At 70.5% G+C, this 57,671-nt stretch carries 25 protein-coding genes (1 of these 25 running past the window's edge); 15 read left to right on the forward strand and 10 right to left on the reverse strand.

From position 1 onward, the window contains the following. Positions 1–477: 477 nt before the first annotated feature. The 3 genes from ACFWIC_RS28915 to ACFWIC_RS28925 all read right to left on the reverse strand — a co-directional run bounded on the left by ACFWIC_RS28915 (position 478) and on the right by ACFWIC_RS28925 (position 35,565). Positions 478–34,395, reverse strand: coding sequence for a DUF6349 family protein (locus ACFWIC_RS28915; RefSeq protein WP_380520371.1), 33,918 nt, complete (start codon positions 34,393–34,395; stop codon positions 478–480). 53 nt (positions 34,396–34,448) lie between these two features. Next, positions 34,449–34,970: a hypothetical protein gene (locus tag ACFWIC_RS28920; RefSeq protein ID WP_380520372.1), complete on the reverse strand. Its 522-nt coding sequence runs from the start codon at positions 34,968–34,970 to the stop codon at positions 34,449–34,451. A gap of 298 nt (positions 34,971–35,268) precedes the next feature. Beyond that, the gene (locus ACFWIC_RS28925; RefSeq protein WP_380520373.1) at positions 35,269–35,565 is read right to left on the reverse strand and encodes a hypothetical protein; all 297 of its coding nucleotides are present in this window, start codon (positions 35,563–35,565) and stop codon (positions 35,269–35,271) included. A gap of 420 nt (positions 35,566–35,985) precedes the next feature. Between ACFWIC_RS28925 and ACFWIC_RS28930 the strand changes: the two genes are divergently transcribed. Both ACFWIC_RS28930 and ACFWIC_RS28935 read left to right on the forward strand, forming a co-directional pair. Next, positions 35,986–36,291: a hypothetical protein gene (locus ACFWIC_RS28930; protein WP_380520374.1), complete on the forward strand. Its 306-nt coding sequence runs from the start codon at positions 35,986–35,988 to the stop codon at positions 36,289–36,291. A 35-nt stretch (positions 36,292–36,326) separates the two neighbouring features. Further along, positions 36,327–36,836: a hypothetical protein gene (locus tag ACFWIC_RS28935; RefSeq protein WP_380520375.1), complete on the forward strand. Its 510-nt coding sequence runs from the start codon at positions 36,327–36,329 to the stop codon at positions 36,834–36,836. Positions 36,837–36,922: 86 nt separating this feature from the next. Here the strand turns inward: ACFWIC_RS28935 and ACFWIC_RS28940 are convergent, their stop codons facing one another. From ACFWIC_RS28940 to ACFWIC_RS28955, 4 genes are all read right to left on the reverse strand, one after another. Next, positions 36,923–37,249, reverse strand: coding sequence for a hypothetical protein (locus ACFWIC_RS28940; RefSeq protein WP_380520376.1), 327 nt, complete (start codon positions 37,247–37,249; stop codon positions 36,923–36,925). Positions 37,250–37,396: 147 nt separating this feature from the next. Continuing rightward, the gene (locus ACFWIC_RS28945; RefSeq protein WP_380520377.1) at positions 37,397–37,522 is read right to left on the reverse strand and encodes a hypothetical protein; all 126 of its coding nucleotides are present in this window, start codon (positions 37,520–37,522) and stop codon (positions 37,397–37,399) included. Positions 37,523–38,067: 545 nt separating this feature from the next. Further along, complete coding sequence (locus ACFWIC_RS28950; RefSeq protein ID WP_380520378.1) at positions 38,068–39,198, reverse strand: acetyl-CoA carboxylase biotin carboxylase subunit family protein; 1,131 nt, start codon at positions 39,196–39,198, stop codon at positions 38,068–38,070. A gap of 157 nt (positions 39,199–39,355) precedes the next feature. Continuing rightward, on the reverse strand, positions 39,356–40,177 hold the full coding sequence (locus ACFWIC_RS28955) for a helix-turn-helix domain-containing protein (RefSeq protein ID WP_380520379.1): 822 nt from the start codon (positions 40,175–40,177) through the stop codon (positions 39,356–39,358). Between the two features lie 306 nt (positions 40,178–40,483). On the opposite strand from ACFWIC_RS28955, the gene ACFWIC_RS28960 reads away from it, so the two are divergent. From ACFWIC_RS28960 to ACFWIC_RS28980, 5 genes are all read left to right on the forward strand, one after another. Then, the gene (locus ACFWIC_RS28960; protein ID WP_380520406.1) at positions 40,484–41,278 is read left to right on the forward strand and encodes a helix-turn-helix domain-containing protein; all 795 of its coding nucleotides are present in this window, start codon (positions 40,484–40,486) and stop codon (positions 41,276–41,278) included. Between the two features lie 929 nt (positions 41,279–42,207). After that, entirely contained in the window at positions 42,208–44,313 is a 2,106-nt protein-coding gene (locus ACFWIC_RS28965) for a hypothetical protein (protein ID WP_380520380.1), read from the forward strand. Between the two features lie 226 nt (positions 44,314–44,539). Next, a complete protein-coding gene (locus ACFWIC_RS28970; protein ID WP_380520381.1) occupies positions 44,540–45,772 on the forward strand; it encodes a S1 family peptidase in 1,233 nt (410 codons plus the stop codon). A 24-nt stretch (positions 45,773–45,796) separates the two neighbouring features. Next, positions 45,797–46,294, forward strand: a complete 498-nt coding sequence (locus ACFWIC_RS28975) for a hypothetical protein (protein WP_380520382.1) — start codon at positions 45,797–45,799, stop codon at positions 46,292–46,294. A 173-nt stretch (positions 46,295–46,467) separates the two neighbouring features. Then, positions 46,468–46,845: an NUDIX hydrolase gene (locus tag ACFWIC_RS28980; protein WP_380520383.1), complete on the forward strand. Its 378-nt coding sequence runs from the start codon at positions 46,468–46,470 to the stop codon at positions 46,843–46,845. A 370-nt stretch (positions 46,846–47,215) separates the two neighbouring features. Here ACFWIC_RS28980 and ACFWIC_RS28985 read toward each other — a convergent pair whose 3' ends face one another. The 3 genes from ACFWIC_RS28985 to ACFWIC_RS28995 are packed head-to-tail and all read right to left on the reverse strand — an operon-like array spanning position 47,216 to position 50,200. After that, positions 47,216–48,349, reverse strand: a complete 1,134-nt coding sequence (locus ACFWIC_RS28985; protein WP_380520384.1) for a DNA alkylation repair protein — start codon at positions 48,347–48,349, stop codon at positions 47,216–47,218. Between the two features lie 9 nt (positions 48,350–48,358). After that, positions 48,359–49,279, reverse strand: coding sequence for a TauD/TfdA dioxygenase family protein (locus ACFWIC_RS28990; RefSeq protein WP_380520385.1), 921 nt, complete (start codon positions 49,277–49,279; stop codon positions 48,359–48,361). 27 nt (positions 49,280–49,306) lie between these two features. Beyond that, positions 49,307–50,200 (reverse strand): amino acid--tRNA ligase-related protein, encoded by an 894-nt coding sequence (locus ACFWIC_RS28995; protein WP_380520386.1) that lies wholly within the window; start codon positions 50,198–50,200, stop codon positions 49,307–49,309. 437 nt (positions 50,201–50,637) lie between these two features. Here ACFWIC_RS28995 and ACFWIC_RS29000 point away from each other — a divergent pair, with 437 nt between their 5' ends. From ACFWIC_RS29000 to ACFWIC_RS29035, 8 genes are all read left to right on the forward strand, one after another. Further along, positions 50,638–50,772, forward strand: a complete 135-nt coding sequence (locus tag ACFWIC_RS29000; protein ID WP_380520387.1) for a hypothetical protein — start codon at positions 50,638–50,640, stop codon at positions 50,770–50,772. Between the two features lie 120 nt (positions 50,773–50,892). Beyond that, the gene (locus ACFWIC_RS29005; RefSeq protein ID WP_380520388.1) at positions 50,893–51,972 is read left to right on the forward strand and encodes a fatty acid desaturase family protein; all 1,080 of its coding nucleotides are present in this window, start codon (positions 50,893–50,895) and stop codon (positions 51,970–51,972) included. A 109-nt stretch (positions 51,973–52,081) separates the two neighbouring features. Continuing rightward, positions 52,082–53,221, forward strand: a complete 1,140-nt coding sequence (locus tag ACFWIC_RS29010; RefSeq protein WP_380520389.1) for an inosamine-phosphate amidinotransferase 1 — start codon at positions 52,082–52,084, stop codon at positions 53,219–53,221. Positions 53,222–53,296: 75 nt separating this feature from the next. Beyond that, positions 53,297–54,580 (forward strand): hypothetical protein, encoded by a 1,284-nt coding sequence (locus ACFWIC_RS29015; protein ID WP_380520390.1) that lies wholly within the window; start codon positions 53,297–53,299, stop codon positions 54,578–54,580. Then, positions 54,577–55,440, forward strand: a complete 864-nt coding sequence (locus tag ACFWIC_RS29020; protein ID WP_380520391.1) for a DUF3865 domain-containing protein — start codon at positions 54,577–54,579, stop codon at positions 55,438–55,440. The genes ACFWIC_RS29015 and ACFWIC_RS29020 overlap by 4 nt, the downstream gene beginning before the upstream one ends. Then, the gene (locus ACFWIC_RS29025) at positions 55,440–55,904 is read left to right on the forward strand and encodes a GFA family protein (protein ID WP_380520392.1); all 465 of its coding nucleotides are present in this window, start codon (positions 55,440–55,442) and stop codon (positions 55,902–55,904) included. Before ACFWIC_RS29020 ends, ACFWIC_RS29025 begins: the two co-directional genes overlap by 1 nt. Before the next feature lie 138 nt (positions 55,905–56,042). Then, positions 56,043–56,915: a dimethylarginine dimethylaminohydrolase family protein gene (locus tag ACFWIC_RS29030; protein ID WP_380520393.1), complete on the forward strand. Its 873-nt coding sequence runs from the start codon at positions 56,043–56,045 to the stop codon at positions 56,913–56,915. A 111-nt stretch (positions 56,916–57,026) separates the two neighbouring features. Then, a protein-coding gene (locus ACFWIC_RS29035; RefSeq protein ID WP_380520394.1) for a cation:proton antiporter crosses the window boundary here: on the forward strand, positions 57,027–57,671 show its 5' portion. The gene runs 636 nt beyond the window's last position; the window shows 645 of its 1,281 coding nt (coding positions 1–645); it begins with the start codon at positions 57,027–57,029; its stop codon lies beyond the right edge, outside the window.

Consider the following 57,671-nt stretch of genomic DNA (forward strand, 5'->3'; position numbering starts at 1 on the left):
CGACCAGCGACGAGCATCGACCTCAGATATGTCCCCACTCATGAACAGTCCAACGAGCAAACCCAACAGCAGTCACGGTAAGCACCGTTGCAGTACTAGGCCATGTCGGCGCTCTTCTTCACTACGGTCACCAAGCGGCGTGCGGTACTGCCGGTGACGCCAGGTCTGCTCTTGCTGGCGCTCAGCAAGCGAAGCCGGCCTGCGCTGGGGGCGAGGCGCGGGACCAGCGGTCATGGATGCCGTACGGCGCTCCAGCTCTGCGGTGGTCTCTCGCAACTGCGAAGCCACCAGGTCAAGCTCTTCCTGCTGGCTCCGCAGTTCGGCCGGACCGCTACTTCCCTCCGGCCGAAGTGTCGTTCTGGACACGTCCGCACGGCAGCGCATCAGGGCGGCAACCAGGCGGGCACGCCGTTCACTCAGGTTGTTGGTGCGGGTTGTGTCCGTCATGGATCACCTTCCAGATGATACTGGGAACAGTTAGGCCGTCGGTCCTCCGCGCCCGGAGGGACGCTGCTGTGGACGTGTCTGCTGAACCTGCCGCGCTCCGGCTTTAGCCGGCCGCTTGCTGCCGGGTTGGCCGTTCTGGCCGCGCCTGGCAGCCTGCTCTGTGGACGCGACACCCTGGAGGACTCCCTCCACCAACTGCTGCATGACCGCAGTGTCCTGCTGTGAGGCTGACGCAGTTGCCGCGGCGGCCCTGAGCGCATCCAGTACGCGGGGCGCAGCAGCCCTGTTCTGAGTGTTGCGGGTGGTCGGCGCGAGCGGCCTGGCGTCCAACCTCTCCAGAAGGGCTCCGACACTCTTGCCTTCGGGGGTGTCCGGCCCCACACGGCGCAGCTGTTCGGTGGCGAAGGCGCGAAGTGTGGACCGGATCTGCTCTGGGGTGAGGTCGGCGAGGGGTATGGGGTCGGCAGGGGGTTCTTGGGTGGGGGCGGCGGGTCGTGCGGTGGTGATGAGGTGGTCGAGGTTGGCGATCTGGTTGGGCCCGATGAGAGTGGGGCGAAGAGCCGCTCCTGGCTGGCCGGCCGGGAGCGGACCCACGACACCTGTGCGTTCGAGGGTCTGGAGGGTGTGCTCGGCTGCGCTGTAACTGAGGTTGAGCCGGTCTCGGAGCAGGAGGGGTGAGGCGGGTGCGCCCTCGGCGATGATGCGGGCGGCGCGCCGGAGGCGCTCGGGTGGAATCGGCTCCTGGTCGAAGAGTGCCTGGCGGCGGCCGGTGATCTCCAGACGTAGGCCTTGTGCGACGTCGCTGAAGAGGCGGGCGGTCTCGGGGTTGCTCGGTGCGAGTTGGGCGGCCCGGGCCTCGAGGTGCCTGGCGAGGTCTGCGCGGGCGGTGATGGGCTCGGGGTTGGGTCGGGCGCCTGCGACCAGGTCGGAGGGCTCCCGGAGGCCCGCGTGTGGGGGAAGGGGGAGCTGGCTCTCCCCGGCAGGGTTAGGTGTACCGCTGGCTTGGGCGTGATCGCGGGCGAGGTTGTCCTCGCTGTGCGCGTTGAGGATCCAGCGCTCCTGAAGGCCGAATCGCCGGTGGGGGGCAAGGTCTGGCTGTTGGAGTTCGTCGAGGATCACACGCCGCTCGGTACGCAGTGTTTGGGAGGCCCGGGAGCGGCTCAGGAAGGAGGTGTCGTCGTAGTAGCCCTCGGGCCGGACGTGGTCGGGCGACAGGGTCCCGCGCAGATGCTCGCGATGCTCTTCGAGACGGTGGCGGGCGCCGCGGGCGAGTACGTCGATGCGGGTGGGGGGCTTGCTATTGCTCGTGCGGCGGTCGGTGAAGTTGGCGAGGAGGGCGCTGATCTTCTCGACGGCGCGCAGCCAGAGGGTCTTGAAGAGTCCGACGGAGCGGAGGTCGGTTGCGAACCTGTCGCCGCTATCAACGGCGGCCTGGAGAGCGTCGGACATGCGGTTCCAGAGGGACATGATTCCGTCCCACGCGAGGTTTCCGGCTTGGCCGAGCAGGCGGTCTGCGTCCGTGAGCCAGGTGCCGATGCCGTGGGTGGCGTTCTGTCGCCAGGTGAGTCCGTGGTTGTCAGTGGGGTTGGCGGCGGGTTCTGCTGGCGGTTGTGCTGGCGCGGCCTGGGTGTGGGGTGGTGTGTCGGAGGTTTCCTGGCTTCGTTGGGCGCGCGTCTCCTTGGCGAAGTCCTGCAAGGCGCTTTCAATGGCGATCTGCCGTTGGCTGACGTGGGGGGAGGGGCTGTGTCCCAGGACCCGGGCACGTAGTGCGTCGGCGGCGCGGTAGAGGTTGCGCAGGGCGGTCCAGGCCGGGGATCCGCCGTAGCCGCGGGCCGTGAGCTCGTGGGCGAGGCTGAACGCGGCGGTGGAGATGCCCTGGGCACCGAGTGCGGTGACCGCCCGGGCCAGCTGTTCGAGACGTACGTCCCCCGGCATGGTCTGCAGGTGCGCGCTGATCGTCGTCCAGGTATCCAGGGCGGCGGCCTGGATGGCCTGGATCTGCAGCCACTGAGGCATGGTCAGGTACCAGGCGGCGTCACGCTCGACTGTGCCGATGGCCTCGGCCAGGGTTGCGGGGCTCTCCGGGGCAGCGGTGCTCTGGGTGGCGGCGGCCGCGTCCTCTGGGGTGAACATCTGCTCGACGTGGGTGCGGAGCGCGGCGACCTCCCGTCGCAGGCTCTGGACCCGTTCGGTGGCGCTCTGAGTATCGCCTGCCGATTCGGCTATCGCGGTGGCGGCGGCGTCGGTGAGCTGGTCGATCGGCGTTGCGTGGCTGGTGGGCCCGCTTGGCTCGGCGGTGTGGCCGGCTGTCGGCTTCGCTTGGGTGCCGGTGGCGGGGGCTCGGGGCGGCGGCTGTGGGGCGGGTCCGGTCGCTTGGGTGTCGGGTTTCTGGACGTGCGCGACGGTGCGAAGCCCGGCGCCCGGCACGAGCGGGCCGACGATGCCGGCCCGCTCGAGGAGGTCCAGGAGCTTCTCGGCCGCCGTGTAGTGAAGTCCTAGCTGGTCCGTGAGCACGAGTGGGGAAGCGGAGCCTGCGTGGTTCCTGATGAGCCGGGTTGCCGTGTCGAGCAGCCCGTCCGGCGTCGTGGGGTACTGGGGGGCGTTTGGCCGGTCGGACGGGCGGCCGGTGACTTCCAGGCGGAGTTGCTGGGCGGTGTCGCGGAAAGCGGCCGCGACGTCGGGGCGGGCGTTGGTTTCCTGGGCTGCTCGTGTGGTGAGGTGCCTGACGAGTACGAGTCGGGCGCGGACGGGCTCTTGGCCGGCCGGGGCACCTGCCACGAGCTGGGCCGGATCGGGGGCGGTGAAGTCGCGGTCGATCAACACGCGGCGCTGTGTGCCGGGGAAGACTCCGTCAAGGGGTTCTCCGTAGACGGCGCGGTACTCGTTGTCCTCGGCTTGGGCATTGAGGATCCAACGTTCCTGCAGTGCAAGTCGCTGGTCGGCCGTCAGGTCGGTGCGGTTGAGCTCGTGGACGTTCAGCTCGCGGGCTGCGGCGAACGTCGGACCGTCGGGGCTTCCCATGAGGTGGCCGTTCGTTTCACCGGGTCGGCCGCCCCGGCCCGGGATCATGGGAGTTGTCATGCTCGGTTCCTCCTTCGGCGTGGGATCTGGCCGCTCCAGTTGCTGTGCGGGCTGCTGGGAGTCGGCCTGGCGAAGGACTTGCCGGAGGCGACCGACTTCCTCGTAGCGCGGGTGGTCGCCGGCGGCGGCCACCAGATGCCGTACGGCCTGGTCGCCCTCACTTCGGGCGAACATCGCGGCGGCTTCAAGGACCTGCTCCTCAAGTCCGGGCACGTGGTCGGGCCCTGGTGCGAGCCGGAAGGCCAGGTCGCGTACCAGGTTGAGGAACTGGCGGCTTTCGAGGGGGGCGACGCTGGTGGGGAGTGCGGGGGGCAGGTGCTCGGCCCAGTACTCCAGCCACGCATCCGATCCGACCTGTGCAGGGACGCGGGGTTGTGTCGCTGCGGCAGTTGTCGGTTCGGCGTCGGGTTCGGTGTGGGAACCGTCCTGGTGTGGGGTGGTTTGCCTTTCGGGCCGGGACGCTGAAGTGGCTTCGGGCGTGGTCATGGTCGGCCTCTGCTGGATGCCGGCGGAGTCCGCAGTGGTTGCGGCCTGAGTGGCGCGCAGTTCGCGCATGAGGTCGTCGCGCAGGGCTTCGTCGGCGAAGTGGGAAAGTTCGCGTTCGAGGTCCTGTGCCAGCGTCTCCAGGTCCAGCCCGAGAACGGCGAGGCGCGGAAACTGATACGGGATCTGCTGGGGATCGCGGGTTCCGAGGATCAGTTCGACGGCCCTATCGGAGGCCTGCCAGGAGTTGGTGGGGTGGTTGAGCAGGCCCGCGACCTCCGCGTCCAGGACGGCGTCGAGGGCCGGCTGGAGGTTGTTGGACATGAGGGCTCGTAGCGCGTCGGCGCCTTGTGTCTGGAAGATTCGGCCCGGATCGTTCTTGGGCACGGCCGGATCACCTGCGGGGAGCCGGATCGCGTACACGCGTCCCCGCCAGCCCTTGAGCAGCTCCCAGGCTGCCCGCAGTGCCTTGTCCCCGGCCTCGTCGGGGTCAAAGACCAAAACGATGTCGCGTTGGCTGTCGACTGCGGCAAGGGCCCGTACCTGCTGCTCGGTGAGGGCGGTTCCGCACGGGCTGGCGGGGATCGGAGCATGGTCGTTGTCTCGGTGCAGGGCCTCACCGATGGCGACGAGGTCGAAGGCGCCTTCGGCGATGACGAAGGGCCCGCGTCCGGCGAAGGCATGGCGGTGGTGGCCCGGGCCGAGCAGGGCCTTGCCCTTGGTGTAGAGCGTGGTGTTGCGGGTGTTCATCCACTTACGAGCCGACTCGGATTCGCGCAGTGCGCGCCCGGTGAACGCGATCACCCGGCCGTTCATGTCGAGGATGGGGAAGGTGATCCGGTTGCGCAGGGCATCGAAGAGTCGGCCGTCCTTCTCCGCGCTGACGCCGGTGGCCAGGAGTTCGGCGTCGGTGAAGCCTTGGGCGCGCAGGGTGTCGGTGAGGTGCGCGGAGCCTGGCGCGAAGCCGATGCCCCAGTGGGTGGAGATGACGCCGTCGGCGGGCACAGCGCGCTCGGCGAGGTAGCGGCGGGCGGGTTCCGCGCGGACGCTCGGGCGTAGAGCGGCGACGAGCGCCGCTTGGGCGGCCTCCAGCACCTGGTGGTGCCGGTCCATGCTGGGCGGGCCGGGCGGCGCGGGCACTGCGGGTGTCGGCGGGGTCGACGGGCTGGTCGTGCGGGAGCTGGGTTCGGCCTCGGGGGTGGTGCTCAGTGCGGCGAGAAGGTCCATCGGGTCGGTGGATCGGAGGCGGTCTGCGGTCCAGGTCGCGGCTTCGGGGCCGGGCGGGTGGCCCAGGGCCGCGGTGGCTGTCGGAACCTGGGGGGTTCCGGTGACCGCAATGAACAGGGTCTGCCCGTCGATGACCGGCCCGGGAGCGGCTTCCCGAAGGTGGCGGACCATGGTCGGATCGATGTCCCAGATGTCTTGGAATTCTTCGAGCTTGGCGAGCAGCGCGGCCTGCACCGTCGCCGCGCTGTTCTCGGTTGCGGCCGGCGCTTCAGCTTCCGGCTCCTGGTTGCTGAGGGGTTCAGGAGTGTCGAGCGGGCTGTCGAGGACCTGCGAGGCGGTGGCGCCGTCATTCGGTGATGAGCCTGTGGCTGGCTCCGTTTCAGGAGTCCGCGCCGGGCTCGTCTGCGGTGGGGTCGCTCCCTCGATCGTGTCCGGTTCCAGTTCAGGGGATGTCCCGGGTGCCCCTTCGGTCTCGGGGGGCGCGGTCGGTGCAGGCTGCGTATCCCCGACGCTGGTGTCTGCTGCTGGCGGTTCATCCGCATCGGTGGTCGCGGGAAGGTCAGGGCCTGTCGGTATGGAAGGTTCGACCGTGGCCGTGGCGCTTGCGTCGGGTTGCGTGGCGGGCCCGGGGAGGTCGGGTAGGGCTTGGGCGGCCGGCTGTTCGGCTTGCTCGGGGCCGGCTTGCCGGGGGGCGGTGGTGCGGACGATGGGGGTGTTGCGGGCGACGGTGTGGTCCGTGGCGGTGCCGTCGAGGTCGAGTTCAAGGCGAACTGCTCCGAGGGCGTCTGTGCTGGTGTCGACGACGAGCGCGGTGCGGCGGGTGGGGTGGCCGGCGATGGTGATCGCGATCCAGTCGCCTGGCCTGAGCTCGTCGGCCCAGGCGTGTCCGTCCGGGGCGGCGGCGCGGGTGGGGTTGTCCTCGTAGGTGGTCCACTCGCGGACGAAGCGGGAGCCGTGGCGCTGGTGGTCCCGGTCCAGCCCCGCACGGGTGGCCAGGAGGAGGTGCGTCAGGGTCGAGGGGTGGGCTCCGATGTCTGCGAGGTGCCGAGCGAGAGCTTCCTCGAACTGCGGGTCCGCGAAGTCGAGCGGCGGGTTGGCCCCGGCCAGTGGTGGAGTGTGGAGGAGGATCGCGACCCGGTTGGCGAACTGCAGGGCTTCGCCCTTGGACTCGAACCGCCGCAGGGTCGGGGGCAGGGGCGTGAGGGCTCCGCCGGAGGGGATCAGGTTCCAGCCCCCTTCCGCCTGGTAGGCACCGAACAGACCGTCCACGACGGGGTCGAGCGCCTTCGCCTGGTGGGCCAGGCGCAACGTATCGTGCCGCTGCTGGTTGTCTGTCTGGTCGGCAATCGAGGCCAGGATGGCGCGCGCCTCCTCCTCGTTGCCCGGCCGGGTTCGGCCCGGTGTGGGTGGGAATGTGAGGACGCCACGGCCAGCCTTCTCACGGATGATCGCGACCTGGACGGCCTCGCCGGTGACGACCTGGTAGCGGCCCGTGCCGCCGGTAGGAGGGAGGGCTTCCGGCTCGGCGCCGTGCACACGGACCGGGCCGCCGGAGTCGATCCAGCCGTTGGGAAGGACGCGTTGGGCGGCCCTCGTCCAAGCCTCGATGTCGCGGAGCCGACGTTGGGGAGTGACGGCGTCGTTCCAGAACGGGGGTGCGAAGACAGGGGTCGTGCGCCAGCCCGGGTGGGTGTGATCGAGCGAGTCCGCGACAGCGCTCGCCTCGTCGGGGCGAACCTGCCCCCGGTGGTCGCAGCACAGGCAGGCGCTGCGGTGCTCGTGGCCGCAGGTCTGGAGGGTCGGCCAGTGGCTGGTGGTGGTGTCGAGGTTCGCGGGAGGGGTGCTGGGGTGCCGGTCGGAGATCTCCCAGATCAGGGCTTCCTGTGTGGGTGTGGTTGCTGGGGCCTCAAGTGTCGCCGGGGCGGTGGTGGGCACGACGTGACGCTGGTCGCTGGGTGCGGGTTGCGGGGTTTCGCTTGACGGACTCCCGAGCGTCGGTCCGGCGGGCGGCGCCGGGCTCGCGGCCTGCTCGACAGGGGTGGGTACGGCACTGTCGGGTGTGGCTGTCGGCCCTGACACGGCGGGGGCGGGTTCCCGGTCCGGTGTCGCGGGCGGTTGCACGTCGGGGGTGGCGGGCGCGGTCACTGGCGACGCCGGCACTGGCGATGGGGCGGTCTGGGCCGGTGCCGGAGGCGAAGTGAGCCGGAGTGCGGTGGGGTCGCGGCGCGCACGCAGCCGGGCCGCGGTCCGGGCGAATTCGCCGTCTTCGTCCAGGGCGGGCGTCATGGCGAGCGTGTGGGCGACGGTTTCGGCCATGCTGCGGCCTTCGCCGTCCCGGAATTGCCTGATGAGCTCCTCGACCTCAGGGACGTCCCAGGCGAACGGTGTGCCGTCCGCGTTGGTGATGGACTCCAGCGCGCCGGCAATCATCTCCGCGTGGGTGCGGGTGCTGATGGTGCCGAGGTTGCTGAGCTTCTCCAGGAAGTACGGGCGGCTGATCTCCCACTCGATGGCGTTGCCGCGCTTTGCCCGCCCGGACACGGGTCGGCCGCCGGCTCGCATGATAACCAAGCGCCCGCCCGGGGAGAGGGAGAAGTGCTCGTCACTGGCCAGGCGGTTGCGTTCTTCATAGCGCATCCGGGCCAGTCGCTGGTCCTTGGCATCAGGGCGGGAGAGGCGCTGGTAGTGCTCCCGCAGGTCGTGGATGTCCTCGAAGAACGGCTCGTCGCCGCCCTCGTCCTGCGGCGGCGGGGCCGCAGCCGCGCCGATCGGGGCCGGGACGGCCGCTCCCCAGGTGCGTAGGTAGGTGGCGAGGCCCCGCAGATCCTGTGCCGCGCGGCCGGGGCCGACGGGTTGTTCGGCGGTTCCCAGCGCGAGGTCCGCGATGGTGTGGCCCCATACACCGGACGCGGCCCGGTTGAGGACATCGACAGGATCGCTGTCATCGCCGACTGCACGGGGGTCCTCGGGCGCCTGGTCCACGTGCAGGGCGACTACGGAGCCGGCGTCGACGGTACGTGGCCGCCCTGTGAAGAGGTCGGTGCTCTGCCAAGGGCCGGGGCCGGCCTCCGTCAGGCGCGCGACGCTGTAGGTGCCGTCGCCGTTCTGGACGCGGACCTCCTGGCCGTCGGCGAGTTCCCCAGGAACCGCGACATACGCCCAGCCCTCGGGGACCTCTACGTCGCGGCCGGTGGCACACGCCCTGGCACGGCCGAGCAGTGCCGTGAGCTCGACTTCTGGCGTCGCGTCCAGGCGCTCAGTGAGGTGCTCTGTGAGGGCATGCAGGTCTCGGGCGGCCCGGCGGACGGAGGCGTTGGCGTGCCCTGTGTCCTTTCGTGCACGGCTGCGAACGGTGTGCTGGTCGTCGCGCACGGCGCCGCGCAGAGTGGCGAGCGCGGTCTGCCGGGTCCTCTCGTCCGGGTGGCCGGCGAGTATGCGGGCTGCCGCGACCACTGCCTGCGGGGACTGCTTGCTGGCCTTCGCACCGGTGATGGGAAGACCGGGGGCGAACACCGAAGGGTCGTTCTCCAAGATGACCTTGGCGGCCCCTTCCGACGCCACCTCGTGCTTGCGGATGACTGCCTCGAGCAGATCCCACGCATGCCGCATCCGCTGGTGGGTGCGGAGAAGGACGAGCGGGTCCGAGAACGGGCCGGTCTCGTCAAGGTTCGGTTCCGCCGCTCGTTCCGGCGCGGCGAGGGGTTTCGGCGGGAGCGGGGTGGTGTCGGTGGCGGTGGTGATGAGGTTGGCGCGGCGTACGGCGTACACGGAGGCGACGTTGTGGAACCCGCCGTCGGTGGTGCGCAGGGTGTTGGGGTTGGCGTCGGCGACGCGCAGCCAGTCATTGTCGCCGATCAGGACTTCGTCGTCTGCCTGCAGAGGTCGTGCGGCCCACGTCGCGACTCGGCGGTTGAACGGCAGGGCGGCGAGGGCGGCTCGCAGACGGCTCCGTTCGGAGGGGGCCAGGTCTGCGGTGCTGGGCGGGGTCGGGTCCTGAGATTGAGGCTGGGCGTGGGTCGGGGGGGCGGGGTTGTTCGGCTGGGTGGGGGGAACGGAGGATGCTGTGGTGGGTGAGGGCTTGACAGCGGCGATGTCAGAGGCCGCGAAGGTGAGCTCGCGTCCGTGGCGGGTTCTCCCGGTGTAGCGGTCTCCCGCCGGGTTCTCGGTGACGGATTCGACGGTCACCGAGCTGTAGGCGGTGACAGCCTCCCGAGTCCTGCTCGGGGCGTGCCTGTGCACGGTGGTCGGCGCGTCGGGCCGGGCGTAGGGGCCGTCGAGGTCGACGACGCGGGCCTGGTCGCCGACGGCCAGCTGCGGGGCGACGCGGTCGCCGGTGATTGCGGTCCATCCGGCGGGTGCGGCCTGCCGGACTGTGGCGCGCTCGTGCGCGTCGGCGGCCAGCTCGACGCGGGATCCGCGCAGTTCGGTCCACAGCACTCCGTTGAAGGTGCTGTGCTTGGCCACGATTCCGCTGACGATGACCTCGTCACCCGGGGCGATGGCTCCGCCCTGAGGGTTCCACAGCACCAGGTGCAGGCCTGCGGGTGTGCGAAGTCGGACACGGAGCAGCGGTCCGTTGGCCCCCTTGAGGAGGTCGGAGCTGGTGACTTGGGCTGCGCGGGGGGTGAGAGTCTGTCCGGGTTGGCCGATGGCTTGGCGGGCACCGTCGGGGGTTGGACGTGCCTGGTCCACGGTGCCCCCTTCTGAGGGTTGGGTTGTCACTGTGGCGGAACCTGGCTGGGCCGGGCTGGGCAGGGGTGTGGCTTCCACGGCCTCAGCCTGCGCGGTGGGGATGGCGGCCGCCGGGTCGGCTTCGGTGGCTTCGGTCTGTGCAGGGGGCCGGTTGGCATCGTGGTGAGGGGTGGCCCAGGGGTCGACCTCGTTTGGGCGCGGGAGGGTGACGAGGGTGGTTTCCGTCTCGTGGGCTTGGCGTTGCAGCCATGTCGCGAGACCGTCGAGGACCTTCTTGCGACGCCGGCTGTCGGCTGTGTCGTTGCCCATGGTGTCGGCCGCCGTGCGGGCGACCTCAGCGTAGGTGCGCATCTGTGTGGCGCTGAAGAAGTACTTGCGGAAGGTGCCGGGCCGGAATGCGACGGAGGCGATGGGGTTGTCGGCGTCCGCGGGGAGACTGAGAAGGCTGATCTCGCGCACGCGTGCGGCGGTCAGTTCCAGCTCGATTGTGACATCGCCGGCGAGCGTGGGCTGCCTGTCCTTGCCGAGGTTCCGGTAGTGGTCGTAGGCGGCGGCCTCCGCCGCCCGGAACTGCGGGATGCCGGCGGTGTCCGGCATGGCGTCGTGCCACTGCATGAAGTAGGGGTTGCCACCTCGGGCGTCCTGTCCCCACCACATGGTCCGGCCGGAGGCGTGGGTGCGCGCGCGGATCCAGCCGATGACGGTGCCGTCCGCGTCGGTGACCCAGCCGTGGCCGGCAGCTTCGTCGAGCTGCGAGAGACGGGCGCCGCCCTCCTCGACGTCGATGCCCTCGGCGGTGGCGGCTCGGGCGAGGGCGGCAGGCCAGTGCTCCCTGGAGCGTTGGGGCGCCGGGCTTCCCTCGGGCCGCCACAGTTCGGCCACCGGGCGAGGCGTGAGCGGGCCGCCGTCCTGGGCGCGGACCAGGGCGGTGCCCTCGGCGTCGACCCCGATGAACGTGCCGACCAAGCCCTGGTGTCCGTGGACTGTTTCGCCGAACTCGAAGGGGCTGGGAGCGGGGTTGTCCAGGGTCGTATCGGGTTCCTCGGCTCCGGATCCCGCCTCCGACGCGGGTGAGGCTCCGTCAGGAGCCGCAGGCACCATTCGGTCTTGCTGCTCCGCAGCCTCCGTCTGGGAGATCAGGGTTTCCTGGGGCAGATCAGGATCGTCAGGTTCCTCGTGCGCAGGCTCGCCCTGCTGGGAGTTTGGACGAGCGGGGCGTCGAGCAGCGGCGGCGAAGATCGCCGTCCACTGGGGTGAGCTGGTCACGATGGTGCCATCCGACTCCACCAGGACCAGCGGATCGCCGTCCTCGATGACGTCGCGCGCCACGGTGAACTTGGCGTTGTCAGCGCGGGTGATGGTCCAGTAGCCATCACCGGTGTCGACAATCGCCATGCCCTCCGGTGGAACAGGGGCGTCACTGTTGAAATCCAAGCCCAGGTCCAGGCCCAGCTGCCCGCGGAGGGCGCCATCGGACGTTTCTTCCGACTCGGCGGCGCTGGGTTCGTCGCCTTCGACATCGGCGGGAACAGGAGGGCGGGCCGCCTTGGATTCCTGCGCCGCCTCCGGGGCAGGTGTCGTGCGCGGTGCGTCGGCGGCGACGAAGGGTTGGGTGCCGTTGGGGTCCACCGCGGGCGGCTCTGCGGCTGACGGGGTCGGGTCGGCGCTCAGCCCGAAGTCGCGGGCTCCTGTGCTGAGCCCGGCACGGCCAGTGGTGTCCTTGTTGGCCCCTTCGGCGGCGGGTCGGCAGGTCCCGAGGCTGGCTGTGTCAGCGGGAACGCGCTCGCTGAACGCCTGCCCCCGTCGGTCACCGTGGATGGTCAGGGATCCGTCGGGGGCCCGTTCCACCGTGTGCAGCGTGAACGGCTCACCCCAACGATCCGGGGCGACGGTGACCTCTCCTCGGGGGGTGATCTGCGTCAACGGGAGCCGGGCGGGTTCGCCCGTTGCGACCTGCGACCAGCCTACGGAGGTCCAACCGTCGGGTGTCAGCTCCTGGCGTCGATGGTGGAGCTCGTGGCAACCCACGACTGCGTCCGGAACAGTCCCGAAGATCATGTCCATCGCGGAGACGCCGTCGACGCCCATGGCCTGGTAGTCGTTGCCGGCGGGGATGACACAGCCGATGAGCACACCGTCGTCGTTGGTGACCCGTACCAGGTGGGCGGGAGCCTGACTTGGGTTGGCCAGCCAGGTTCGTACTCGGGCCCGCTCCTGCTCGCGGCGTGAGTTAAGGCTGTAGTGGTGCTCGGCGCGCTCGACCAACTGCGTACGACGGCCTTCGATCTGGCGCTCGTGGGAGGGTTCGGCCGCGGGCAGGGTGAGACTACTGGCAAGCTCTGCGTTCACCTCGGCGGACGTCATCTTGGCGGTGTCCAGCGAGCCCGGCCGGGCGTGACCGGTCGCGGGGGCCGGGGAGTCGGCGGAGGTGATTTTCCCCGCCCGGCGACGGGCCAGCACCCGTCCCAGTCGGACCGGCTCGGAGTCGCCGGCGTCGAGGGAGGCTGCCTCTACGGCGTGGACGGTCTTCCACCAGCCTCGGGCAAGGAGAACCTCGTCGCCTGGCTCGAAGTCGAGGGGTGACCAGCGACGAGCACGGTCGTCTGCTGTGGCGGATTCGAGGCGCCGGCGCTCGTCCGAGCCGAGCTGTTCGAGTGCGGCACTGTGGCGGCCCCCGGGCTGCAGTGCGGCTGCCCGGTCGGTCTCGCTGAGGTAGACGGGAATCTCGCGGCCGAGATCTGCGAGGCGCTCGACCAGCCAGGTGACCCGCTCGTCGCGCTTGACCCGCTGCTTCCACTTCGATGGGAGTCCCCACGACTGCAGGGTTCCCTCGTCGGCCAGGCGCTTGAAGGACCCGACTCCCCTGCGGACCCCTTCGAACTCCTTGTCCTTGGGATCGGCGCCGTGCACCTGCGTGATGTTGTCGGTGTGCTCGATCCACAGCTGCTGCTCGACCTGGACGGCGGCGCGGAACAGCACCACGGCAGGCGGGGTGACGCTCTGCTCGAGGGCTGCCGCACCTGCGGGTGACGGTGCGTGCTGGCGCGGCGCAGAGGTGAGTGGGGCGCGCTTGGTGGTGGCGTTGATGATCTCCCAGGTGCCTGCCGTGCGGTAACCGGCCCGGTTGACGAACGCGTCGGCCCGGTCGGTGGGCACGGTGGCGATGTCGGCGGCAGGCGCGGGTGTCGCCTGGCGGAACCTGCTTCCACCCAAGGGAACTAGGCCCGCCCCGTCCTCCTGACGGATCCTGTACTCGCTGCGTCCCGTACTGGGGTCGAGCGAGATGTAGACCCAGCTCCCCGGGATCGGCTCATGGTCGACGGGGCCAGTCCGACGGAACTCAACGGCGGTGCCCCTGCGGGGAGTGGCGTGGCGGCGCAGGACGTGCAGCATCTCCTCTTCGCTGTCCGCCACGAGGCCGGCACCGTCAACCGCGACCATGTGCAGGATCTGGTCGGTGCCGATGTCGTAGGTCCGGCCGCCGGTGGTGAAGAGCAATCGGGGGCCGGGGAGCCATTGGTGTTGCTCGTTGCCCTGAACCGGTACGTCGGGCCAACGGCTGGTATCGGCCGGCAGCTGGAACAGCTCGGCGGCGTGGCGAACGGCCTCCGGCACCAGGCTGTCGACGTCGACGGCGCTGGCGATGGGGGTCGTGTCTCCGAGAGAGAGCTTCCACTGGCCGGACCCGTGGGCGTCGCGGTGGAACTGTGCGGAGAAGCGCAGTCCGTCCACCGTGATGGCGGCAGCGTCCTGGTGGTGGTGCTGGATCCGTACCAAGGGGGGAAGCGGCGGGGCATCGTGCGTGCGGCCCCCGATGTCGGCAGACAGGTCCTCCCTACGGGCTTCGCCGCTTGATACGGTGCCTGCGCCAGTGTCAGCGGGTGCGGACCCCGTGGGCTGCTCGGGCTCCTCCGCCGCGGGCGCGGTCGGCGGTGTGCGAAGGCTGAAGTCGATCTGCTCCTGGCCGGGTACCTGGCCTGCGGCCTGACGATCTTGGCGCTTGGCTGACCTGCTGCCGGCTCGGTACGGGACTGGCGTCCCTGATGGAATGGCCACGATGCTCGCCGCACTGAAGACGAACGGGAAGCCGGGGTCGATGCTCTGGTAGTGCTCGCCTCCGGTGAGGGGGCCGATCCGCGTGGAGAGAACCGAGGCGCCGTGGCGCACCCTGACGATCTCCCCGCCTTGGAGGTCGAGGTCGCTGCCGACAACCGGCTGCCAGTTTCCGTCCGGGATCTGGGCGGCCTCCTGGTCCGCGGGTACGTCGGTGTCGCCGGCCAGGATCCGCGCCCGGAGTGCCGCCAGCTCCTGGTGCTTCCGGACGCGGAGCTCACCCAGGAGGCGTGATGCCAGTTCCTCCTCGTCGGGGCCTGCGTCTACCACGTACTCGGCGAGGGGGTGGACGCCGTCGGAGTGCTGGCCGGCCGTCGAGCTCGGAAGGTCGGTTTCGGGATGCCAGGTGTAGAGGCGCAGGTTCGGCGACTCCTGGCGCTCGGGTCCGGTGCCGACCACGAGACAGGCCGGGCCGAACAGCTTGTTCCCGGCGAACTGGGGGCGGACTTCGCGAGCGATCTGACCTGGCTGCAGTTCGTTGGCGCGCAGGACCCGGCTGGTGGCCGGAAGCTCAGCGGCCCAGTGGGGCTCGGGCATCGGCGCCAGCGCCGGGGTGCGACGGATCCGCCCCTGAGGAGCGAGGTGATCATGTCCCTGCGGGTCGCGGACCCACCAGGCACGTGCGTGCTCACCCTTGGTGATGTGGCCATAGGGGATGTGGACGCCATCGCTGGTGAACGCCTCAACCGTGTCGCCCGGGGCCCAGCCCTCGACGGACGGAAAGGGCCGGAGGAACCGCGGGAGGCGCCCGGCGGTGGTGTCCGCCATGGCCTGCACGGTGTGCTCGGCGAAGCCCTCGGCGAGATCTACGGCAGCTGCCCGGGCCTTCTGGAACGCGGGCTGCATCATCTTCGCCGCAGCCCGGTTAACCAGTGTGCTTGTCTGGGCCTTGGGTACTGCGGTGTGCGGGGCGGCTCGGAGGGAATGGCCGCTGTTGCCGTTCATCGCACTGAGGGACAGACGGAGTAGCCCGCCTGGCTCCATGAAGTCGCCGACGACAACACGGGGCGCCTCGAACACGATCCCAGGCACACGGTCGTTGAGCTCAAGGACAACATCGCCGATGGAGAGCTCTGAGGCCTTCACCAGTCCGTAGCCTTCGGGTACCTCGTCCGCCCACGCGGGAGGTTGGAGCGGCCGGTCGTCGTGGTACCAGGCGTTTCGGACAGGGACTCGGCTCTCCGCCCCGTCGTCCCCGGTGATGACGCATAGTGGCCACTGCAGTTCCCGGAAGGTGCCCCTACTCAGGACCCCGTGCGGGGAGATGAAGAGAGCAGGGTCTCCTTCCTGCCACTCTCGGTAGGGCGCGGTGCCTGGCTCGGGGTCGTTCTCGGCGAGCGGATCCGGGGCCTGCGGGGTGTCACGCTGGACCCCTTGCAGGGCGGTCTGCTGTGGGGCAGGTTCCGGCCGGGGCGCGGGTGGACGCGCCGGCGACGGGCTGGCGGGAGCAAGCTCGAGTCCGGGGAGGGTGCCCTCGGTGACCGGGGCTGTCCAGGTGTCCGGTTCCGGTACCGCCACGACCGTGGTGATCGAGAAGCGGCTATGGGGTCCGACAGCCTCGTACCAGCCCGCGTAGTCGGGACCGTCGTGGACGGTGACGTTCTCGTACCGGATGGTCTTGGCGTCGCCGCGGCGGATGCGGATCATGTCCCCGGCGTGCAGCCGACCAGGTGCCTGATCCACCGCCCGCCAGCCCTCAGGGGACCGCTCGGTGGGACTCGCCTGTGCAAGCGGGGTCACCGATTGGTCGGGAGCCCCCACGCCGTCGGCGAGCTGCGTTTCGGTGAGGACGTGGACCCGGGTTCCGAACGGCACGAAGGGGATGTCGAGGCGCTCGGGGTCCTCAATCCGCAACCGGTGGCCGTGAACGGTCCCCTCGATCGCGCTAACGGACTCTGCCCGGTACCCGTTGACCCTTCCTTGCACCCACGTCGTCGCGCCGCCGATGAGGTGAGGCGCGCGAACGAGGTCGCCGATCACCACTTGGTGGGCGAGGAGTTGCTTCGGCTGACCGTCAGCCGATTCGGTGCCGTGGAGATTCGCCGTAGTGGGCACCTCGTTGAGCGGATCGGGATCCGCCACTGGCGGCAGCGGGCCGAAGGCTGCATCGAGGAACTGCGCTTCGGCACGCAAGCCCTGGGATACCGCCGTCAGCGCGGAGTTGAGGTCTGTGCCGGCATCGGCCGCCTCCGCCGCCTTGTGCGCAGCTTCCGCCAGTGTGTGCAGGAGGGGGCTGGGGACAGGCAGCCCTCCGTGGGAGAGCGGTTGGCCCGCAAGGGCGTTGCGCGTCCACGCGGTGGCCGCTTCGGCAAGCCCGGGGTCATCGGCGGAACGCCAGGCGACGGCCAGGGGCGCAAGGTGCCGCAGTTGCTCGGCGGTCAGGATGGGGGCGGCACGGCCTGTTACGGGGTCGGTGAGCGGCCTGGTGGTGTGCCACGCGGTCCACACGGCGGCGCCAACCGGGTCGGTCCACCGGTCGGGGGCGGGGTTCCCGTCGCGGGCGTCCTGGGCCCACCACTGGCGCACGCCGCGGTGGGTGCGGGCACGGACCCAGCCCTGGGTGCGGCCTTCGGCATCGACGATGTTGCCGGTCCCGCTGGCGAGGTCCAGGTCTACCAGGCGGTGCCCTTGGTCGTCGAGCAGCAGTCCGCTGGGGCTGGCCGCGGCAGCAAGCCGCAGGGTTCGGCGTTCGGCGGGATCCATGGCGCCGGGGAGGTCCTCACCGGGCAGGACCAAGACCTCGAGCGGCGCGAGCGCGGTGATCTGCTGGTCGGGGCTGAGGTAGATGTCCGGGCCGATGTTGGGGTCGATGACCTGGCGCAGGTTCCTGCTGAGGCCGCTGCGGGTGACCTGGTGGATCCGGCCGTCGTTGCTGCCGCAGAGGAACCAGGAACCCTTGACGAGGTCGGCCGGTGTGCTGCGAAGCGGCACCCAGGGCTCGCTGACGCTGGCCAGGCCAGGGCCGGGGCGCTGCGCGGCGAGGGCGAGCGTGGCGCGGATCGCGATCCGGCGGTGCTTCTCGCTGAACAGGCCTTTCCCGTAGCGCAGCGACGGGGCTGCGTCGTCGGCCGCCGGATTGCCGTGCTGCTCCTGCCAGCTGGCCCTGTTGCGCTCGATCGCCTCGCGGAGGCGCTTGTCCGTCTTGAGCTTGCGCTTGACGGCCGTGACGTCCGGGCCGGCTTCGACGACGGCGACGTGTGATGACCGGCCCCACTCGCCCGAGTAGCCGCCGATCTGCTGCACCTCCGACAGGCGCACCGATCGGCCGTAGTTGGCTTCCACCAGCTCGGCATCACACCATTGGCCGTCGCTGTGCCGGCGGATGACCGTGCCGGGTTCCACGTCGTCGCGAGCGACCCAGCGGGACTTGTCGGGAAGCGGGATCGGCGGTGCGCCTTGGATGCGGGCGGTCAGCTCTACATCGCGGCGCAGGTGATCGGCGAAGGCCGCTGCGTCGTCGCTGAGGTGCGCCCGCGCGTATGCCAGGTAGGCCTTGTCGAGTGCCGCGTCCAGCACTGCCATCAGGGCGTGAGGGGTGCTGTCCTCCTGCCCCGGCTCCTGGCCGGCCGTACGGCGAAGGTAGTCCACGACGGCGTCCGGATCGGCGCCGTCCTTCGTGGCGGCGGCCCGTGCGGCGGCAAGGCGGTCCACGAGGGCTTGGCGCAGCAAGGTGTGATGGCGTGTCTCGCCTGCGGTGTCCGCGGGCGATGGGGTGCCGAAGAGGGCCTCCCGCAGTTCCTGGGGGTCGAAGTCGGCCTCGTTGATCCGGGTGAGGTAGTCGACCAGGGCGAGTTCGCCGATCCGTTCGATGTCGCTGCGCAGGGCTGTGGCCTGCTGGCCCCATGTCCAGGGGGCCTTGACCTGGCCGAGGTACTCCCCTCGAGAGTGATGGCGGTTGGCATCGAACTGGGCCAGGGGTTCGAGCCGCTCGGCGATCTGCAGCATCCGCAGGTACTCGGTGGTGTCGGAGCGGTCGCCTCCGGCCGCGAGCACGCGCTGGGCCGCGACGTTCGGGACCTCGCCGCCGTCGGTGGGGTTCCAGTGCGAGGACACGACGCCGCGGGCCGAGGCGAGTTCTCCCGGGACCGGCGGCACGTCGTTGAGGCGCTCGGGCGCGGGGAACGGGCTCCTGCCCGGAAGTTCCCGCGTTGTGGGGGCTGGCCTGACAGGTCCGGTCCCGGGCACAAGGCCGGGGAGAGCATCAGCGGGAGCAGCCTCCGGGATGGGGACTGGCTCGGGCCCGGTGACCTGGGTCACACTGGTGGAACGGCGCAGCCGCGGGCGGACCTCCTCGCCATGGGCGATTTGGTCGAGGACTGCGTCCACGGCCCGGTTCACTAATCCCTGGAGTTCGGGATCGCCGCTCAGGTCGATGTCCCTGAACCGCTCGTCCAGGTTCATCAGCTGGGCGCCGATGTCCTGGGGCAGGCGGCGGTAGGCCCGGTCGGCGAGCTGTGCCCAGGTGAAGTGGCTCTCGCGCACCTGCGCGGGGGTCATGACGCGCACGCGCAGGCCCTTGGCGTCCTGGGTGTAGTGGCGGCGCAGCACTGGGGTTCGCATCGGGCGGTAGGACTTGCGGTCCCGCGCGATCTTGGTGTGCGCGGCGACCCAGGGGTGGGTGTCCTCGCTGGCGATGGCACGGGCTAGTTCTGCCAGCCGGTCGGGTTCGATCATGACCTTGAGACCCGTGTACAGCTCGTCGTCGGTGACCGGGCCTGAGGGTTGAGCGTCTTCCCAGCTGCGGTCCTCCTCCTCTGCGGCTGTCTGGGGGGTGGGGGTGTCTTCGTCGGGTTCCGGATCGGTCGGGTCGTCGCGGTCCTGTCCGGGCGCAGCCTGCTCGCTCGGGGAGGTCTGGGGCTGGGTTTCGGGCTGTTGGCCGGTGGTTTCGGGCGGTGCCGTGGCGCCGGCTCGGGCTGCGGGTGCCGTCGGTGCGATGGCGGGCCCGGCCGTGGCACGGGCGGCTTGCAGGGCGGCTTCGTAGGCCAGTGGGGTGGCGTGGGCGAGCACGTCCTCACGGGCCCCGTCTCGCTCGATGTATGCCCAGAGCTGGTGCTCTGTGGCGTCCTCCATGGCGTGGTCGACGGCCCGAGCGAGGTGATCCGCGAACTCGCTCTGGCTGCCTGCTGCTGCGTGGCGTGCGAGGGCGGGGTCCGGCACGACATGGTCGATGATCCAGGTGATCAGCTCGTCGGCGGAGGGGGCGAGCGTGTCGTTCACTGCTTGTGCGACGGCGGTGGCCAGTACTGCGCGGATCCGCTCATCGCCCCACGCATCTGCGAAGGAGCCGAGAGGAAGGGATGTGGCGAGCCAGGTGGCCACCTCGTCGGCCTCCACCAAGTGCTGCTCCCGGCTTGTCGGCCGGACCAGCGCGGGAACCACGGCGGTCACGGGCAGAGCCGTCGCGCCATCGCCGATGCCGCCGAGGGGCCGGGTGGCCGGTCCGGCTCCGCCGGGAGTGAGGGTGACGGACATCTGTCCGGGCGGGGTGGCGAGGAGGGTGAGGGTGATCTGGGGTCCGTGGGCAGGGGGCTGCTCGCCTGCGAGCTGCGGGGTCGCCGCGGCGATCTCCTCCGGCCGCAGGCCTGCCTGTGCTGGCAGCTTCTGGTCGGTGGCGGGAAGGTCCGGCTCGGTGGGTTCCTGCGCTGCGGTGATGCCGCTGGTGGCAGAGGGCTGGCGGGGCATCGCGCCGTCCACGCGCAGGACGTAGTCGAGTGAGCCCAGCTCGAGCCGCTGTTTGGCGCGGGTGACGGTGACGTAGGCCAGACGCAGGTCCTCGGCGCCCGGTAGGACGAGTTCGCCGGTCTCGGTGTCCTCCTTGGGCTGGGGGAAGTCGGGGCCGATTCGGACCTGGTCCCACTCGCGGCCTTTGGCTTTGTGGGCGGTGGAGACGGTCAGTTGCGGGCGCTGGGCTGGGTCCTTGGCGTCTTCCGGAACCAGCTGCTGGACCATGTTGATGATGTCGTCGGGGCTGTAGTTGTCGAGGAGGCGGACGAAGGTCTGCAGTGCCTTGGCGTCCTCGTTGGACTCGGCGTACTGGCGGACCTCCTCCCAGTCTTCGAACGCGCTCAGCTCGGCGTGCTTGGTCCGGCGGCCGGCCTTGAGGTCCTTCGCTGCCAGGGCGATCTGCTTGATGTCGGTGCCGCCGCCCACCATCGCGACGCGCTTGCCCGCGTCCAGGCCCTCGAAGACGGCGCCGACCGCGCCGATGTTGGTCTTCGTCAGGATGGCGTCGGGCTCGTCCACCAGGCCGATCGTCGTGTCCAGGGCCGGATTCCCCTGGAGCTGCAGGTCTGCGCCCAGGAGATTGAGGTAGCCGTTGCCGACGGCCGCGACCTGCGGGCCGAAGCGCCAGCTCTGGGTAAGCGGGAGCACGGTGTCGGCGGGCCAGTCCTTGAGGGCGTCGATCGCGCCGCGGAAGGAGTAGATCGACTGCTGGCTGTCCCCGACGACGATCGTCTGCGTCGGCTGGTCCTGGATGACGCGTTTCAGGACGGGGTTAATATCCTGCGCCTCATCGAAAAGGATCATGCTGTAGGGCAGGCGGGGCCGCCTCAGCGCCCAGATCTTGATGTAGTCGTCGCTCTTGAAGACGATCTTGTCACTGTCGGGATCCGTGATGTCCGCCCACGCCCGGCGGGCGGCATCGAGCAGACCTGGCGCGGCGGGGGTGCGGCCCCACGCCCCGAGGTGCTGCCGCCCGAGTTCGTCGTCCGCGCTCTCGCGGTAGAGGCGGACCGCCTGCATGGCGATGCTCGCGATGTCCTCCGGATCAACCTCTCCCCCCTCGAACATCAGCGGCCGGGTGATGCCCAGGGCCGCGGCGACGTCCTTGTCCCGGCGCGCTCCGGGATGGGTGCGGGCGATGACGACCTTGCGCTCTATCGGCTCACCCTTGAGCGCAGCGCGGGCGAAGGCGTGGCTGGTGTCCGAGGTGACGTTGCGCGGCATCTTGCGCTTCGCCTCGTCGGCGATGGACCGGTTGAAAGCGATGTAGGCGATGCGCTTGTCGGGCAGGCGGCGGGTAACCATCAGCAGCGTCGACGTCTTGCCGGTGCCCGCCAGCGCCTGGACCGCGACGTCCTGGCCGGCAAGGCACGCATCGATGATCTTCTGCTGCTGCGGGGTCGGCGGGTAGTCATTGCTCACCTGCTCTACCGCGGCCGCCGCCGAAGCGGCCGTCTCGCGTTCGTCCATGTCCGCCAGGTAGTCGCGGATCTTGTCGAGGATGCGCGGCAGTCCACTGCGGTCACGGCGACCGTACGTCCAGCGGCTCTCGCTCTTCTTGAAGCCGAAGCCGCTGTCCCTCAGCAACTGCCGGAGGTCATCCTCCAACTCGAAGAAGCCCGACTGTCCGGTCCCGGTGATATGGGTCGCCCGCCCAGCCGTGATGATCTGAATGCGGTTGCTCCACACGTCCGGGTCCGGGTCCTGCTCCGGTCCGGCTGCCTCATCGACTTCGGTGGTGGGCCGCACGGAGGCGGTCACCGCTCTGTCAGGGCCTTCCTGCCCAGCTTCATCCGCTACGGCGGGCACGGCCTGTACCGGCGACTCGTGGTTGGCGCCCGGGCCGCCGTTGGCGTGCTCTGCGTAGCCAGCGGCTTCAGCCGGCCCCGACCCCTCGGTGGTCTGCTCGGCACGCACCACCTCGCCTTCTGGCTGAGGGAGAACGAGAGCAGCCGCTGGGGTCGCTGCCGCGTGCAACGCAGCGGCACCGCCTGCCTGACGGTGGAACGGAGGTCCTTCCAACGGGATACCGTCGCTGAGCCGGGCCGACCACTCGCCTTCTCGCACCCCGTGGGTTCCCTCGGCGATCGGACGCGCTGCGACATCCTCGTCGGCCGTCGGCTCCGGCGGGGGTGCGGGAAGGACATCAAAGTCAGTATCTGCGCTGGCCGGTGGCTGGGGCAGAGGCGCGAGCAGTTCAGCCTCGTTGACGGCCGGAGGCGCAGACGCGGCGGGTGGGAGGTCCGGCATGGTGCGGGGGTCACGCACGCGACCGGCCCAGGTGGCTGCGCCGGTTGCCAGCTCGGTGTAGGCGGTCTGCAGGTCGGCGTCGTCGGTGGTTTCCCCGGCGGCGGCGACGGCAGTCGCCGCGATGGCCACCGCGTCCAGGCGCTCGGACAGTTGCTGGCTGCCGAGTGGCCGCTCCAGGGCCGCCTTGACGGCGGTGGCTGCGGTGGTCACCAGGGTGGTCATGCGGGTGGTGATGATGTGGCTGGCTCGCGGTCCCTGCCGTCCGCGAAGGTAGGCGCGGGCAGCGCGGCGCGCGAGCTGGTCGGCCGTGTAGGTCACCTCGCCTTCGGCCGGCCGCATGGCTCCGTGGCGGCGCAGCGGTCCCGGGACCGTCTCGGTGACCGCGAGCGCGCCCCGGGTGCCCTCGATGGAGATCTCGCCCGTGTCGTTGCGGGTGACCGAGGCCAGGGTCAGCGGCTCGGACCAGAGGATCGCGCGGTCGGCATCTTCGGATGGGGGACGGACCGGCAGGCGTAGCACCGTGCCTGGCTCGAGGTCGTCGAAGGCGGCGGGCCTCCAGCCGGCCGGGGCGAGGTCGGCCGCGCGGTCGGCGCGGTCGTAGGCCGCGTTCCGTGCTCCCTGGCGGGTCTTGTGCTCGCTGCGGGGGTGGCCGTCGCGGTCGAGGGACAGGAAGACCTTGCCGTCCTTGGCGGTGGCGCCGAGCGGCGCCGCGTCTTCGTCCAGCACGAGGTTCTTACGGCCCGCAGGTGTGCGCTGGTGATCGGAGCGTTCGGCGCGCAGCCGCTCCCTCTCGCGCCGGATGGTGTGGCGGCGCTCCAGGCTGGCGGTCAGCATGGCCTTGCGCGCGGCCACGTAGGTGGCGTGGCCGGGGTCCGCCAGTGGCAGGTCGAGCTGCGCGAGCTCGTCGTGGATCTGCTCGTCCGTGAGCTCGGTGACGGCGCCCGTCAGGGGCCGGGCGGTTCCCGTGTCAGCGCTGGGCGCGTCGGCGATGGTGAGGATCTGGCCTGCGCGGCGTACCGCCCACAGATTCGCATAGTCCTGCGGCTCGTTACCGAAGGTGCGGATGTCGTCGCTGTTCACGGCGGTGACGCGGCGCCACCAGGGGATCGAGCCGGTGAGGATCTCGTCGCCGACCTGGAGGTCGATGGGTGACCACCGGGCTTTGCGCTGCGCCATGTCGGTGTCGTGCAGGGCTTGGCGTTGGTCGGGCCACAGTTCGGGAGCGGTGGTGTCTGCGGGGCCCGGGGGTGTCTCCGGGTTCTGGCGGACGGCGATGGTCCGGCCGCGCTCCAGCATCATCGTCACGAACCGGCTGGTCTTGTACAGGCTGGTGGAGCGGCTGGTGGTGCGGGTCTGGACATATAGGTCACGGGTGGGCGCCCACGTGAACTGGGTGGCCTCTCGTGCGGCCTGGGCCTCGTCGTCGCCGGTCTTGGGGAGTCCGTGGAGTTCGGCGGTGGGGCCCGTGTGGTCGATCCACAAGGTCTCGGCGTGGCGGGGCTGGTCGAAGTCGACCTCGGTGGACATCGTCCGGTGGCGCTGGGCGAGCTTGGCGGCGGTGCCACTGGGCGTGCGGTCGCCGCGTACGCTGCCGGCGCCGGTCACGGAGCCCATCCAGATTATGCCCGTGCTGTCGGGTGCGTGGGCCTGGCCGATGGCGGTCGCGCCGTACCCGATGGTGATGGAGGGACGGTGAATGCTGGGGTAGTCCGCGTAGGGGTCCGCGGGCGGTTTGGGGTCCTGGCGCCACCAGTACCCGGGATGGCCGGAAACGGCGGTGGCGCCGTCAGGAACCGCGGGGGTCGCTGCTTCGGCAGCAGGCTTTGCGGCGGGCTGCGGATCGTCGTCGGTCTGTTGCGCGGCGTCGCTGTCTTCCGGGTTCGTGCTGGGGAGTTCGTTCGCCGGTTCGAAGGCCGCCTTGGGGGTGGGCGGAGCGGCGGTCGCGGCGGTGCTGGTTCCAAGGCCGTCCGCGGCCGGTTGCGGGGCGGCCGATGGCGTCGGCACCGGCTGGGTGGCGGTGATCGTCGCCATGGTGTGGTGGAAGGAGTGGCGCATGGCCAGGCGGAACGACCGCAGGTCTTCGGGGTCTGCCAGGGGGACGGCGAGGGGGCCGTCGCCGATTTGCTCCGTGAGCCAGGTGTCGAGACGGCCGGGCAGGTCGAGGTCATCGGCAGCGGTGCGGAAGTGCTGGAGCGCGTCGCGCAGAAGTGCTCGGGCCTCGCTATCGAATCCGGCGATGGCGGCGGGTAGGGCGTCGGGGAGGAGGGTGCTGACCACTGAGCCGGCGGGGCCGGAGGAGATCACGTCCCCGTCGGGGGTGCGGACGGCCTCGGCTTGGGGCGTGCTGTTGACGAGCTCCGCGAGCTCGTGTCCGGGCCGGTCGTGCACCGTACCGATGGAGCTGGAGTAGGTGTACCACCGGTCCGGCTGGAATGCCTGCTCCTGCGCGCTGCTGCCAGTGGTGGGGGGTGTGTTCTGTTCCTGGAGGTGGCCGACGGCCGCCTCGGCGGCTTCGGTGTAGTCGGCGTGGGTGCCGTCGACCCGCTTGCCGTCGACCTCGACGCGCCATCCCCGCTGCATGTAGGGGCTGTGGATCAGGCGTGCGACCGGTGTGTGCTCGGGTAGGTGGAGTACGTCGCGGACGGAGTGCGCGTCCCCGGTGTAGGGGGCGGTGACGTAGCCGGGCCGCCCGGCCACGGGCTCCGCGGTGTTCAGGAAGATGGCGCCGGCCCGTGCCAGGGACATCTCCTCGCCATCCACCCGGTAGGAGATGGTGGCGTTGCCAGGGTTGCGGACGGTCTCGACCACGACTCCAGCCAAACGCAGGGCGGTGGCCATGCTGACACGGGTGAGGACGTCAACTCCGGGCTGCTGGGCGGCACTCGTCGCCTCGACCGCCTCCGCGGGCTGTCCTTCACTGTCGTTGGGGGCCGAAGCCGGTGGCTGGGTGCTTGGCGGTGCGTCTGTCATGGCGTGCACTCGGTCGGCGGCACGGTCTAGGGCGCGCTGGTCCTCTTGTCTCTGCTTGCCCTCCTGCGCCTGACGGAGCGTGAGAGAGAGCCTGACGATGTAGCGCTCAGTTTCGCCGAGGAGTTGCTGGGCCAGCACGGCAGCCTCGCCGCTTGTCGGCGGGAGCTGTTGGGCGAGCAACGTGGTCGAGCTGTGGGCGCGGCGATAGGCGTCCAGGGCGGAGGAGAGGTCCGGTCCGTCGGCGACGTGCTGCTCCGACTGCTCCCATGCGTCCTGGAATTCGGTGAGGGCGTCGTCGCGTTCCGCCAGGGCTCCGGTGAGGCCGGGGAGAGCATCGGTGAGCTGCTGGCGGTGGCGAGCCAGGTTGGCGGCGGCCTGCGGCAGGGTCTCGCTGTTGTATGGGCCTGCAACGAGCGGGTCAGCCGCGGTGGCGCCGGTGCTCAACACAGGGAGCGGCAGGAGCGGTTCGGCCGCCAAGGGGTCGACTCGCTCATGGTCCACTTCCGGTGTGGACTCGGCGAATGCCGATTCCCAGGCACCTTCCTGGGTGGCAGTCGCAGTGATACGGGAGGCCAGGAGGGTGGCGTACTGGGTGAGGGTTCGCAGGTGGGGCAGCGCGACCGGCGCGCGGACCTTCTCTCGTTCGAGGTTGCGGGTCAGCTGGATGGCTGCGGTGGCGAGGTGCCGGCACCGCGCGACAACGTCCTCGGCCGGGTGAACGAAGGGATCGAGACTGCTGCCGACCGGCCCTTGGCGCAGCTCTTCGACAGCCTTCCACACGGCCCCGCCGTCCGGCCTGGCGCCGAGACCGGTGGTGAGGAGCTTTCGGCCGGCCGGGGTTTCCTTCGCCTGCCACAGCCCGGCGAACATCTGCGCGAAGTCGTCGGAGGCTTCCTTCTTGGAGGTGTAGGGCTGGCCGTCGGGAATGGTGATGTCGCTGTCCCGGGGCAGCTCGGGCGGGTCGGTGATCTTTCGGACGGTGCGCTTGAGGTTCTGGAGGGCGAAGGTGACCTTGACGACGCGGTTGTCCCGGTTCTGGTAGCCCATGTTGGGCGGCAGCGCCCAGGAGCCGGGTGTGGTGGTGGGCTTGAAGCCTTCGCGTTCCAATGCGGTACGGACCGAGACGTCGGTGTCACTGTCACTGACACCCCGGACCGTGCTCGTGAGGTAGTGGTGCTCAAGTTCGATCGCGGCCGCGGCGGGGGGCTGCGTGTCCTGCGTCTGTGGCCCGGATTCGGGGTTGACGGGAGCGGGCAGCGGGGCGCTGGCCAGGTCGGTGAGCGTGGACAGGATCTCGGCCGCCGCTGTGGGGTCCGGACGGGAGGCTCGAGTACTGGCCGCGTACCCGTGAGCCGAGCGGATCAGGTTCGTGAGGACTTTACGGTCGTCGCGGTCGCGGTAGGCAGTCTCCGGCAGGCTCAGCGCGAGCGCGTAGGAGGTGTGGGCGAGGTTCGTGCTCTGGCGGACCAGGTCGTCGAGAGTGCCGTCGGCAATGGTCGGTCGGAGTGCTTGGTGGGCCGCCTCCCGCATGGCCTCCTGGGCCCTGGCGGCGGTCGGTCCGCCGGCGGCAGGATCGTTGGTGCCGCTGGCGAGGCGCTTGGCGGTCGCGGTGCTCACCCACGCGTCGAGCATCGTCGTCAGATCGCGCGTTCCCTGCTCGAAGGGCCGCTCGGAACTGAAGGGGCCGGCGTTCGTGGCGGCGAGTTGGTGTGCGGCGAGACTGCGATGGTGCTCGTAGGCGTGCCGGGCAACGGTTCGGAGGATTTCCCGGCTGCTCGGTTGGTCGGCGTCGGCAGCCACTTCGAGGGCGAGGCCCGCCACTTGGAGCCACGCTGGGATAGCCCGGCCCAGGAGGGTGTCCGGGGTCTGCCGCAGGTCCCACATGGCGGTGCGCAACAGCTGGGCGGCGGCGCTGCCGTCCGGGGTGTGGGAGTCAGGCCAACGGTCGTAGGTCTCGAAGACGATAGAGCGGGCGTAGTAGTGGTGACCGCTGTCGCTGTAGTAGGTGGGGCGTTCCTTCAGCGGGTCGGTGCGGGACTGCACGGCCCAGGAGTCAGGTTCGAGGTTGGCGGCGTCGAGGAGCAGGTCGTAGGGGTCGCGGACGGCGTGCAGGCGCGCGAGGTGGCGGTGGGTGCGCTCAGCCAGTCGCTGCGCCGGGTCGGTGGTTCCCGGGACTTCATTGTCGGCAAGGCGGTCTGCGGCCTGGGCGAGGCGGTCGTAGGCGGCGAAGGCCTTGCTCGGGAGGGTCTGGTCATGGCCGGCGGTCGCATCGATCGCGGCTGTGGCCTCGGCGAGGGCTGTGGCGGCCGTGGGACTGAGGCCGCTGGTGGACGCCTGGGAGATGGCGGAGCGCAGCTCTTCGGTGGTCTCGCGGACCAGCTCGCGTCCGGCGACGGCTTCGCCGGAGTCGCCGTAGGAACTCAGGAGGACGGCGAGGTTCCTGGCCCTTGGTAGCGCGGATCCGGCGGTCTCGTCCGCGGCCAGCAGGGAGGCAATCGCGTCATCGTCGGTGCCAGGGGCGGTGTCGGCGTCGGGGGATGGTGCGGTACGGTCCGTTGCTGCGGGGGTCGCTGGCGATGCCGGGGCGAGGTCGTAGCGGCTGCCGTCGGGCCAGCTGAGGGACAGCCCGTGCGGGTGCTCCGCCAGGATAGCGCCGTCGGCGAGCAGCTGCTGCAGCGCTGTCTGGAGGCCGCTGCCGTCTACGGCCTCCCTGCGGATGCCGTCTCCGCCGGTGACCGTGTACTGGGTGAAGGCTGCCAGGTCCGGCACTGCCGGTGCGTCCGTCGCCGTGCCGGTGATGGGTTCCGGGGTGTCCAGCCATGCCTGGATAGCCTCTTCGTGGGGGTTGTCGATGGTCGCGACGTAGCGGTCGGCGTGCTCGCGCACGGCCTTCATCATGTCCCAGGTGGCGGAGACCGTACGGGTCGCGCGCGACTCGCGCGCCCATTGGTTGCCGACGGTGCGGGCCCGGTCGGTCAGGTCGCGGAGTAGCTGGAGGTCAAGCTCGCCGAGCTGGTCCAGCAGGCGGGCACGCCGGGCCCGGGCGCTCTCGGCCAGGACGGTCTGCCCGGCCCGGGCGAGAGCCTGTTCTTGCGGGCTGCCGTCGGCGAGGTGGGTTCCGTACGCCTCGGCCCAGGATCGGTAGGTGTCCAGCATCGCCTGCTCGGCGGCCCAGTACTCGGCCCGGTCGGCGTAGGGCTGGGCGGCTTCCTGGCCGGGGAGAGGCTTGCTGCGGGGGAAGCGGGGTGCTCGCGGGGCGGGCACGACGGGCTGGGGTACCACCGGGGCCGCTTGGTCCAGGGGGGCGGCGGTGAGGTGGGTGCGTGCCGCGTAGATCATCTCGCGGACGAGGTCGTCCGGGGCCGCCATGGTGTCGGGCAGGGCCTGAAGGATGTCGTGGTAGGCGCTCGCCGCGTCGATGAGGGCCTGGGTGTGCGACGTGGCGAGGAAGTCGGGGCTCCCTCCGGCGAGGTACTCATCCACGTGCCGCTGGTTCTCGGCGGCCCATGCGTTGCCGACGGTGAAGAGCAGGCGGACCGCGGCGTCCTCGGGGGTGCCGTCTGCGGGCTGTTCCTGGCGTTCGGCGTCGAGGATGCGGTAGCCGTTGGCGCGGTACCAGTCGAAGTACGCGGCGCGCAGGTCCCGGGCGCTGTCCTGCACGGGGTTCGGCTCGGGCTCCGCGGTTGCTGATGCGGCAGGTTGTATCCGGTCGTCGTGGCTCGCCCGGCCGGCTTGGGCGTCGATCTCCGCCTCGATCTGTGCCAGGTTGGCGCGGGTTCGCAGCAGCTTGTCGTGCTTGGCGAAGGGCTGGTCCACGAGCTTGGTCGCCCGGTCGGCTTCCAGCTTGAGCTCGTCGATGACCGCGAGGTGGATCGAGTGGATGCCGTCGAGCTTCTCGATGTGGTTTTCCAGCCGGGCGATCAGGCCGAGGGGCGGCTTGGGCTCGTTGAGGAAGGCAGCGGCGTCGTCGATCACGAACGTGGCCTGTGCGATGTCGCTGAGGCCTTCGATGGTGAACTGGATGTGGTCGTGGAAGTTGTCTACGCGGGCCTGGATGTCCTGGCCGCCGACGGTCGCGATGCGCTGGTAGCGGCTGACCCGCTGTCCCCGGGAGTGACGCTGGATGAGGGCGAGCTGCGTACGTAGCGCGGCGGCCGCGTCGGTTCGCTTGGTGTGGACGGTGCCGTCGGACATCTCCAGGCTGAAGGCGGCGCCCGTGGTGTCGGTGCGTGCGGCGGCGGCGCGGCCGACGAGGGTGGCGCGCCTCTCGGCCGCTGCGATGGTGGCGTCCCTGGTGTCGACGACGTTGCGCAGGTGCTTGTTGGTGCTCTTCCAGCTCCTGTAGGCGGATTCGAGCTGGCGCAGCTCCTCCTCCGCGTGCATCCTCTTCAGCAGCAGGGGGTTGCCGGTGGCGATCGCCTTGATCTCGCCGGCCTCCAGGTAGTCCTTGCCGAGATCGCCGTCCAGCGCCTGGTCCTGCTCCTCGAGCTCGCGGCCGGTGCGGATCTGGTCGACAAACCTCGCCTTCCTCTCCACCGTCTGCCACATGAAGGCGTCGAACGAGCCCTCCTTGACCCAGCGGAAGACGCTGACGGGGATGCCGAGGTCGAAGTGCTGGTTGAACTGGCGGACGATCCGGCCTTCGCGCTGGGTGACGTCGCTGGGCCGCCACGGGCAGTCGATGTGGTGCAGCGCGATGGCCCTGTCCTGGACGTTGACGCCGACGCCCATCGTCTCGGTACTGCCGATGAGCACCGAGACCTTGCCGTTGCGGGCGTCCGCGAACAGCTGCTCCTTCTCCTCCGCGGTCTTGGCTTCCTGGACGTAGCGGATGCGCTCGGCGGGAACGCCGCGGCTGATCAGCTCGTCGCGCAGGTAGTCGTAGGCGATGAATTTCCCGAGCTTGCGGTTGTCCTCGGAGGCGGTGCCACGGTCGGCGAAGACGAGCTGCAGCGCTCCGGGCAGGGGGCTGGGGTCGCCCTGGCGGTTGGTGTAGAGGCGGTCCTTGTACTCGTGGTGGATCGCCGCGATCTGGTCGGCGGCGGCGTCGAGCTTGCCGGGTCCGTCGGGTTCGCGGCCGACCATGCGCAGGTCCATGGCGGCCATCCGGCCGTCGTTGGAGATCTTGAGGAGGTTGTCCTCGGACGCGTCGACACGTCCCGCGCGAACCTCCTCCGCGCGGTCTGCGATGTCGGCCATGAACTCGCGGTCGGCGTCGGTGGCGGGGACGACGATCGTCTCGCTGGTGCTGTCGGGCCGCGGCACTGTGACGTCGTACTTGGTTTTGACGTCGGCGACCAGCTTCCACAGGTTGTGGAACTGCCGCGCGTTCATGAACGCGCCGATGCGTTCCTTGATGCGGGGCGTGCCTTCGGGTGAGACCTCCGGGGCCATGGTCTCGCGCAGGTACTGCGCCTGAAAGGAGGAGAACGCTCCCAGCTCGGCCTGGGCCAGCAGGTCCGGGCGGAAGAGGTCGATCATGACAAACGCCTGGGACATGGCGTTAGGGAACGGGGTGCCGGTGGATCCGAGGCCGACCTTCGGGCCGTGGGCCTGCTCCAGGGCCCGTAGCTTGGCCTTGAGGTCTCGGGCCTGGCCGGAGACGGTCAGAGCCAGCTCGGAGTTGTTGGCGCCGACATCGCCGTTGGCGAAGTCCTGGACCTCGTCGACGGCGATGAAGTCGATGCCGGTCTGCTCCCAGCTGATGCCGATGGTAGAGGTCTTGGAGAGGACGCGCTGGGCGCGCTGGGTGTGCCGCTTGAGGTTGCCCTGAAGCTTCTTAACTGTGTCGTGCAGGCTGGCCCTGGGGCGGGTGCCTTCGGTGGCGAGGGCGGCCACCGTGTCGAGGGCGTCCGCGGTGAGCGGGTCCCCGCCCGGGTTGAGAGCGGGGTTCAGGGCGGCGTCGCTGCCGGTGATGGCCTTGTGGATCCGGGCACGGTAGGCGGCGGTCTCGTTGGCGACGTACTGCTGCTGGCCGAGACCCGACAGGGGGATCCGCTTGAAGAGGCTCTGCGGGAGGATGACCGCGTCCCAGTCGCCGTTGGCGATCTGCGCGATGTAGGTGGCGGCGGTGTCCTTGTCGAAGTCGGCGCTGTCGATCGCTAGGACCCGGGCCTTGGGATAGGCCTTGAGGAAGTCGTTGCGGAAGCCGTTGACGGTCGCGTTCTTCACCACGATGCATGGCTTGCGGACCGTGCCGAGGCGGCGCATCTCCATGAGGGTCATGGCGATGGTGAGGGTCTTTCCGAAGCCGACCTCGTAGTCGAAGAAGGCGCCGGCGGTCACCGCCAGGGCCCGGGCCACGCCGGCGCGCTGGTGGGGACGCGGCGGCATGGCGTCCGAGATGCCGGGGAAGGTGAGGTGACTGCCGTCGCCCTGGTAGACGACGTGGGAGTTGAACAGCCGGTTGTAGTTGGCGAGGACTTCACGACTGCGGTCGGGGTCCTGCCACAGCCAGTCCCCGAACAACCGATCGAGTTCATCGGCTTTCGCCACGACCTGCTCAGTCTGGTTGGCCGCCCAGATCTTGCCGTTCCTGATCTCCTCCGGGCTGGTGTCCTCCTTCGGCTTCGGCGGGTGGACGACCAGGGAGGAACGGCGCAGCATCCGCTTGAACAGGTCGACGGCGTCGCGCCTGGCGGTGCCGTAGACCTTGGTGGCGGCGCGGGACTCCCGTACGCCACGGCCCGCTTCGATGTCCCAGTCGGCGCCGGATTCGCGGGTGACGGTGAGGTACTTGGTCTGCAGGAGCTGCCGCAGGAAGTCCTGGTAGTGCTTCGGGTCGATCCAGGTGGCGCCGATGCGGATGTCCTCGATGTCCCCGGGCTGTTTGTCCGGGGGAAGGACCTTGTGCAGGGCGGTGACGTTGGCCTGCAGCGGGTGGTGGGGGCGCAGGTCGTCGGAGACCATGTGCAGGATGTTCTGTGCGGCTTCGAGCTTCTCGCGGACGTTTCCGCTGAGGTAGGCGGGCGCGTGGATCAGGCGCTGGGTGCCGGGCTCGTTGTAGACGAGGCCGCCGAGGGCGTCGCGGGCCTGTTCGAGGGAATCCAGGGACAGGAGCTGGGCGATCTCGCCGAGGCGGACCTCGCCGAAAGTGTTGAGGCTGATGGCCAGGGCGTCATGCGGGGTGTCGGCCGTGGTCTGGTCGATCTCCGGCTTGGTGACCGCCCGGGTGAAGATCGCGTCCTTCTTCGCCGTCTCGGTGTCGGGGTCGTAGACCTCCAGGGCGTACACGCCGGCGGCGTAGGGGTCGGTGCGGAACGAGCCGTGGGCGGTGCGGCGGTCTCGCCGGGCCTCGCGCTTGTTGATGGCCCCGTAGGCGGCGGTGTGGGTGTCGTAGTGGTAGTTGAGCTGGGCGCGCAGGGTCGCGGCCTGGTCGGTGTCTCCGGTGGATTCGGCGCTGAGAAGTTCGACGTAGGTATCGCGCAGGCGCAGCAGGGAGCGCAGTTCCTCGGCGGCCTTCTTGTGGACGGGTCGTTCGGTGATCTCGTGTCCGACGAGCTGGAGGAACGTTCCGTCGCCCTGGTCGATCAGGGTGCCCTGAAAGCGCTGGATGTCGTCGCCGAACATCTCGGTCGCGCGGTGCATCCGCTGGGCCTGCGCCTCAATGGCGGCACGCTGGCGGGCGTCGGGATTGGCGCTCATGGTCAGGCCGCTCTCGTTGGCCTGTGTAGTGATGGTGGCCAGGGCGGTGGTGAGTGCGTCAGTGAGGTCGGTGCCCGGGCGGGCCCTGACGGTGACTTCCTGGGCGGAGAACCGGCCGCTGGTGAGCGCGTGGCGGCCGAGGACCATCTTGGGGTTCAGGGCGAAGTAGCGGTTGACGAGGACGGAGTTGCCGGCGTCGACGGCCACGTTCGCCAGGCTGATCCACGGCGGGGGGATCGCGGGCGGCGCCTCGCGCCGCCGCAGGATCAGCAGGTCGGTGACGGCCTCGGTGCCGGCGGCCCTGCGGTGCGCGCCGGCCGGGAGGCGGACGGCGCCCACCAGGTCGGCCCGGTTGGAGATCTCCATCCGCGCGGTCTTGCCGGTGCTGTCCAGGGTGTAGCGGCTGGTGAGGACCGCGACCAGGCCGCCAGGGCGCACCAGGTCGAGGGCCTTGACGATGAAGTGGTTGTGGGTGGCCAGGCGCAGCGGGTTGTGGTTGGGGTCGTGGAGTATGACTTCGTCGAAGGGCACGTTGCCGACGGCGGCGTCGAAGTACCCGGTCGGGGTACGGGTGTCGACAAAGGATTCGGAGCGAATGTCGGCGTCGGGGTAGAGGGCGGCGGCGATGGCCGCAGTGACGGGATCGAGTTCGACGCCGGTCATCGCAGCGCCTTCGGGGGCGAAGGCGATGAAGTTGCCGCTGCCGCAGCCCGGTTCAAGGACCTTGCCGTCCTGGAATCCGAGGGCCTGGAGGGTGTTCCAGATCGGCTGGGCGAGTCCGGCGTCGGTGAAGTGGGCGTTGCGGGTGGTGGCCTCGGCCGCGTGCCATTCCTCTTCGGTGAGGAGGCCTCGCAGTTCGGCGCGCAGGCCCGCGTAGTCCTTCTGGCGGGGGTCGAAGATGGCCGGGACCGCGCCCCAGGAGCTCCAGCGGGCCAGCACCGCTTGTTCGGCGCCGGTGGCGGGTCGGTCGCTCTGGCGAATCTGGTCGAGCACGTGGATGGCGGCGATGTTCGCGCGGATGCGTGCGAGCGGTCCGGAGGGGGCGAGGTCGTCTTGGCCTTGCGGCTGGAAGCGTAGTGCTTCGACTGGTGTGGGCGGTACGAGGCGTGTTGCGGATACCACCTGTTCCAGGGCTATTTCGTACGGTTCGTCGTCGGCGTCAATGTCCTGCACCACAAGGTCTGTGCCGTCGACGGAGACGACGTGGGCTTCGATCGTTTCGTCGGCGTCAGGGAGGTGCTCGAGCCGGTCCGCCAGGTGCTCGATGTGGTCGCCTGGACGGAGGTCGTCCAGGCTGACGGAGCTTTCGTTATCGGGTGTGCTATCGGCGAGCGCCGCGGAGCGGATTGGTGCGGTGAATGCCCGGTCGGGGTAGACAGGGGGCGGCGCTGCCAGGGCTTCGGCGGTGAGTCGGCGCTCGACGGCGAGGAGGGCGGTCTCGGTTTCACCACTATCCGTCATCGCGTTCGGCGGAAGTCCGAAGAACTGTTGGGCCTCCGTCAGACGGTCGAAGAGGTTCTCGGCCCATTCGGTGTAGGCCAGTTGGCGAGGGCCGGCGATTTCGTGGACGCTGTCGTCCTCGTTGACCCGGACCAGCACGTGCCGCCCGACCTCGTCGGCGCTGGCCTTTGGGGAGTCGGGGTGGACGAGGTACAGGCGGTACTGCCAGAGGCTGTCGGCCCAGCTGGTTTGGGCGCGCAGGTGGATCGCCCGGCTCGCGGCCTCGTTGTCCAGGTCGTCGAGCCGGCCAGGGGTCTGGTACATGTGCGATCCTCCGCGCTTCGCGTCGTGGTGAGGTGGGCCGCCGGGGGCTACAGCTACAGGTCGCGCCCGCGGGCGCGCAGGTCGTCCACCGAGGTGCCGAACAGGCGCAGGAAGGACGGCGTCATGTAGTCGAGGACATGGCGCAGCTGCTGGTCGTCAAGGTCACTGAGCTGGAGGTTGCCGTCCAGAAGTGCGTCGGAGGTGGTGCTGACCCACTCCGTGTGCTGTTCGAGGCGCGCCATGCGGGCCTCGTACTGCTCGTCGCTCTCCAGGCCGTCGTCCTCGTCCTGGAGTCCGGCTTCGGGCTCGGGTTCCAGGCGGACCGTCTCGTCGAGGACGTCGTGCTCGACGCGGGCCTTGAGCTGGGCGAGGCGGGCGACGCGGTGCTCGTGCGTCTCGTCGGCGGGCGCGGTGTCGGCGCTCACGAGGCGGTCCCAGAGGTCGCCGACCTGGGCCTCGACCTGTTCGCCGAGGGCGGTGAAGAAGGCGATCGGGTCGGGCAGGGCGGCGTATCGCTTGGGCAGCCAGCGTCGCCAGTAGGCCCGGGCCTGGGTTCCGTACGTGTTGATCGCCATCTGTTCTCCTGGTGTGGTGGTGCGGGTGGGGCTGCCGACGCCGCGGGTTGGGCGGTGGCTGGCTCACGGAGTTGAGGCTTTCAGATCAGTACGTTCCTGCTCGACGTGGGGCTGTCTGGCGGAAGCTGGTGGAGCTGAGGTGCACTCGTCCTACCGTGTTGGGAGCTGGGCCCTCGGGGCCAGGTCGTGGTTCCGCAGATCCCGGTCTGCGGGATGGAGGGGCTTTGCCTGACGTGGCTTCCCGCTGCGCGGGATATCTGTGGGGCTCTTGGACAACAACTTGCTGGGACGGGGCGGCTCAGCTGGCTGTTGCGGGGTCGTCCTCGTGTGCGGGGGGTGTGGCGTCGAGGAGGACTGTCACTGCTGCTTCCAGGACGGCGACGTAGGCGCGCAGCCGTTCGTTCTCGGCGGCGAGGTCTGCGCTGCTTGCCGGGGTGGGGGTCCTGAATGCGGGGCTGGGTTGGTTTGCCTGGCGTGCCGCACGGTTGGCGGCGAGTTGTTGGAGCCGGCGCAGGTGTTGGGGGGCGAGGGTGGCGGGTTCCGCGTCGTCGTCGGGCGCGGGTTGGGCGGTCAGTGCGATGGATTGTCCGTCCATGTCACACCGCCTTCGTGATGACCGTCTGGCCTGTGAGCGGGCTCTTGCCGCGCCGGGGGTTCAGTCTTCCGTCGGATGTGCGGCGCGCTCCGAGGGCGGCTGCGACCATGAGTGCTCCCACGAAGAACAGTGCGACAAGAGCTGCGGTCGGTGGCTGCCCCATGTGTTGCCTCCCCAAGGACGGCCATGATTCGGTGCCTCAGCGAACCCTGCGGTGCTGCCTGATGGCGTCCGATGGCGGGGAGGTTCCCGCAGGGCGGGATTCGGTGAGTACCGCAATTGATGGTGTTCCGTCCTGCGGGATCTTCTGGATGTCGGGTACGCGGCGGAGGTACTGCCAGCGGATCCTGTATGTGGTGTCTGCGCTCCTCGGTCCGGGGCTCTCGCAGGTGTCGCGTGCCATCTGGTTACGGTGGATCCATGGACACGAACGCGAGCTTCCCTCCTGATGTGGTGTCACCGGCCCAGGCTGCGGCGACCCTGCGGAGTCTGATCAAGCTGCTCACCGAGGCGCAGTCGCCGCCAGTGGTGATCGGAGAAGACGGTGTGCCGCAGGCGGTGCTGCTCGCCTACCGGGACTTCGAGCGGCTGCTCGAAGCTGCTGGCGAGGTCGACGCCGCGATGATCGCGGATCGGCTGTCCACCACGCCGCAGCGGGGCGAGGGTCTGAGCAACGACGGCCTGGAACGCCTGGTGATGGAGATGGGGCGCGAGGACGACATGTAAGGCCTGCACGCTCCGAGGAGGACGAGGAGAGGCATTTGCCAGCAGTCAGGTCCGACCTGTACCGCGGGGATCATCACCCGCAGGTTGGCGCTGACATCCTGGTGCTCCCCACGGCCCAGCTGCAGCGCATCGCGCTCATCAGGATCAGCCAGCTCACGCGCGGCGAGATCCGGGGCATCCCGCTGGAAGCCATGGCGCGGTACCCGGATCTGTCCGACTGCCGCAAGCTCTACTTCGACGAGGCGGAGAACGACATCGGTCAACGTACCACCCGAACCCCGCTCTGGCGGCTGGTCTACCGCCTGCAGGACGCTCTGCCTGGGCCCGATACCCGGATGCTCCTTCAGGTGATCGCGGTGGGCGCGCGGGCCCAGAGCGAGGTCTACCGGGAGGCAGGTGCCCGGCTGGGTCGATCGATCATCGAGCGGGCGCCGGCACCGCAGCCTACTGTGACCGCCACGGCCGCACCCCGGCAGAGGGGGTTGATGGAGGCACAGCGTGCGGCCCTGGACCGGTCTCGCCGGGGGCAGGGGCGCCGGCGCTGAGGGCGGGTCGGCTCCAGGTGCCGGGCGGGGAGATTCTGATCCTGCTCAGGCGGGGCAGGGAAGTGGCGCTCCGTGGTTGTACTGGGTCATGTCCGAGACAATGGGTCGACGGGTAGGGGCTCGCCGAGTGGGTGGCCGTCGAGTTCGCTGCAGGCACGGTGGAGGTTGGCGACCAGGCGTTCGGGTTCATGGAGGTTGGCGAAGTCGCCGAGGTCGGTTTCCCGCGCGAGTTCGAGCGGGGTCAGGCCTGTGGCCTTGCCGTCCTTGGCGAGTTGGGACGCCCAGCGCAGGTAGCGGAGGTTGGCGTCGATAGCGGATGCGTCGGCGATCGGCCCATGTCCGCTGGCGACGACCTTCGGGTTCATCGCGACGAACAGCTCGAGGGTCGTGAGGGTGCTGGCGAGGGGGCCCATCCTGACGAACGGTGTGCCGTGGGAGAAGACCCGGTCGCCGGCAAACAGGGTGCGGGTGTCGGGCGGCCAGCGACGATGTCGCCGGCCTCGTCCACACTCCCGGCACATGGAGCACCGCCCGCACGGCCGCCGCCGTCGAGGCCTTGCTCACCACCCGCGCGGCCCGGGCCCCGCACCGCCGTCGCCGGTGGTGTGGGCTGGGCCGAAGTACAGCAGTTGTAGGGAGCGGTCGTCGACATGGAGGTCGGGGCGGTCACTGATGTCGGGCCGCATCGGCCGTATGTTGCCCCACTCGACGTGTGGCCAGATGGCGGGCAGGTTGAGGCCGTCCCGGAGGTTGGCGTCGCGTGCGCCTTCGTGCGCGATGACGGTGGCCTGGGGGTGAAGGTTGTTGCGCCGAAGTGGGGTTCCCGTGGTGGTGGGTGACGACGAGGCGGGCGACCGGGCGCGTGGTTCGCGCCGCGATCGCCGCCTTGAGGTTGTTCGCGCGCCGTTCGGTCGCGGCGCAGTCGATGAGTGTCACTGTGTCGGGTCCGATGCGGACGCCGGCGTTGCTGACGCACCAGCCGCCGGTGGACTGGATGTAGGCGAGGACATCGGGTTCGATCTCGACGAGGTACGGACTGTTGTCTCTGTCCTCGGCGTGTGGATGCAGTACGGCGGCCCCCTGACGCGGCCCGGCTTCAGTGACGGGTCGTCAGCGGGCTGGGTCATCTTGTCGAGGGGTCATCCTGGCGGCTGTTCGGCAGTTAGGGACATGATCTGATCACATAACCTCGTATGGGTGTTCGAGCCTGCGGAGGTGCTCGCCGTGCGGGCTAGGGGTGGCGCGGCTCGATGCTCACGTCGATGTCCTGGCGTACCTGCGCGAGGCGGTCCAGGCAGGTGTCGGGGTCGGGGCCGGTCACGATGCAGCGGGCCAGTGCCGGGGCCGGTTGGGCTTCGACGGTTGCTCCCAGGCGGGTCCCCCAGGTCAGCCTGGCCAGCCATGGCTGGTCCAGCAGGTCGGGGGCGACGTGCAGGCCGGCCACCGTGCCGGCCCTGGGCGCGCGGATGGCGGCGGCGGCCGCACTGGCGCGGTGTGTGGGGGTGATGGCGGGATCCAGGCCCGCTGCCGTCCGGACGGCGGCGAGAACGAGATCCACGCCGGTGGCCAGGCGGACGAGCTCGGGAACGCTGTCGCCCTGAATGTGGGCGCAGGCGTCGACGATGACCGGTCCGGACAGGGTCAGCACGATGTGAACGTGCCCCACGCCCTGCTCGACTCCGAGGGCCTCGATGGCGCGGGTGGCGAGAACCGCGAGTTCGGAGTCGACGTCGTCGGCGGTGACCAGGTGGGAGGCGGGCTGCAGCATCGGGTGCCCCGTCAGCGCTGTTCGCACCGCGGCGGCCACCCATGTGCCGTCGCTGGTGGTAGCGGTCTGCAGGGTGATCCAGTCACCATCGGGGGCCTGCTCGACCATGACCGCGCCGGGCTCCACCTCGGACGCCAAGGACGCGGCGTGGGCGTAGGTCCATGCGGCGTGTAGGTCTTGCGGTCCGTCGGCCCGGATGGCGCCGAAGTGACCGAGGTTGCCGAGCGGACGCATGATGACGGGAAACCCGGTCCATTGCGCGGCTTCGGCCGCCTGCTGGTGGGAGTCGACCCGGGTGCCCCGCGGGGTGGGAAGTCCCGCCTCTGTGAGGAGGACCCGTGCAACGGACCGGTCGGCGGATGCTATTGCGGAGGCCTTGGACGGGCCCGGGACGTTGAGCGCCTCGGCCAGGTCCGCGGCGGCCGCAAGGGCCTCGGCGGTGAGGGCCAGTACCCCCGCTGGCGGTTCCGCGTCTGGGTCCGGGCCGGTTGGGAGCCCGGAGTCCGTGACTGGCTCTCGAAGGGTGATCAGGTGGGTCTCGGCAACGCTCCGCAGGTCCGCCTCGTGGTCCTTGGTCGGACCGACGATCAGCACTGCGCGGGATGGGGCCACGGGATGGTCTCTCCTCTCATGTCGTGAGTCCGCCGCTGTTCACGGCGCTGGGCTGCTTCGGGCACATAGCCGCGAGAGTTGTTGTCGCTGCTACGACGCGAGATGCGGCGGCCGATTGCCGCCGCTACCGGATTGCGGGTCAGGGCATTTGGTCGACCGGTCTGGGCGGTACGAGCCACACGAACCGGTGCGCTGAAGCCGCGTCGAGGGGACGCGTCATGAGGAGCGTGAACCGGGTCGGGCCCCACTCGGGGTGGCGCAGGATTCGAGTGTCGCCGTTGGGGTGGATGTACTCGTCGTCGAGCGACCGTTGCATCAGTCGCCGAAGCGCCCGGTCCTCGTTCGCCGCCTCCTCTAGTTCACGCTGCAGCTCCACCAGGCCGGTCTCCCACCGCGCGGCTTGAAGCGCGGCTCGCTGCTGGCGCAGGAAGGGGAGCGCCCATCCGTGCTCCCATTCCAGCAGTACGGTATCGCGCGCGCCCGGGTTCATCAGGATGTAGCGCAGAACATTGGTCGGTACTTCCTCGTCCGGCCAGATGTCCCGGAACGGCTGGTTGGTCAGTTCGATGTCCCAGCAGCGGTTGGAGAGGTAGCCCGGCAGCACGCTGGAGTCGAGTGCGAGCTGGTAGGCCGGCACCGAGGCAAGGGTGCTGGTGAACGGCTGCGGTGGCTCCTGTCCCGTGGACAGTAGAAACATCGCGTGTCGCTCGTGCTCACTCATCTTCAGGATTTCCGCCACACGGTCCATGAACTCCGGTTCCGCGCGGGTCAGTCCGCGCTCGAAGTCGCCGTACGACCGGACAGACACTCCGAGCAGCGAGGCCACGCGCTCCTGCGACAGGCCCGTGCGACGACGACCGCGGGTCGTGATGGCCGCGGCCGGCGGACCCGCTTCGACGGCGAGACGGCACCTGACCAGCAGAGCTTGGAACCGTTCCCTCTGTTCCGAAGTACCTGACACCTGTCCGCTTCCTTGGCGTGCGGCCGTCACTTACTGCCCCCTTCCTTCCGTCGCCGCGACCACCGCGGGAGGTTCCTGGTCTCCCCGCAGCGGCCTCGCGGCGCACTTCCTTGCTCAAGCATCGCCCTGAGCAAGCTCGCGGCGACGCTCAGGTATGCCTTCCTGAGGTCCAACTTCCGGAAGGGGTCCTTCCTGGCCAACGGCGGCCAGTTCGACTACATCTTTAAGGCCACGGGGCGACTTGGCATCCGAATTGGTCATTCGTCTCACCAGCCGCACACGCTCACAGACCTGGGGGGCCTGATGATGCCGAAGCCGCCGCATGTGCTTCAAGCCCACGACCACGAACGGAACAGTTCCGCGGAACGCGCCTATCGAGTGCTGCAGGCGTTGATCGAACTCGGCCCTGGCGCGCACACCCTCGCCGAGGTGATGGCCCACAGCGGGCTCACCCGCTCCACCACCCACCGCATCCTCCAGTCCGGAGTGCACACACGCACCTTCGTCCAACCGACCTACGGCACCTACTCCATCGCCCACCCCAGTGCCACAGGGCACAGCCAGGACGCGCTGACCGCGCTGCCTGCCAGTTCCCCGGCGATCTCCGAGGAGCTCGCACACCTGCAGCGCCGCACAAACCAGGTCGTCGCCCTGCACAGCCATCTCCTGCTGGGGATGCCGAGCAGGATCTGCGTCGACATCGCGGACGGCAAGCGCCACGACTTCGCGGCCGCGCTCGCGACCTCCGACGGCGGACCCGTCCTGCGCCGCGCACCCCTGCACCAGGACGCCGCCGGCCTGGTCATGCTCGCCAACCTCGACGACCTGAGCGCAGGAAACGCCGTCCTGCGGCGTATCAAGATCCAGGGGTACGCACGCACTCAATCCCCCGTCGCCGGCTGGGAGATGCTGTCCGTGCCGCTGTGGCGGGGCGCGGTCCTCGTCGGCTCCGTCAGCCTCCTCGCTCCCGACGCCTACCTGCAGCGGCGCGCCGAGCGTCTGACCGACGCCACGATGGACACCGCCGCGGCCCTGTCCCGGCGCCTGGAGCACACCCGGGCCCAGCGACAGATCATGCCGATCCTGCAGCAAGCCAGCTGAACAGCAGCCCACCGGGGGGACGAGCACATGAGCCGCGCGGTCTTGATCACCGACGCCAGCCCGGGCATCGGTCCCGCCAACACCCAGGTCTACCGGACCGCTGGCGGCCGCGTCGCGATCACCTACCGCTCCACGCCACCGGCGGACGGGTCCCTGTCGGTGCCCTGCGGCACCACGCAGCCCGCCGACGTCCCTGACGTTCGCCGTGACCGAGGAGCAGCACGGCCCGCTCAAGACTCCGGTGTCGCATGCCGGGATCGGCCAGGCCGCGCCGAAATCCCTGGGCCCGGCCGGTCCGCCCCGACGAGATCGCGCGGCTCGCGCTGTTCCTCACCTCACCGGCTGCCGGCCACATCGCGGGGCTGGTCCTCGCCGTCGGCAAAGGGGCTTCCACAGGGCGCTGGACTCCCGCCATGCCGCGCACGCCGGTTGGATGGCCCGCAACAGGATGTGAGACGAGATGAGAGGTCGACCATGAGATGACGTGCGGTGCGGCCCGCTCCGAGGAGCACGGGCCGCTGGGCTGCCGCCTGCACACCGGTGTTACCAGCACCAGGTCCGGCGGCACGCCCTTCCCATCACCGTCGACAGATGACCGAGTTCGCGCTCACGTCATCTCCGGCGACGACCCGGGCGGCCGCCCTCAACTGAGGACCCGCCACCCGGTGTACCGCCCAGCCGCGGGCGGATTCATCAGGCGATGCCAGCCCTGGGAGCGATAGCCGACCCCAGGGGTTCGTGCTGCCTCCACCTCCAGCAGAGACACCTTGATGATGCCTGACTTCGATCCCGTTTGTCACGCAGGCGCGAACACACCCCATACCAGTTCTACGGGCCGTGACGCCTCGTCAACACGCCGTATCGCAGAGGAAGAGCTCAGTTCCTCCGTTGCCGCCGTCGACCTGGAGCCCCTACGGCTGGACGAGCCGATGCGAAAGCGACTGCGCGCGGCCGTCTACACCTTGATCCATTCACCTGACGCGGCGCATCTGAAGGAAACCGACCACGCTCTGAGGATCGTCACCCTCGCCAAGGCTGAACTTGCTCGGACCTGCGCCACCACGTCGGCCGCCCCGGAACTCGGCCGCTGGCTCGGAGTGTCCGCCTCCGCCATCCACCAGTCCCTCGACCGGCAGCGAAGGGCGTCGACGCTCATAACGCGCCAACGGTTTCGCGAGGGCGGCACCGTGCAGGGCCTGTTCGTCGGTGTCCCGGAGCAGATCGACGCGACTCGGGCCGGCGACCGACAACACCCGCTCGCCCTCGACCGCCCAGCGCTCGCCACCCTGCTTCGCCTCGTGGAGCGGCTGTTCGCCCCGGGCTGGCGCCACCGGGACGGCCGGGTGACACCTCCGGGGCTACTGGCCTCCCGCACCGGCCGCGGCGCCCCCACCGACCGGCTCGCCCTGCTCCTCCTCGTATTGGAGGCACGACCCGACGGGCGGGTGCGCCTGTGCTCCGGGCGGGTGGGCAAGCGCGGGCGAGCAGCGGCAACGGTCGCCCGGCTGCTGGGCAACAGCTGCACACCGGCTGGCGCGGCAGGGATCCTTCAACGCCTCCAGAAAGCAGGGGCGATCCAGTTGGTCCGGCGGGAGACCAGCAGCCGACTGCGCCAGCGCGGCGGGATCGTGGTCCCGGCCGTGGCCCAGGACTGGGCGACGATGAAGGCCGCTCGGAGGCGCGCAGCGGCGCCCCGGTGCGACAGCGCCGCTCCTGCAACGCGGCCACACCCGCGTCGTGTTGGGGCATCGCCCCAGGTGGCGAGACCGCAGCCATCTGACGGTGCGGAGTTCCCAGAGAACTCCGGTGCTGAAGCCCTTCACGCCTCTCACGCCGATCACCTGTGCACCGATGGTCAGGCTGATGTCGCGGTTGGTGTTTCCGGCGAAGCCGAGACGGGGGTTCCCACCGGTGCCGGTGGAGCGCGCGCACACGCGAGGAAGTCCGGCTCCGTCCGGACCCGTCCCGAGAGCGCCCCGCCCGCCGCGGCGGTGACACCCGGGCACAAAGGCGGCGCGGCACTGCCGCAGCTGAGCATGTCGACCGCGGCATACCGCGTGCTCCAGGAGGCCATGGTTCTGCTGCCGCTGATGACCGCCTGGGAGCAGCGGGAGGCCGCTCGCGCCGCGGGCGCGGCCGTACGGGACGTCGCAGGTGACATCGGGCGGGTGGCGCGGCGTCTCCAGTTCAGGCTCGCTACGGCCACCTCGATCGCCTGCCCGTACGGCTGGCTGGTCCGGATCGGGCTTCGCCGTGCCAGCGAATGCGGGCGCATCGAGTGCGAGAGCGGGATCGACGTGGTGACAGGGGGTGAGTGCGTTCCCTGCGGGTATCTCGTCGAGGGCGCGATCAGCCGATCGCGGCATGCCACCTCCGCGACCGAAGGACGGGCCGTGTCCCCCGCTACACAGCCGACAGCACCGGGCACCGCGGCTGCGGCCGGACGGGAGATCCGCAAGGCCCGTACCGAGGCCGCCCGGCTGGCCGATCCCTGTGCAGACTGCGGCGTTCCTGGTGTGGCGGGGCTGTGTGCCGGCTGTTCGCGGGGGCGGGCCGTTAAGGCCGGTATCAGCGAGTGCATCAACCTGGCGCTGGCCGCCCGTGCTGACCTGCGCGACTATCCCAACGTTCGCGCCGTCTGGGAGGAGGTCCGCTCGGAGATCCGCAGTGCCAGGGCGCAGGCCCGGTACGGTACGCAGGTCGAGGAGATCGCGGGTGCCAGTGAGCTGCTCGCCGTAGCCTGCATACGCGACTGGTACCACCAGGATGCCTTGCGCCGTTTCAGGCTTTCGCCTGTTGTGGCTGCCGAGTCCCGTCGTGCCTACGCCGCAGTGATGCGCTCCGGGCACCGGTTCGCGTCGGTGAGCAGTGCCCGTCAGGCGGCTGCGGCCGCCGCTACCGCTGCGGCGGAGCGGGCGGCCAGGTCTCTGCTTGATCAACGTGTGGCTGCGGTGTCCGAGATCCGTAGGAGGATCGCCGCTCGGTCTCACTCTCGTCCCGCCGGCCGTCCGATCCAGCCTGTGGACGGCCCCTGATGTGCGCCGGGCCCAGATCTGCACGCAGCATGGTGCAACCCCAGCCAACTCACCATCCGCCGGAGGAGTCAGGTGGCGCTCTGTCCGGCCTCCATCGGGGCTCGCACCGAACCTCGCCCGCAACTGCTGGCCGTGCCCTTGAGGCCGTAGCCGGGTGCTACCTCGTCCGGGTGACAACTCGACCCCGTGCTGGCGCGGCCGGCCGACGCCGTGGGGTACTTAATGCGTGCACATCATGACGACGGCCCTTACCGCTTCCGCCATGCTGACCGTCCTACCGCCCGCCGCTGTCACGGCGGCACCGGTCCACACTCTCCGCGGTGCTGCTTCGGTAGCGGACATTTCAGCCCGCCAAGCAGTCCTCGACCGTCTCGCCGACGAGATCACTGGGGTTCCCGAACACGAGCGTGCCACGCTGCCGGGCTACGCAGGTCACACCGTCGACCCGCAGCACGGACGCTTGGACCTGTACTGGCAGGGCGATGTCCCCGACCGCGTCAGCGGCGTGCTCTCCCGTATGCCGGCCGAGCTCACCGCCGCCGTTCACCCGGCACCGTATTCTCTGCGGGACCTTCGCGCCGCGCGGGACCGCCTGTCAGCCGTGGCCGCCCGCGGTGAGAGCGGCGCGGTGTGGACGACCGTCGGCCCGCAGGCCGACGGCTCCGGCCTGGCCGTCACCTACACGCCGAACGCCGAACGTCACCGGGATGTCCCGACGTCGGAAGACGTCGCCGCCCTGGCAGCCACGATCGCCGGTGTGCCCGTCTCGGCCCTCCCGACCGCCTCACCTTCTGCAGCCGCGAACCGGCACAGCGACGCCAGCCCCTGGAGTGCTGGCGCCGAACTCATCACGCCCTCGAACGCGTGGTGCACTTCGGGATTCGGCGGGTGGCGCGGCAGAACGCCCGTACTTCTCACCGCCGAACACTGCGGCACCTCCGGCTCCTACAAGACCGGCGGGGGCACAGTGATCGGTACTGCCGCCGACGCCGACACCGCCCTGGACACCACGGTCATCAACGTCAGCGGCAGCCCCAGCGGGCGCTTCTACGACGGAGCGTGGAACAACGAGTCGGGATACTCGAAGCGCGTCGTCGGCGCAGGGCGCAACAACGTCGGCGATCTGGTCTGCAACAGCGGATCTGTCAGTGGCATCCACTGCGGCCTGAAGATCACCGCCACCGATGTCGCCGCGACCGTCGATGGTGTCTGGCGCAGTGACCTAGATACGGCGGTACGCACCGACGACTCGACCGTCACGGTCGCCGGCGGCGACAGCGGGGGTCCTGTCGTCGCCAGCATCAACGGTGAGGACATGCAGGCCCGGGGGATCATGTCAGCGGGCAGTGGCAACAGGGTCGTGTGCGGGTCCGTGGCCGTGCAGACGACCTGCTACGACACCGTGCTATTCGTCCCGATCGGACCGATCGTCAGCAAGTTCGGGCTCTCGCTGGCCTAGAACCAGAGAATGGGGAACACTCGCGTGAACGCTGTCACCGGGCGGGTGCTGGCCACCCTCGGTGTCCTGGCCATCGCTTGCGGGGCGGCCGCCGCCGCCGACGCACCGCTCCGGGGCAAAGACCTCACCGACCTACAACGGGCTATTCACCAGGCTGGAGTCGGCCCGGGATCCTGGCATGTCATCACCGTGTCGGCTCGTCCCGGCGACACTCGGCAAACGGTGGAGGTCGTTGGCAACCTCGACGACGCGCGTCACACGCTCGACCAGGACTTCCCCGGCCGGACGACGGTGGTGCAGGGGCATGTCGGGTCGGACCTGGTATGGCGCCGGGGCCACGACTACGCTCTGGAAGGCGACCTTCAGTCGTTGGACCACGTCGGCTGGCAGGTTTTCAAGACCAGCACCGCGCCAGACGGCCGCACCGCGGTCGGCGTTGTCGGCGATCTCGAGGCTGCCCGTGCCTACCTGGATGCCCAGTATCCGGGGCGCGTCATCGTCCATGGCAATGTCAGAGGTTGAACCAGCGGTGGCGAAGCCCGCAGCAGCTCGGGGCCAGGTGGCAACGCCCGCGCAGAGCGGTGAGCGCTGCACGTCCATGCGGGAACATACGCCGATCGCTATGTCTGGCGATGCTCGACTGCGGCTACCACATCGAAAGGGCCCGCTCGTCACCCTGAAGAAGGGAAGAACTGATGCCGACCGCACTGAAGCGGGTCGGCGTGGCCTATGCACTGGTCACCGGCCCCACGGCCCAGCGGGTCCTCCTCGCTGGAGACCGTCGAAGCGGACAGTGGGGACTGCCGGGCGGTCGGCGTGTGGACGGCGAGACCCTCCCCGAAGCCGCCTCCCGCGAGATCCTGGAGCATCCCAGAAGGGCCGATCGCGCTGCGAGAGCAGTCGGTCGTTGGACTCTTGGCCTCGGCTGGTCACGAAGCCGACAGGGTGTCGCCGTGGTTCCGTCGGCGCTCGGACCAATGTGCGCCGACGGGGCATACCCGGCAGGGGACGGCCTACTACGTGTTGTCGGCCGGGAGGTCGCGGGCCGCGCTGGTGGTGAACCTCGAACCTAGGCAGGTAGTCCGGGTGATCGGACCACCGGCGGGCGATGGTCCTCAACTGGAGGATCTGCTCCTTCGCTGCGTCGTCGCGGCCGTGGGCGAGGTGCTGCTGTGACTGGCTGGCGGCCAGGTAGACGGCATCGGACAGTGCCTCCACGGCGGGTTCGTCAGCGCCCATGACATCGCGCAGAGGGGTGAGCCGGGCTTCGATGAAGGTGACCAGGTCCCTGATCAGAGCCATGCGGATGGTGCGGCAGCGTGGCCGGTGAGGTTCAGATCCAGCAGGGCCGGGCCCTCGGGGCCCGCAAGCGTATTGGTGTAGGTGAGGTCGCGCAGGCCGCCTGGCGATGCCAAGGGCAGCGTGCCAGCGGGGCCGTCTTGGTCAGGCCGGGCGGTTGGTGATGCGGAGCAGCGCCGGCGGGAGGCGGCGGCCGTTGACCTGGAGTGCGAGGTGGTAGCTGCCGGGGGCGAGGGCGGCAGTGCCGGTGGACTTCAGGGGGTGAGTCTTGGCCAGGTGCAGTGGTGCGCCCGCCTTGATGGTGGCGCGGGTGAGGTGGGCAACCTTCTCCCCGGTCCGGGTATCGGGGTTGGTGTGGGTGAGGACGTACATGACGTGCACCGGGGTGTCGGTGGGGGCGGTGAGGTCGGCTTCGAAGGTGACGTCGTCGCCGAGCCGGTAGTCGGTGCGGGCCAGGCGGAGGGGGCTGACGCTGACGTCGGCTCGGGGGTCGTAGCCGAGGATCGTGTAGGCGGGTGGCCAGCCGGCCCTGAGACGGGCCTTGAGTGCCTCGCGGGTGATGAACGCGAGCTCGGTGTCCGTGGCGCGCCCTTCGGTGCGCCACCTGGTCAGGGTGGCGAGGACGAGGTCGGGCCGGGTGCGGGCGATGTCGCGCAGGTGGTTGGCGACCGATGTGGTCACGAAGCGGCTGTTGTCGGCGTACAGCGCGTCGAGCAGCGGCAGTGCGGTGTCGACGGGCAGGCCGGTGCCGGTGGACCAGGGAAGGTGGGGGCGCAGGGATTCGCTGGCCAGGCGCCGTACCCGGTGGTCGGAGGCGGCGGCCCAGGTGGCGGCAGCCTCCAGTGTCCGCTCGGGGTAGGTGGTGAGGAAGACGCGGACGGCGTCCTCGGCGGAGAAGTACGGGGTGATCGTGGCGAGTGCGGCGAATGCCTGGTCGAGATGCTCCGGGTGGAGGTGGTGGGCGGCGACGTAGGCGGAGTGCGGGGCGTAGATGTACAGGCCAAAGTCGGTTTCCGCGCCGGCGGCTTCCGGGGTGGCCGGCAGGGAGCGCAGCAGGGTGTCGAGGGCGGCCTGGCCGGTAACGGGCAGGTGCTGGCGGAGGCCCTCGGCGGTACGGGCGATGCGGGCCTTGAGTTCCAGGCGGGGCAGGTCGGCGGTCACCTGGGCGGTGAAGGAGGCGGCGTCGAATCCGGGGCAGGCGGCCTGCATCTCGCGCCCGATCCGGGCGATCCGGTCCGGGCTCAAGGCCCGCTCTTTCATGGGCACTTGGGAACTCATTGGACCACCCTAGTGCCGGATCGGCCCGGATACGGGCGGCTCGGCGGGGATTCCCCCGTCGGAGGGACCGGGGCGGCGTGTCGGCTGACGGACGGCGGCGCGCACCAGCAGCCGCCGGTGGCGGGAGCTGTCGCAGGGGGAGGCGGTGTGCAGAGTGGCGAGGTTGTCCCAGACGACCAGGTCGCCCTGCTTCCAGTGGTGGGTGTAGAGGTAGCCGGGGTCGGTGGTGTGGGCGAGGAGGTCGGCCAGTAGCGCCTGGCCGTCGGTCTCGGGCAGGCCCTCCAGGCGGGGGATGGCCATGGAGCCGAGCAGGAGCGCGCGGGCACCGGTGGCGGGGTGGACGGGGGCGAGCGGGTGGGTGGTCGCGGGCAGGTGTGCGAGGGTGCCGGCCTGGGTGGAGGAGCAGCCGCCACCGGCGTCGGCCTGCTGCGCCGCGAGGTGCTGGACGGAGTGGACGGCGTTCAGACGGTCGACCCGGTCCCGGAGGCCGGTGGGCAGGTCGGCGTAGGCGCGGGTGGCGTCGGCGAAGCGGGTCTCGCCGCCCTCGGCAGGGGTGATGACCGAGTACAGCAGGGTGGCGGCGGTCAGCTCGGGCTTGAAGGAGTTGTCGGCGTGCCACTCCTCCTCGTGGTCGCCGTCGTAGATGCCGATCGGCATGCCGTCCTGGTCGTGGATGTTGGAGACGACGGTGAGGCCGGGGAAGCCGGGGACGGTGTAGCGGCGGTCGGTGGCGGTGTCGACGTCGCCGAACAGGGCGGCGGCGGCGAGCAGGTCGGCGTGGCTGAGGTGCTGGTCGGGCAGCACCAGTACGCGGTGGCGGTGCAGGGCTTCGGTGAGAGCGCGCGCCGCGGTGGAACCGGTCGTGCGGGCGAGGTCGGTCTCGACGCGGGCGCCGAAGCCGCCGGGCAGGGGGGTGATCGCAAGGTCCATCGTGCCTCCAGGGACGGGTGCCGGGTGTCAGAACTGGGGGGACTGGAGGAAGGGGGTGATGTCGCGCAGTCCGGCGGAGGCGGCACACAGCCGCTCGATGCCGATGCCGAGGCCGGCGGTGTCTGCGGGGACGGCTCCGGACTCGACGGCGTCCAGGGCGAGCTGCTGCTCGTCGTCGTAGAGGCCGACGGCCTTGGCGCGTTCGGTGAAGGCCGTCCGGTCCGTCTCGTCGGTGTAGCCGTGGACGAGCTCGATGCCGTCGACGATCAGCTCGAAGCGCTCCAGGACGGCGCTGGTGCCGGGGGCCAGGCGGGCGCAGGGCTCGTCGCCGCCGGTCGGGTAGTCGGTCAGGAACACCGCGCGGCCGGTGGTGCCGGCTTCGAGTTCGAGGGCGATGTAGCGGCCGAGGACGCCCGGGAACGGTTCGCCCGGGTCGGCGCCGATCCGGGCGGCCATGCGCGGGTGCAGGTCGTCGAGGGGCTCGGTGCGCAGGTCGATGCCGAACTCGTCGTGGACGTGGTCGGCGATCGAGAGCCGCTCGGGGGTGTAGGAGGGCAGGTGCGGGCCGACCAGGCGCCAGGCGAGGTCTATCAGGTCCTCGAAGCCGAGGTGCGCGGCGTACAGGTCGAGCATGGTGAACTCGGCGGCGTGGAGGGCGTCGGGGGGCTCGGGCCGGAAGCACGGGCCGATCTCGTACACCCGCGGGAGGTAGGTGCTCACGTTGACGCGCAACGCCGGACCGATCATCGCGCGCAGGTACCGCCCTTCGTGGAGGCCGGCGGGGGCGCGGCGGCCGGGCCCGAGGTCGGCGCGGCGGGCGACGGGGGTGACCACCTCGGTGAAGCCCTCGTCGTGCAGCAGGGCCCGCAGGCCGTGCAGCACGTGGGCTTTCGCGCGGATGGGACCGGACAGTGCGGACATGCGTTTTTCCCGTCAAATCAGGTGCAGGACACGGGAGTTGGCCAGTCGCGGACGACCTGGGCGACGCGGTCTCCCCGGAGCGCCTCAAGGTAGCCGTACGGCGCCGATGCGTAGAAGACCGCGCACACCGGCCGATCGGTCGGGCATGTGGCAGCAGGCCGCGATTTCAACGGCCCGCAGGAGCGTTTCCCTAGTTCAGCGGCCTGATGGACGCAACGGACGCGCAACGCCCCGGCGCACGTGGCGCAACGTCACGACCCGTTGCCGCAGCCCGTGGTGCGGCCCTAGCGTGATGGTACGGCCACTCGGCGCGACGGCCCCGCCGGCGCCTTCGGCGCAGCGCCCGGCCGGCTCCTTCGAGCCGCGCTCGTCGCCGGCTCGACCATCCGATTCACCACGCGTGGCCGCGGCATGCCCGCGGCCCGAGAGGAGAGCACATGGACCAGGACCTGAAGCTCGGCATGCGCCCGGGCGACGGCACCGTGAAGCTCGGCATGCGCCCCGGCGCCGCCGTGAAGCTCGGCATGCGTCCGGGCGTCAAGCTCGGCATGCGTCCCGGCGCCGCCGCCTGACTCCGATCGTCCTGATCGGCTGACGTGCTGCTGCCGGTGGGCGGGACGCCCCGCCCACCGGCAGCGGTTCACGAAAGGCCAATGACCAGCCTCAGTCCAGTGATGTCCCAAGGAGAGCAGATGGGCAGGCCCAGCCGGCGGCCGGTGCGCCGGCACGAGAAGACACCAAGGCGCGCCCGGCACTCGACCGGCGCGTCCGGTCCGGTCCGGAAGGCGCTGGGGCCGGAGCTGATCGGCGAGCTGGAGGGCCTGTGCGGCGCTCCGAGTGTCGGGCTGCGGGACGTCGCGTTGGACGTCGGCGCGATCGTCGTGGCAGCGCTCGTCGGATCTCTGTCCGGGCACGTCGTCGGGCCGCTCCTCGCGGTGCTGTACATCGGGGTGCGCCAGCGGCACATCTCGAACCTGGCCCACGAGTGCGTCCACGCGAAGCTGATGGTCACCGCCCGCGGCAACCGCCTGGTCGGGTACCTGCTGACCGGGCTTCTCGGCGAGGGGCTGCGGCCCTACCGGGCCACCCACGGAGTGCACCACGCGCAGCTGGGCACCGGAGCCGACCCGATGTTCCAGTCGTACCGGGCCGGACGCCTTCACACCGTGCGCGCGCCGACCACCAGGACCGCTTTCGTGCTTCGGGTCATCGTCAAGGCCGCGCTGTGGCGGCTGCCGACATCGGCGCTGCGGACGCTGGTGACCTGCGGCCCGCGGGAGAGCCGCTGGGCGCTCGCTGCCCGCGCGGTGCTGTGGGCCGCCGTCGCCACGTTGTGCTGGTCCTTCGGCGTCCTCGGTGACCTGCTGCTGTACTGGCTGGTCCCGCTGGTGTTCGTGCGGCCGGTGGTCACCTGGATCACCGACCTCGGCAACCATGCCGGCCTGATCGAGAACCGGCAGGACGTGCTGCTGCAGACCCGCGGCTGGTCCTCGCACTGGCTCACCCGGCACCTGCTCGGCGGTCACCTCGACGACATGCACCATCCGGTGCACCACTGGTGCCCCAGGATCCCCTGGCGGCGTCTTCCCGAGGCCAAGGCCCTCTTGGCCGAGCGCCTGGAGCGCTTCGACGAGGTGCCGTGGTGCTCCGGCTACTTCTTCCGCCGCCGCTCCACCCCCGAGGTGCCGTGCGTGATCGAGGACGTCATCGCCCGCCTCACCGCCGTGCCCGCACCCCAGCAGGCCATGGCCGCCGAACGCGCGGCCGCCTGACCGATCCCCTCCATCCTGTCCACGACCGGCCCGCCGCAGTGCCGCCCGGGCGGCACCCCCTGCCCGCCCTGGCCGTGCCGGCACCCGCCGCCGAGGAGGCGGCCACCCCATGACCGAACCTCAGTCCCAGCTCGACCCGCCCACCCAGGGTGCGCACAGCTTCGACGACTTCACCCAGCTGCGCGAGGTCGTCGTCGGCCGCGCCGACCACTACACCGAGCACGCCACCGACACCAGCTGGCGGCTCTTCTACTACGAGAACGTCGCCCCCCACCTGCCGGACGGTCAGCGGCAGCTGACGATCCCGCAGCAAATCGTCGACGAGCTGAACGAGGACGTCACCGGCTTCGCGGACGCCCTGGCCGGCTGCGGGGTCCGCGTGCTGCGCCCGACAGCGCCCGGCAAGGACGTCCAGGTCTCCTCCCCATGGTGGAGCAGCGGCGCGACGCCGCCGCTGAACGTCCGCGACAACGCGGTCGTCCTCGGCACGACGATCGTGGAGACCGCCCCGCACATCCGCGGCCGGATCTTCGAGAACGACCACCTCAAGCCCCACTTCACCCGCTACTTCCAGCAGGGCTCGAACTGGCTGTCCATGCCGCGCCCCGCGCTCGCCGCCCACTCCCTCGACACCGCCTACTTCGACCGGAACGGCGTCGACGTCACCGCGGCGACGGCCGGCGAGGACGCCCTGCCCATCGACGGCCTGGGCCTGGAGATGGTCTTCGACGGCGCGCAGTGCGTCCGCCTGGGCCGCGACGTGCTGGTCAACGTCGCCAACCACAACCACGAGCTCGCCTACCGGTGGCTGGCCCGCAACTTCCCCGAGCTGCGCTGGCACCGGCTGCCCGGGATCGCCGACAACCACGTCGACTCCATCGTCGTCCCGCTGCGCCCAGGCCTGATGCTGCTGCGAGACCCGACGTACCTCGCGCTCCTGCCGGAGGCGATGCGCGGCTGGGAGGCGATCTACCCGCCGCCGAGCTCGGTGCCCGAGCCCGACTACGACGGGTTCGGGTTCGTGGTCCCCACCGCGTCCCGGTACATCGACATCAACGTCCTGTCGCTCGACGAGACCACGGTGGTCGTCAACTCCCTCTACCCGGAGCTGATCAAGGTGCTGGAGCAGCGCGGCTTCACGGTCGTCCCCGTCCGGCACCGCCACCGGCGCCTGTTCGGCGGCGGCCACCACTGCTTCACCCTCGACACCGTCCGCGACGGCGGCCCCGAGGACTACCTCGCCGCTTAGCCGTCCGGCCGGCAGCCCGTGCACGTCCCTGCGGCCGCATCCGCGCGGCCTCGATCCCGAAGGAGTACCCCGGTCATGAGCAGCAGCACCGGAGTGTGGCCCCCGCCCCGCGAGTTCTGGACCGACACCCTGCCCGAGAAGACCGACAGCATGACGCGGCCGTACCTGTTCAAGGGCGTCGTTCCCACCTCGGCGGCGACCGCCGACGCCGTCCTGGACGGCTTCGCCGCGATCCGGCGCGCCCACGCCACCGGGGTGGAGATCACCGCGAACGCCCGGGTCTACGTGGGCGAGGAGCACCGCCCCGACCTGGTCGACAAGGTCCTGACCGCCGACGCCTGGCCGCAGGGCGGCTTCACCGCGTGGATGCAGGAGCAGGTCGGCGCCGAGCGGTTCAGCCTGGTCCTCAACACCTTGGAGAGCGTCTCCGAACCGCTGGCCGCGGGCCTGGGCGAGTTCGTCGGCGCGCTCATGGACGGCTGGGGCCTGCCGGCCGGCGGCGCCGAACTGGTCGCCTTCGTCGGCAACTACAGCGGAACCGCGTTCGGCGTCCACGAGGGCTACGAGAACGCGTTCCTCACCCACTACGGCCCCGGCACCAAGGACTTCTACTGCTGGCCGGCCGCGGCGTACAAGAGGCTGACCGGCGGCGGCGAGCCGCTGTACGGCGACTACACGTGGCTGCTGGAGCACGGCGAGCACTTCGCCCTGGAGCCCGGTGACGCGCTGTTCCTGCCCGAGCGCGTCTTCCACGTCGGCCGGCAGACCGAGTTCTCCGTGTCCGTCGCCATCCCCCTCTACACCTTCCCCGACGCCGCGATCGCCCGGGGCTGGATCGTGCCGGACCTGGTGGAGTCCCTCCTGGCGAGCGCGCCGGACACCGACGCTGGCCGGCCGTCCCCGATGCAGCCGACGGCCGACGGCCCCGGCGAGCTCGCCCGCCGCCTGGGCGCGGTGACCGCCGCCGCGTTCACCGCCGCCGCCGGGCGGGCGCCGGCCGCCGCCGCCCAGCACGCCCACCAGCGCTGGCACACCGTACGCAGCAACGGCGGCTGGCAGCAGACCGAGAACGACCTCGCCCGTGACGAGGCCGCCGCCGCGTTCGCCGGCGCCGCGCTCGGGCCCGGCACGTGCGTCGCGGTGCGCGCCCCCTACCGGCTGATCGTCACCGGCGGGCAGGCGTTCCTGCGCGGCTGCGAGACGGCGGCCGACCCCGCCGTCCTCACCCCCGACCTGGTCGAGCGCCTCAACGCCGGCCCCATCCCGCTGCCCGACGACCCGCAGGTGCTCTCGGCGATCCGCACGCTCGGCGCCACCGGCGGCCTGACCCTCACCACCGCGCCCGAGGAGACCCAGTGACCACCACCGCCCCCGCGCCCACGCTCGAGGACCTGCGCGGCACCAGCCTCGTCGAGATGTACCTGACCGCGAACCCGGAGACCCGCGGCTTCATCCACGCCACCCTCCAGGGCAGGCGCACCAGCGGCGACGACCTCGTCGACAAGCACCTCAAGCCCATGATCGACACGGTCTACCGGCAGATCCGCGCCCTGGTCGGCCCCGCCATCCTCACTGCGGCGCAGGCCCGCATGTACATCGCCGAGCTGGCGGTGTTCGCCCGGCACAACGCGCAGTTCCTGCGCCTGGCAGCCGCCCAGGTCTACGCCTCCTGCCCGGCCCTGGGGCACGAGTTCGACAGGAACTTCCTGGAGGAGGGCGGCGAGCCGGGCAAGGTTCCCGCGCACTACATCCTCTACACTCGCGCGCTGCTCGCCGACCTCGGCCTGCTCGTCAACGGCCATGTCCCGGCCGACGAGACCGCCAAGCTGGTCCTCCAGCACCAGGTCCTGGTGAACTCCCACATGACCGGCGTCATCGCCGGCGGCTACTACGCCACCGAGGGTGTCGCGGTCGCCGAGACCGAGATCCTGCGCGACATCACCGACCGGTACGGCGAGCTGACCAGCGGAGCCAGCGGCGCCGAGCTGACGAACCTGGACTACTACTACCGGCTCCACCTCGACGAGGACCACGAGGCCGCGCAGGTCGGCGGCATGAGCGTGGAACAGGCCCACATCGAGGGCCTGGCCCGCTTCATCCGTGAGGGTGACCTCTTCCACCTCGACCTGCCGCAGACCTTGGAGGGCTTCCTGCAGATCTTCAACGCGATGGCACACTGGTGGACTGAACTGGCCTACCGCGCAAGGGAACTGAACTAGTGTCCGAGACTGTCGCAGCCGCCATCGCCACCGCCGTCGCCGCTACCGGCTCCGGAATCGAGTTCCGCAGCGGCGGCTGCCTGTGCGGGAGGATCCGCTTCACCGTCACCGGCCCGGTGGACGACCCGCACGTCTGCAACTGTCGGGACTGCGCCAAGCGCTCCGGCGCGCCGTTCCAGTGGTGGGTCGGGTTCCCGACGGTCGGGTTGGAGTGGACCGGCGAGGGCGGTGAGCCGACCTGGTACGACACCTACCCCGGCGAAACCTCCCGCGGCTTCTGCGGGACGTGCGGGAGCCACATCGCCGCCCGCGACTACGGCGACGACACGATGATCGGCATCCTCGCCACCGCCCTAGACGACTACGGCACCGACCCGGAGCTGGCCCCCACCAACCTCAACCGGGTCGCCGAGGCAGCCGACTGGCTCGCCCAGTGCAACCCCCGCCCCGCCGCGGCCGGCTGACCCCCGGACCCGGCGGGGGGGCGGGCGCACTACAGGGCCCGCCCCCCCCCCCCCCGCCGGGCCCACCGCCACCGGGCCGTGCCGGGACCGCCTCCACTCCGCACACCACCAAGCCCGCACCGACCCCTGGAGGACCCGTTGAATTTCGACGTTCACGTCGCCACCGAGTACGGAACCCTCAAGCGCGTGGCCATGCGCCACGCCGGCGGCTTCACCCGCCCCCTGGACGGCCCCGACGTCCACCCGATCCTCGTCCGCCAGCAGTCCACCAGCACCTGGGCCGCCTACGACCCGGCCACCGTCCGCGCCCAGCAGGACCAGCTGATCGGCCTGCTGCGCGAGCGCGGCACCAACGTGGTCCTGCTCCCCGCCGCGCCGGGCTGTTCCACCCAGCACTACCCCCGCGACATCGCCTTCGCCGTCGACAACCTCCTGTTCCGGGCCCGCCTGCACTCCGAGCACCGCCTGCCCGAAGCCGACGCCCTCACCGACCCCACACTCGGTGTGCAGCCCATCGACCTCACCCGCGGCACGATCGAGGGCGGCGACGTCATGCTCCCCGACACCACCCGGGTTCTCGTCGGCCTGAGCGAGGAGACCAGCCCCGACGGCGTGACCGCTCTCCAGGAGGCCCTCACTCGGCACGACATCGACCGCGAAGTCGTCCCCGTGCGCTTCGCGTCCAAGGGGATCGTGCACCTCGACGACCACCTCGCCGTCATCGCGCCCAGCACCGCCCTCATCCACCGCGAGGTGTTCACCGCCGACCAGAACCGCTGGTTCGACGCCCACTTCGACCACCTCGTCCCCGTCACCGACGCCGAGGCCCGCGCCGTTCAGGTCAACGTCCTGGCCATCGCCCCCACCACGGTCGTCGTCGCCGTGGGCAGCGACCGCATCGCCGCCGCCCTGACCGCCCAAGGACTCGAGGTCCTGACCGTCGACTACTCCGAGGTCACCCGCGTCCCCGGCTCCCTGCGCTGCACCACCCTGCCCCTGCTGCGCACCTGACGCCGCAGCCGCGAGCTGCTCGGAGCCCAGCCGCCACGGGCAGGCACCCCCGCGCCACCGGGCCTCTCGCGGATGTCCGCACCCACACCGACCTTCCCCCGGAGACCGCCGTTGTCTAGTCCGCTCTCGCTCATCCTCGCCGCCGTCCCGACCGTGGTGCTGGCTTGCCAGGCCGGAGGCTGGGCCGCCCGCCACCTGGGCCAGCCACACGTCGTTGGCGAGATGGCCGTCGGCATCCTCCTCGGCCCCTCCCTCATCGGCTGGCTCGCCCCCAGCGTCCAGCACACCTTACTGCCGCCCGCCGTCCTGCCCTTTACCTCGCTCCTCGGCAACCTCGCCCTCCTCACATTCCTCTTCCTCGTCGGCCTCGAACTCGACGTCCGCTCCCTGCGCACCACCCGCCGCGCCGTGGCCTCCGTCGCCGCCGGCAGCATCCTGCTGCCCCTCGGCCTCGGCGCCGGCCTCGCCGTCCTCATGTACCCGGCCCTTGCGCCGCCCGGCGTGCATCGGCTGCCGTTCGTCCTGTTCGTCGCCACCGCGCTGTCCGTCACCGCGTTCCCCGTCCTCGCCCGGATCCTCACCGACCGGGGCCTGGCCACCACCCACCTGGGCGCCTTCGCGCTCGCGTGCGCCGCCACCGACGACGCCCTCGCCTGGTGCCTGCTCATCGCCGTCACCGCCCTGGCGACCGCCGGCTCCCCGCTGGACGCGTTCACCGCCCTCGCCCTGACCACAGCCCTCACCGCGGCCCTGACC

The organism is Kitasatospora sp. NPDC127035 (assembly GCF_042726075.1).
GTDB lineage: Bacteria > Actinomycetota > Actinomycetes > Streptomycetales > Streptomycetaceae > Kitasatospora.

Excerpts from the sequence above, each read along its gene's own strand:
- ACFWIC_RS28915 (WP_380520371.1), bottom strand. The coding sequence starts at position 34,395 with ATGTACCAGACCCCTGGCCGGCTCGACGACCTGGACAACGAGGCCGCG.
- ACFWIC_RS28920 (WP_380520372.1), bottom strand. The coding sequence starts at position 34,970 with ATGGCGATCAACACGTACGGAACCCAGGCCCGGGCCTACTGGCGACGC.
- ACFWIC_RS28925 (WP_380520373.1), bottom strand. The coding sequence starts at position 35,565 with ATGGACGGACAATCCATCGCACTGACCGCCCAACCCGCGCCCGACGAC.
- ACFWIC_RS28930 (WP_380520374.1), top strand. The coding sequence starts at position 35,986 with ATGGACACGAACGCGAGCTTCCCTCCTGATGTGGTGTCACCGGCCCAG.
- ACFWIC_RS28940 (WP_380520376.1), bottom strand. The coding sequence starts at position 37,249 with ATGGGCCCCCTCGCCAGCACCCTCACGACCCTCGAGCTGTTCGTCGCG.
- ACFWIC_RS28945 (WP_380520377.1), bottom strand. The coding sequence starts at position 37,522 with ATGCGGCCCGACATCAGTGACCGCCCCGACCTCCATGTCGACGACCGC.
- ACFWIC_RS28960 (WP_380520406.1), top strand. The coding sequence starts at position 40,484 with ATGCCGAAGCCGCCGCATGTGCTTCAAGCCCACGACCACGAACGGAAC.
- ACFWIC_RS28965 (WP_380520380.1), top strand. The coding sequence starts at position 42,208 with ATGCGAAAGCGACTGCGCGCGGCCGTCTACACCTTGATCCATTCACCT.
- ACFWIC_RS28980 (WP_380520383.1), top strand. The coding sequence starts at position 46,468 with ATGCCGACCGCACTGAAGCGGGTCGGCGTGGCCTATGCACTGGTCACC.
- ACFWIC_RS28985 (WP_380520384.1), bottom strand. The coding sequence starts at position 48,349 with ATGAGTTCCCAAGTGCCCATGAAAGAGCGGGCCTTGAGCCCGGACCGG.
- ACFWIC_RS28990 (WP_380520385.1), bottom strand. The coding sequence starts at position 49,279 with ATGGACCTTGCGATCACCCCCCTGCCCGGCGGCTTCGGCGCCCGCGTC.
- ACFWIC_RS28995 (WP_380520386.1), bottom strand. The coding sequence starts at position 50,200 with ATGTCCGCACTGTCCGGTCCCATCCGCGCGAAAGCCCACGTGCTGCAC.
- ACFWIC_RS29000 (WP_380520387.1), top strand. The coding sequence starts at position 50,638 with ATGGACCAGGACCTGAAGCTCGGCATGCGCCCGGGCGACGGCACCGTG.
- ACFWIC_RS29005 (WP_380520388.1), top strand. The coding sequence starts at position 50,893 with ATGGGCAGGCCCAGCCGGCGGCCGGTGCGCCGGCACGAGAAGACACCA.
- ACFWIC_RS29010 (WP_380520389.1), top strand. The coding sequence starts at position 52,082 with ATGACCGAACCTCAGTCCCAGCTCGACCCGCCCACCCAGGGTGCGCAC.
- ACFWIC_RS29015 (WP_380520390.1), top strand. The coding sequence starts at position 53,297 with ATGAGCAGCAGCACCGGAGTGTGGCCCCCGCCCCGCGAGTTCTGGACC.